General features: G+C 30.0%; 41 protein-coding genes and 1 pseudogene (1 of these 42 cut by a window edge). 11 read left to right on the forward strand and 31 right to left on the reverse strand.

Annotation, left to right across the window (positions count from 1 at the left end; genetic code table 11):
• The 8 genes from ACQ3F0_RS20845 to ACQ3F0_RS20880 all read right to left on the reverse strand — a co-directional run.
• On the reverse strand, window positions 1-139 hold the 5' end (the start) of the coding sequence (locus tag ACQ3F0_RS20845) for a YgeY family selenium metabolism-linked hydrolase (protein WP_428867653.1). It extends 1,061 nt beyond the left edge of the window; 139 of the gene's 1,200 nt are visible here — the first part of the coding sequence; its start codon is at window positions 137-139; its stop codon lies off the left edge, out of view.
• Between the two features lie 392 nt (window positions 140-531).
• The gene (locus ACQ3F0_RS20850) at window positions 532-1,740 is read right to left on the reverse strand and encodes a M24 family metallopeptidase (RefSeq protein ID WP_428867654.1); all 1,209 of its coding nucleotides are present in this window, start codon (window positions 1,738-1,740) and stop codon (window positions 532-534) included.
• A 143-nt stretch (window positions 1,741-1,883) separates the two neighbouring features.
• Window positions 1,884-3,398, reverse strand: coding sequence for a sodium-dependent transporter (locus ACQ3F0_RS20855; protein WP_428867655.1), 1,515 nt, complete (start codon window positions 3,396-3,398; stop codon window positions 1,884-1,886).
• A gap of 59 nt (window positions 3,399-3,457) precedes the next feature.
• The gene (locus tag ACQ3F0_RS20860) at window positions 3,458-3,838 is read right to left on the reverse strand and encodes a RidA family protein (protein ID WP_428867693.1); all 381 of its coding nucleotides are present in this window, start codon (window positions 3,836-3,838) and stop codon (window positions 3,458-3,460) included.
• A gap of 75 nt (window positions 3,839-3,913) precedes the next feature.
• The gene (locus ACQ3F0_RS20865) at window positions 3,914-5,089 is read right to left on the reverse strand and encodes a YgeY family selenium metabolism-linked hydrolase (RefSeq protein ID WP_428867656.1); all 1,176 of its coding nucleotides are present in this window, start codon (window positions 5,087-5,089) and stop codon (window positions 3,914-3,916) included.
• 27 nt (window positions 5,090-5,116) lie between these two features.
• Complete coding sequence (gene dpaL, locus ACQ3F0_RS20870; RefSeq protein WP_428867657.1) at window positions 5,117-6,340, reverse strand: diaminopropionate ammonia-lyase; 1,224 nt, start codon at window positions 6,338-6,340, stop codon at window positions 5,117-5,119.
• Between the two features lie 225 nt (window positions 6,341-6,565).
• A complete protein-coding gene (locus tag ACQ3F0_RS20875; RefSeq protein WP_428867658.1) occupies window positions 6,566-8,299 on the reverse strand; it encodes a sigma-54-dependent Fis family transcriptional regulator in 1,734 nt (577 codons plus the stop codon).
• Between the two features lie 98 nt (window positions 8,300-8,397).
• Window positions 8,398-10,428, reverse strand: coding sequence for a penicillin-binding transpeptidase domain-containing protein (locus ACQ3F0_RS20880; protein ID WP_428867659.1), 2,031 nt, complete (start codon window positions 10,426-10,428; stop codon window positions 8,398-8,400).
• A 102-nt stretch (window positions 10,429-10,530) separates the two neighbouring features.
• Between ACQ3F0_RS20880 and ACQ3F0_RS20885 the strand changes: the two genes are divergently transcribed.
• Both ACQ3F0_RS20885 and ACQ3F0_RS20890 read left to right on the forward strand, forming a co-directional pair.
• Window positions 10,531-12,321 (forward strand): SpoIID/LytB domain-containing protein, encoded by a 1,791-nt coding sequence (locus tag ACQ3F0_RS20885; protein ID WP_428867660.1) that lies wholly within the window; start codon window positions 10,531-10,533, stop codon window positions 12,319-12,321.
• A gap of 89 nt (window positions 12,322-12,410) precedes the next feature.
• Window positions 12,411-12,971, forward strand: a complete 561-nt coding sequence (locus ACQ3F0_RS20890) for a hypothetical protein (protein ID WP_428867661.1) — start codon at window positions 12,411-12,413, stop codon at window positions 12,969-12,971.
• A gap of 111 nt (window positions 12,972-13,082) precedes the next feature.
• Here ACQ3F0_RS20890 and ACQ3F0_RS20895 read toward each other — a convergent pair whose 3' ends face one another.
• The 3 genes from ACQ3F0_RS20895 to ACQ3F0_RS20905 all read right to left on the reverse strand — a co-directional run bounded on the left by ACQ3F0_RS20895 (window position 13,083) and on the right by ACQ3F0_RS20905 (window position 16,832).
• Window positions 13,083-15,128 carry a TRAP transporter permease gene (locus ACQ3F0_RS20895; protein WP_428867662.1) on the reverse strand — a complete coding sequence of 682 codons (2,046 nt, stop codon included), beginning with the start codon at window positions 15,126-15,128 and terminating at the stop codon, window positions 13,083-13,085.
• A 132-nt stretch (window positions 15,129-15,260) separates the two neighbouring features.
• Entirely contained in the window at window positions 15,261-15,779 is a 519-nt protein-coding gene (locus ACQ3F0_RS20900) for a DUF1850 domain-containing protein (RefSeq protein ID WP_428867663.1), read from the reverse strand.
• A 51-nt stretch (window positions 15,780-15,830) separates the two neighbouring features.
• A complete protein-coding gene (locus ACQ3F0_RS20905; protein ID WP_428867664.1) occupies window positions 15,831-16,832 on the reverse strand; it encodes a TAXI family TRAP transporter solute-binding subunit in 1,002 nt (333 codons plus the stop codon).
• A gap of 441 nt (window positions 16,833-17,273) precedes the next feature.
• Between ACQ3F0_RS20905 and ACQ3F0_RS20910 the strand changes: the two genes are divergently transcribed.
• Window positions 17,274-17,789, forward strand: coding sequence for an RNA polymerase sigma factor (locus tag ACQ3F0_RS20910; protein ID WP_428867665.1), 516 nt, complete (start codon window positions 17,274-17,276; stop codon window positions 17,787-17,789).
• Window positions 17,779-18,822 carry an anti sigma factor C-terminal domain-containing protein gene (locus ACQ3F0_RS20915; RefSeq protein ID WP_428867666.1) on the forward strand — a complete coding sequence of 348 codons (1,044 nt, stop codon included), beginning with the start codon at window positions 17,779-17,781 and terminating at the stop codon, window positions 18,820-18,822. The genes ACQ3F0_RS20910 and ACQ3F0_RS20915 overlap by 11 nt, the downstream gene beginning before the upstream one ends.
• A 428-nt stretch (window positions 18,823-19,250) precedes the next feature.
• On the opposite strand, the gene xylB is transcribed toward ACQ3F0_RS20915, so the two are convergent.
• From xylB to murI, 11 genes are all read right to left on the reverse strand, one after another.
• On the reverse strand, window positions 19,251-20,765 hold the full coding sequence (gene xylB / locus ACQ3F0_RS20920; RefSeq protein ID WP_428867667.1) for a xylulokinase: 1,515 nt from the start codon (window positions 20,763-20,765) through the stop codon (window positions 19,251-19,253).
• Window positions 20,766-20,809: 44 nt separating this feature from the next.
• The gene (locus tag ACQ3F0_RS20925; protein WP_428867668.1) at window positions 20,810-21,997 is read right to left on the reverse strand and encodes an ROK family transcriptional regulator; all 1,188 of its coding nucleotides are present in this window, start codon (window positions 21,995-21,997) and stop codon (window positions 20,810-20,812) included.
• A 188-nt stretch (window positions 21,998-22,185) separates the two neighbouring features.
• Window positions 22,186-23,505, reverse strand: coding sequence for a xylose isomerase (gene xylA, locus ACQ3F0_RS20930; RefSeq protein WP_428867669.1), 1,320 nt, complete (start codon window positions 23,503-23,505; stop codon window positions 22,186-22,188).
• 261 nt (window positions 23,506-23,766) lie between these two features.
• Window positions 23,767-25,122 carry a peptidoglycan-binding domain-containing protein gene (locus ACQ3F0_RS20935; protein WP_428867670.1) on the reverse strand — a complete coding sequence of 452 codons (1,356 nt, stop codon included), beginning with the start codon at window positions 25,120-25,122 and terminating at the stop codon, window positions 23,767-23,769.
• A gap of 143 nt (window positions 25,123-25,265) precedes the next feature.
• Window positions 25,266-28,697, reverse strand: a complete 3,432-nt coding sequence (locus ACQ3F0_RS20940; RefSeq protein ID WP_428867671.1) for a S8 family serine peptidase — start codon at window positions 28,695-28,697, stop codon at window positions 25,266-25,268.
• A gap of 242 nt (window positions 28,698-28,939) precedes the next feature.
• Window positions 28,940-29,605 carry a S24 family peptidase gene (locus ACQ3F0_RS20945; protein ID WP_428867672.1) on the reverse strand — a complete coding sequence of 222 codons (666 nt, stop codon included), beginning with the start codon at window positions 29,603-29,605 and terminating at the stop codon, window positions 28,940-28,942.
• Window positions 29,606-29,641: 36 nt separating this feature from the next.
• The gene (locus ACQ3F0_RS20950) at window positions 29,642-30,157 is read right to left on the reverse strand and encodes a peptidylprolyl isomerase (RefSeq protein WP_428867673.1); all 516 of its coding nucleotides are present in this window, start codon (window positions 30,155-30,157) and stop codon (window positions 29,642-29,644) included.
• Window positions 30,158-30,293: 136 nt separating this feature from the next.
• Window positions 30,294-30,542 (reverse strand): hypothetical protein, encoded by a 249-nt coding sequence (locus tag ACQ3F0_RS20955; protein ID WP_428867674.1) that lies wholly within the window; start codon window positions 30,540-30,542, stop codon window positions 30,294-30,296.
• A complete protein-coding gene (locus ACQ3F0_RS20960) occupies window positions 30,512-30,940 on the reverse strand; it encodes a hypothetical protein (RefSeq protein ID WP_428867675.1) in 429 nt (142 codons plus the stop codon). Before ACQ3F0_RS20960 ends, ACQ3F0_RS20955 begins: the two co-directional genes overlap by 31 nt.
• 139 nt (window positions 30,941-31,079) lie before the next feature.
• Window positions 31,080-31,361 carry a DUF503 domain-containing protein gene (locus tag ACQ3F0_RS20965; protein ID WP_428867676.1) on the reverse strand — a complete coding sequence of 94 codons (282 nt, stop codon included), beginning with the start codon at window positions 31,359-31,361 and terminating at the stop codon, window positions 31,080-31,082.
• A gap of 11 nt (window positions 31,362-31,372) precedes the next feature.
• Window positions 31,373-32,140 (reverse strand): glutamate racemase, encoded by a 768-nt coding sequence (gene murI / locus ACQ3F0_RS20970; protein WP_428867694.1) that lies wholly within the window; start codon window positions 32,138-32,140, stop codon window positions 31,373-31,375.
• A 761-nt stretch (window positions 32,141-32,901) separates the two neighbouring features.
• Between murI and ACQ3F0_RS20975 the strand changes: the two genes are divergently transcribed.
• From ACQ3F0_RS20975 to ACQ3F0_RS20985, 3 genes are all read left to right on the forward strand, one after another.
• On the forward strand, window positions 32,902-34,803 hold the full coding sequence (locus ACQ3F0_RS20975) for a type I glutamate--ammonia ligase (protein WP_428867677.1): 1,902 nt from the start codon (window positions 32,902-32,904) through the stop codon (window positions 34,801-34,803).
• Between the two features lie 258 nt (window positions 34,804-35,061).
• Window positions 35,062-35,394, forward strand: coding sequence for a zinc ribbon domain-containing protein (locus ACQ3F0_RS20980; protein ID WP_428867678.1), 333 nt, complete (start codon window positions 35,062-35,064; stop codon window positions 35,392-35,394).
• A 230-nt stretch (window positions 35,395-35,624) separates the two neighbouring features.
• A complete protein-coding gene (locus tag ACQ3F0_RS20985) occupies window positions 35,625-36,617 on the forward strand; it encodes a L,D-transpeptidase (RefSeq protein WP_428867679.1) in 993 nt (330 codons plus the stop codon).
• 215 nt (window positions 36,618-36,832) lie between these two features.
• Here the strand turns inward: ACQ3F0_RS20985 and ACQ3F0_RS20990 are convergent, their stop codons facing one another.
• Window positions 36,833-37,582, reverse strand: coding sequence for an ATP-binding protein (locus ACQ3F0_RS20990; RefSeq protein WP_428867680.1), 750 nt, complete (start codon window positions 37,580-37,582; stop codon window positions 36,833-36,835).
• 401 nt (window positions 37,583-37,983) lie between these two features.
• Between ACQ3F0_RS20990 and ACQ3F0_RS20995 the strand changes: the two genes are divergently transcribed.
• Complete coding sequence (locus tag ACQ3F0_RS20995) at window positions 37,984-38,664, forward strand: Crp/Fnr family transcriptional regulator (RefSeq protein WP_428867681.1); 681 nt, start codon at window positions 37,984-37,986, stop codon at window positions 38,662-38,664.
• 237 nt (window positions 38,665-38,901) lie between these two features.
• Here the strand turns inward: ACQ3F0_RS20995 and hcp are convergent, their stop codons facing one another.
• The 4 genes and pseudogenes from hcp to larC all read right to left on the reverse strand — a co-directional run bounded on the left by hcp (window position 38,902) and on the right by larC (window position 44,029).
• The gene (hcp, locus tag ACQ3F0_RS21000) at window positions 38,902-40,542 is read right to left on the reverse strand and encodes a hydroxylamine reductase (protein WP_428867682.1); all 1,641 of its coding nucleotides are present in this window, start codon (window positions 40,540-40,542) and stop codon (window positions 38,902-38,904) included.
• A 145-nt stretch (window positions 40,543-40,687) separates the two neighbouring features.
• Window positions 40,688-41,593 carry an AEC family transporter gene (locus ACQ3F0_RS21005; protein WP_428867683.1) on the reverse strand — a complete coding sequence of 302 codons (906 nt, stop codon included), beginning with the start codon at window positions 41,591-41,593 and terminating at the stop codon, window positions 40,688-40,690.
• Window positions 41,594-41,643: 50 nt separating this feature from the next.
• Window positions 41,644-42,639, reverse strand: a complete 996-nt coding sequence (locus ACQ3F0_RS21010; RefSeq protein WP_428867684.1) for a dienelactone hydrolase family protein — start codon at window positions 42,637-42,639, stop codon at window positions 41,644-41,646.
• 77 nt (window positions 42,640-42,716) lie between these two features.
• Window positions 42,717-44,029: pseudogene (gene larC, locus ACQ3F0_RS21015) on the reverse strand (nickel pincer cofactor biosynthesis protein LarC).
• Between the two features lie 600 nt (window positions 44,030-44,629).
• Here larC and ACQ3F0_RS21020 point away from each other — a divergent pair.
• The 3 genes from ACQ3F0_RS21020 (at window position 44,630) to ACQ3F0_RS21030 (ending at window position 47,164) form a co-directional block, all read left to right on the forward strand.
• Window positions 44,630-45,649, forward strand: a complete 1,020-nt coding sequence (locus tag ACQ3F0_RS21020) for a PTS sugar transporter subunit IIC (RefSeq protein ID WP_428867685.1) — start codon at window positions 44,630-44,632, stop codon at window positions 45,647-45,649.
• Between the two features lie 89 nt (window positions 45,650-45,738).
• Window positions 45,739-45,894, forward strand: a complete 156-nt coding sequence (locus ACQ3F0_RS21025; protein WP_428867686.1) for a DUF5670 family protein — start codon at window positions 45,739-45,741, stop codon at window positions 45,892-45,894.
• A 79-nt stretch (window positions 45,895-45,973) separates the two neighbouring features.
• Window positions 45,974-47,164 carry an NAD(P)/FAD-dependent oxidoreductase gene (locus ACQ3F0_RS21030; protein ID WP_428867687.1) on the forward strand — a complete coding sequence of 397 codons (1,191 nt, stop codon included), beginning with the start codon at window positions 45,974-45,976 and terminating at the stop codon, window positions 47,162-47,164.
• Between the two features lie 199 nt (window positions 47,165-47,363).
• On the opposite strand, the gene mnmM is transcribed toward ACQ3F0_RS21030, so the two are convergent.
• The 4 genes from mnmM to ACQ3F0_RS21050 all read right to left on the reverse strand — a co-directional run bounded on the left by mnmM (window position 47,364) and on the right by ACQ3F0_RS21050 (window position 51,406).
• Entirely contained in the window at window positions 47,364-47,927 is a 564-nt protein-coding gene (gene mnmM / locus ACQ3F0_RS21035) for a tRNA 5-(aminomethyl)-2-thiouridylate-methyltransferase MnmM (RefSeq protein WP_428867688.1), read from the reverse strand.
• Window positions 47,928-47,994: 67 nt separating this feature from the next.
• Entirely contained in the window at window positions 47,995-48,441 is a 447-nt protein-coding gene (locus tag ACQ3F0_RS21040) for a 2-thiouracil desulfurase family protein (protein WP_428867689.1), read from the reverse strand.
• A 205-nt stretch (window positions 48,442-48,646) separates the two neighbouring features.
• Window positions 48,647-50,236 carry a peptide chain release factor 3 gene (locus ACQ3F0_RS21045; RefSeq protein ID WP_428867690.1) on the reverse strand — a complete coding sequence of 530 codons (1,590 nt, stop codon included), beginning with the start codon at window positions 50,234-50,236 and terminating at the stop codon, window positions 48,647-48,649.
• 360 nt (window positions 50,237-50,596) lie between these two features.
• Window positions 50,597-51,406: a CPBP family intramembrane glutamic endopeptidase gene (locus tag ACQ3F0_RS21050; protein WP_428867691.1), complete on the reverse strand. Its 810-nt coding sequence runs from the start codon at window positions 51,404-51,406 to the stop codon at window positions 50,597-50,599.
• Window positions 51,407-51,699: the final 293 nt, after the last annotated feature.

Consider the following 51,699-nt stretch of genomic DNA (forward strand, 5'->3'; position numbering starts at 1 on the left):
ACTCCATCTCTTCATAGATTCTTCTAATTACGCCTTCTTCTTCTGTACTTTCACCAGGGATTGCAATTAAATCACGTAAAAATTTTGTCATTTGAGCTTCATAGCCCTCTGCTTTTAATTTTATACTATTAAATTCCATAATGTGTGCCTCCTATAATTTATTTAACAACTTAATAATTTCAAAAATAGAATTTTATCTCCATTCCTAGTAGTTGATTTTAAAGTTTTGTCTAAATTAAGATGAAATCCCTTTTGATAATCTTTTCGTTCACATAACATGTCATATGTTGAAAAAAATGTATTGCTTTCATGAATTTAGTATATCAATATTTATTCTTAAAATCAATATGATTTACAAAAATTTTTTAAATTTACAAAAATATTTTTGAAATCATTTAACTTGATTCTTAAAAAAGTGCCTTTATCCAAGATGAAGGCACTGTGTCTGAAAGTTTTATTCCTGATTATAATAAAAATTATTGAGCTACAGTTCAAAACTGTAGCTCAATAAAATATTATTCTAAATTTCTTTTATAACCATAATTTCCTTGTTGTAGTAAGAACTTCTGCTCCATTTTTAGTTACAATAAGATTTTGTTCATATGTAGCAGTTCCCATTCCTGGTTGATACAATCCTTTTTCAACAGCAAGATACATATTTTCTTCTAAAACAACATCTTCCTCATTAATAAACCAAGGACGTTCCCAAGTCATACCAATACTATGTCCCCAATGTGGAGGGAAAGCAGCATAAATTTGATTTTCATCATTTTGTTCTGCTGATAATGAAACCCCTCTACTTAATAAAAACTCATCTCCAGCTTTACATAGTTCCTTAACTGTAACTCCTGGTTTTATCAAGCTAATTACATATTCACAAGAATCTACAACAGCTTCAATAATTCTTCGTTGTTCTTTCGTAGGCTCCATACCAACAATTGTAGTTCTTCCAAAGTCACAAATATACCCTTCATAACAAATTATTAAATCTACTTTAAACATTTCTCCTTTTTGAATTATCCTATTTGAGTCGTAGCCAGGAAAATCTATGCTATGTACCGCATCACTATTAGGTCCAGAGCTAGTAACTACGAAATATAATACAGCCCCTTCAGAGTATATCTTATCCATAGCCGGTCCAAGTATTTGTGCTTCAGTTTTTCCCGGAGCAACATTTTTCATAATAATCTCTACTGCTTCGCTTCCAATTTCATTTGCCTTTCTTATAGCTTGAATCTCTCTTGGAGACTTAACAACTCTCATATCGGAAAGAATATCATCACATGGAACCATTTTTAATTCTGGCATTTGTTCTTTCATCTTTTTGCCAATTTTCCAAGTTAAAACATCCTCATACATTACCCCAACTTCACCTTGGCTCATTCCTAACTCTTTTGCTGTCTCAGATATCAATCCAAAGAAGTCTGTGCTATATCTTATATCTTCAACGGCTACTAAGTCTTTTCTAAATTCCATAGTAGTAACCAAAAGTACTGGTTCTCCTACTGCTGGAATCATCAATACACAATGAGAACGTCCACTCCAAAGAGGTTCTTGATCTGGCAAGTAACATCTTTGTTGATAATGATTAGCAAAGTAATCAACCCCTGCATATCTGTCCCAAGTACCTCCTCCTCTTGACCAAATCATAACACCTTTTAATCCACGATTTTTAACTTCTTCTTGACAATGCAAACGTCTTTTTTTGAACTCTTTAAATGGAACATTATTTGCAAACATTTATACTCATCCTTCCTTTAATGGTCTTTATTTTCAGATTTTTGTATTTTAGCAATACACCAAATGGCTGCTCCCCAATTAAGGACTATAGCTATAATCATACATGCAATTGAACTGATTGGCATAATATTATTCCTCCCTTATTAGTTTTGATGCTCTACTGGTATCTCAGGGTACCCTTCAGAAACTGAGTCAATATAGTTATTTTTAGCACTTTCAGAAATCTTTTTATTAAATATCAATAATACACCTATTAATATAAGTATTTGAACTATAAAAGTACCTGTACTATCTACTAAGAATGGATTCCACCAATTTTCATACCACCCTATAGATTGAATTGTCCACCAAACAAACATTACAATTATAAGTACTGGAGTTACAAATAAAACTGATACATTCCACCACTTACCAATATACACCTCATTCTCTGGAATATTAATATATTTAGTTCTGATTTTTTCAGCCCCAAATTTCCATATTGCAAAACAAGTAAATATTGTTCCAATTAATAAAGCCATTCCCCAAACCCAATCCTGATTACTTAAGAAATTAATATTATAGGCTGAAAAACTTCCTAATACTAATGTAATAATGAAAATAATACCTGTAGCTTTTTTTCTAGACATTTTAGCATCCATCAAAGGAACTACTCCTGTACTGAAAAATATAACATTTGCTGTTAGTGCTGCAAAGAACAGTGACAAGAAGAACAAGAAAGCTAGAATTGAACCACCAGGCATCTTTGCAAAAAGTTGAGTTAAAGCTATAAATGTTAAACCATAATTTCCAGATTCACAAATCGCAGTAGCTGCCTCCACTGAAGGAGATAGCGCAAATAATGCTGGCAATACAGCAAATCCTGCTAACAACGCTGCTGAATTATCTCCAAGTCCTTGCATAAATTCATTTAGAGCCACATCTGACTTTGCCTTAGTATAAACACCCATAGTAAGCACTAAACCAAAACCAGGACCAACTGACCAAGCAGATTGTGATAAAGCTGCCATCCAAGTATCAGCATTAAAAAAAGTTTCTGGTGATATTTGGAAATAACGTTTTACTCCTTCAATTGCACCTGGAAGGGTAAGAGCTCTACCTACTAAAAGAATAAGTACTATATATAAAAATGGCGTTAAAAACTTCCCAATAACTTCTATTCCTTTACTAATCTTTTGAGACACAATTATAGCTGTTAATATTGACACGCCTGCAAATACTGCAACATTTGTCAATCCATTGGAAATGTTTTCAAAGAGATTAGTTAACCCTTCTGCATCATATCCACCAAACCCTTTTAAAGCAACAACTGCATATTGTAAACACCAACCCATTACTACAGTGTAATAAGCAGCGATTGCAACTGTAGTCGCGGCCATAAAAGCACCCATCCAGGAATACTTCTTGCCAATGAAATCTTTAAATGCACCAGCTGCACCATGTCTAGTAGCTCTTCCCATAACCATTTCCGCGATAATAATTGGGATAGATATAGCAAACAATAAGATAGTCCAAGCCAAAACAAATGAGCCACCACCTTTTAATGCTACCATTCTAGGAAATCTCCATACATTTCCCGTTCCTACTGAAGCTCCAATCAACGTGAGAACCAAACCCCATCTACTAGCAAAACCTTTAACGTTTTCACTTTTAGCCATTTTATTAAAGCACCTCCAAAATAATGTTTGTTTTTATATTAATAATAAATTAAAATAAATTAATTAATAATTGCTACCACTTCAATTTCAACGAGGGCATCTTTAGGTAAACGTGCAACTTCTACAGCACTTCTAGCTGGGTAATTATCTGTAAAAAATTCTTTATAAACTTCATTCATTTCAACAAAATTGTTCATATCGCTTAGAAATACTGTTGTTTTTACAACTTTATCCATGCTTGAACCTGCGTCTTCAATAACTGCCTTTACATTTTCAAGAGACTGTCTTGTTTGTTCTTTTATAGTTTTTGGAAATTCGCCTGTACTTGTATGAATTGGTAATTGACCTGAAGTATATACCATATTATTTACTATTATTCCTTGGGAATATGGTCCAATTGCTGCTGGTGCTTTTTCTGTGCTAATAATTTTTTTCATAATAATCCCTCCACTAATTTTTTATTTTATTTATCTTTAGAAAACGTATTCATATATTTATAATGTGGTTAACCCACATTATAAATAATTTACTAAATTAGTATAGAACTCACAAGCTTTTATAATATCTGCTATTGGACAATTCTCATCTCTTGTGTGTGCAAGCTTAGGATCTGCTGGTCCAAAGCCAATTGTTGGTATGCCCATATTTCCTGCTGTTCCAACACCATTTGTACAAAAATCCCATTTAAACATTCTAGGTGTTTTACCGTTTAACTCTTCAAATGCATTAAGTGATGCCTTAACAAGCTTATTTTCTTTATCAATTTCCCAACATGGCAAGAAAGAATGTAATATCAAATCTTCTCCTGTCCAAGTTTTACCTGTTTTATTGAAAATATCCCACGTTGCATCTATTCCATCTAATAAAGTTTCCATTTCTTTGTCTATAAATGTTTTGTCTTCACCCTTAACCAGTCTTCTGTCAAGATATACACTGCATTTGTCTGGAATTGCATTAATCGATACTGCTTCACTTTCTATCTTTGTAAGAGCTAATGCACCCTTTTCGCCTTCCATGCCCATAAACTTTTTACCCAATTCTTCAACTCTATCAATAATTGTTTTCATTTTATATATTGCATTTACTCCCTTTTCAGGAGCACTTCCATGAGCAGCTACACCTTCTATATCAACTTTAAAAACTGCTCGTCCTTTGTGTCCTAATGCTAAATTCAAAGAACTCGGTTCACAAATAATCACATAATCTGGTCGAATATTATATTCCTCTACAAAATGCGTGATTGCTTTCCCTTCGTAATCTTCTTCCATTACAGATGTTGATATATAGACTGTTTTCCCTTTGTCTAACCCTAATTTCTTTATAGCATATCCAGCATAAACAGTGGCAGCAACACCTGACTTCATATCTGCTGCACCTCTACCGTATATTTTACCATCTATTATTTCTCCACCAAATGGATCTACTGACCATTCTTCTGCATCATTTACTTCAACAGTATCAATATGTGAATCGTAAAGTACTTTTGTTTCTCCATTACCTATTACACCTATTACATTACCTAGTTTGTCTACGATTACATCGTCATATCCAAGTTCTATCATCTTGCCTTTAACAAACATCGCCAATTCTTCCTCTTGCCCTGTGTAACTTTTTATTCTTACAATGTCTTGAGCAAATTTTATTAGTTCACTCTCTATATTTGACAAGAAATCTTGTATTTTAGCCTTCATTATTTCACCCCCTTCTAATGCCCTTTATTAAATAATTGATGGATTTTTTCCATAATGAACTATTTTCCTGTAATTTTCTGGATCTGTATCTCCTTCAGTGTTAAAGAAAAGTACAACTGAATTTTCATCTAGCCCTATAGCATTCTTAAATACTTCTAATTCAGGTTTTGACATCAATAAATCAATAAGTCCAACTCCAACTGACCCTGATTCACCTGATATTACTTTCTTATCCTCACCCATAGGACTTGCTAGTATTCTCACTCCATTTGCTGATACATAATCTGGACAAGACACATAAGCACTAGCAAAATCTCGTAATATTTCCCATGTAACAGTATTAGGCTCCCCACATGCTAATCCAGCCATAATAGTATTTAAATCTCCTGTAACATTATGTGCTTTTCCATCTCCAGCTAACGCAGATTTGTAAATACATGCTGCTTGTTCTGGTTCAATAATGACAGTAATTGGGTGATTCCCTTTAAATTTATTTACGTAGTATCCTAAAACTCCTCCGGCCATTGCACCTACACCAGCCTGCAAGAAAACATGTGTCGGTTTTACAATTCCATCTAGTTTTAATTGGTCTAATGCTTCATCTGCCATAGTTATATATCCTTGTGATATCCAATTTGGTATTTTTTCATACCCCTCAAATCCTGTATCTTGAACTAAATGCCATCCATTTTCCTTACCCTTTTGCGTTGCTAATCTTACAGCATCATCATAGTTTAAATCTGTAACATAAGCTTCTGCACCAGCTTCTCTAATAGCATCAACTCTTCTTTGTGCTGAGCCTTTTGGTAAATAAACAACTGATTTGCATCCCAATTGAGTTGCAGCCCATGCCACTCCTCTTCCATGATTACCATCTGTAGCGGTTACAAAAACCATATCTTTGATTTTTTCGCTAACCTCTTTTGATTTTAAATAATCAAAAGTAATTTCATCAATATTTTTCCTAAGTTTTTCACATAATACTTTAGCTATAGAAAAAGTTCCACCTAAACTTTTAAATGCATTCAATCCAAATCTATAAGATTCATCTTTAACATAAATATTAGATATCCCTAATTCTTTAGCAAGAGCATCCAATTTAACTAATGGTGTAGCTTTATAGCCTTTAATAGATGCATGAAACTTTCTTACACTCTCCACTACTTCTTCATTAAAAATTTCTGGAAACCCTTCAGATGCAACCTCACTAACAACAGCTTCTATTCCATATACCATCTCAAATTTTTTCATATATCCACCGCCTAAAATAATTGTCATTTATTATATTAGCAATATCCATGCCAACTGAAAATCACCTATTATCCATTAAATCTTTAAATAAAATTATCATATTGATAATTTTATTTTTGTTTTTTTTACATGAGATTTGTCGAACCCTTAAAAACTCTAAAAAAAAGAGGTGATTATCAAAATGATAACTTAATATCATTTTGATAATCACCCTTTTTAAATAATTTATAAATTATATTTTTTCATTTTTCTATACAACGTTGCAATACCAATTCCAAGTTTTTCAGCAACAATTTTTTTAGAGTCCCCGTCATCTCCATAAAGATCAAGAGCTTTCATTATAACCTTTTTCTCCATATTCTCAATGTTCAAATCTTCAATTTCTAGATTTATAGAATTATTTTTTATCTTTTTAGGTAATAAATCAGCTTTTATAACTCCATGATTCCCCAACATATTAATTACATATTCAATTACATTCTGAAGCTGCCTAACATTTCCTGGCCATTCATAATTCTCGATATAACTCCAAAATTCTTCTTCAATCTTAACGATTTTTTTATCAAATAGTTTAGAATACTTGCTTATAAAGCTATTGGCTAGTAGATGTATATCGCCATCTCTTTCCCTAAGAGAAGGAATATTCAAAGGAATAACATTCAATCTATAATAAAGATCTTCTCTAAAAGTTTTTTCTTCTATCATCTCTTCCAAGTTTTTATTAGTGGCAGCAACAACTCTTACATTTACTTTAATAGACTTATTTGACCCTATTCTTACTATTTCTCTCTGTTCCAATGCTCTTAATAGTTTAACCTGAATATATAAAGGCATATCCCCAATTTCATCCAAGAATAAAGTCCCATTCTGTGCTAATTCAAATTTACCAATTTTACCTTTTGGATCTGCTCCTGTAAATGCGCCTTTTTCATACCCAAACAATTCACTTTCTATTAGATTTTCAGGAATAGCTCCACAATTAATTGCAACAAATGCAGCATTTTTTCTATCACTTTCTTCATGTAATGCTCTGGCAAATAACTCTTTCCCAGTACCGCTTTCACCATTTATTAGTACTGTAGAACTTGCTGAAGCAATCATTTTAACTTTATTTTTTGAATTTTGTAATTGTGGGGATTGTCCCTGTATTCTATATAACCCAAGGTTTTCTTTCGAAGTTGTAAGAGCTACAGCATTTTCTTTTACCATATTTGCATCTTTAAATATAAAAAATTTATTGAAATCACCAATATTAATATCATAAACCTTACCTACCAAATAGTGTTTAATCCCATCTACTTCAAGTCTATATTCTGTTAAATCCAAAATCTGATTTCCTGTTAGTTCTAGATTAATAGTTTCTAATCCACTCTCATCTTTACCTAATTTTAGCATTTCTCTCGCTATATAATTAGTTTTTGATATTGTAAAATTTTTATCTAAAACTATTACTCCTTGTTCAATCTTATCAATAATTTTATTTAATAAATCTAGAATAGCTAACTTTTTATTATTCTCAATTACCTCAAAAGCCTTAGATGCTATTAAGTCTGATATTTGATTTAGAAACTGGACAAAAGTATCAAAATTTGCAAGTATATGTTCCTTTTGATTCTCAGTAAAACAAACAAACCCGATAACTCCAATCACTTTATTATCTATCTTTATTGGAGTACTCATTTCAAAAGCTTCTTCACAGATATCTATTTTAGGACAATCTTTACATATTTTTTGTTTTCTAGGTTTGCTTACTACTTGCATTTCTCCTGTTTGTAAAACTTTTTTATAAACATGTGCTTCATGAGACATATTCAAATTAACTTTTGCCTCTAGCATCCCAGTGGCAGATATTCTTTCTAATTTATCATCAACAATATCAACATCTACTCTTAATACTTTAGATAAAACAGCTGCATATTTGCTAACAATGTCTTGCATTTCTTTCAAAACTTTATTCATTATTATCTACAACTCCTTTGATGGGGTTCTTAAATTAGATATATAAATATGTTCTTCACTATTAATTATATCAAAAGAATGCGAATTTTCTTACACATTTAATAACTTTCTATAAAACACCTTACTTTTGGTACCACATAGTGGCTTCCACCTTTATTTTCTACATTTTCAATCATCATAGTAGTGATATATGGTGTTTTGCTATCCTTATCCACTGCTACAAACCATCCAAGTTCTTTCTTTTGGGAATTATCTGAGTTTACTCCAATTTCTGCTGTTCCTGTTTTACCACCAATGGTTTTACCAGAGATAAACGCCTGATGTCCTGTACCATTTTCATCTTCAATTACTTTAGTTATTAACCCAAATATTTTATTAGCTACTTCTTCTGAAATAATACTATTATCTATTTCTGCTTCCTTTCCATCAGCAATTAATTTTGGTTCTACCACTCTACCTGAATTTACAAAAGCAGAATATGCTTTAGGCATATTTAGTATATTAACTAAAACCTTACCTTGACCATAGCCTGTATCAGCAAGTAAAATTTCGTTATCTATTTTATCATTTACCCCTAATTGAGATTTATCAGTTCCATAACGAATTTTTAATTCCTGGCCTATTCCAAACTCTTTAGCTTTCTTTATAAATGTATCTCCACCAATTTCTAAAGCAACTCTACCAAAATAAATATTATCAGAGTAAACCATAGCTTTTTCTAGATCTACAGGTACTCCTGAATCCTTTACTCTTGTTATAAAATACTTGCCCCATGATGAATCCTTCTGCCATTTTAGCCCCTTTACATCAATAGTAAAGTTATCATCTATTTTATTTTCATTAAGAGCTATCGCAGCTGTTATTGGTTTTAAAACAGAACCTGGCGCATAAACTTTAGTAAATCTATTCATCAATGGTTTCGAGGTATCATTTAGAAGGTTATTATACTCATCACTACTTATACCAAGAATAAATTGATTTGGATCATACGAGGGAGAACTTACCAATGCAACAACCTCTCCAGTATTATAGTTCATACATGCCGCTACCCCTTGCTCATTTTTTAATTCATTATATAATTTTATTTGAGTCTCTATATCAATAGTTAATTTTACATCTTCTCCATCTACTACTTTTTTTTCAAAAATAACTTCTTTAGAATTTCCGCTTTTATCAATAATAGAAATCTTTTTACCTGGTACACCCCTTAATTGTTCATCAAATATTTTCTCTAATCCAGTTTTACCAATCTTATCATTTTTAGTAAATCCTAACGTTTTTAAATCATCTAGTTGTTTTTCATTAACATATCCGATATATCCTGTAAGGTGGGCAGTTACATCTTTATATGGATAAACTCTTCCATTCATTTCTTTATAAGTAGCCCCTTTATTTTTGAGATATAATTCTTCGATCAAATTTTGATTATCCTCTGATATTTTTAAAATATCTACAAAACTATCATCCTTTATCCAAGATGCGCTTAGCTTTTTATTAATACTTTCAACTGAAATATTAAATACTTTCGCCATATCATTAATTATTTCTTCTTTCATATCCCCAAGTCTTCCAGGGACAATTCCTACTCTAACTACTTTTCCATTTTGCGCTAACTTTGTTCCATTCCTATCAATAATTTCCCCTCTAATAGGACTATCATAAGAAATTTCAACTTTATCACTGTCTATCATACCCTTATAGATTAAATCATAACTCCAATCTACATTCCAAACATCTTCTCCATCTATATCCTCTTTGACCATTATCACATCAGTACTATATTCTTTTTCTCCGTTAACAGTTTGTAACTTTACCTCAATAGGTAAAGTTATCTTTTCTTCTTTTTTAATAATTTTTTCTAGCTTTTCTTCATCAGCAAGATTTTTTATACTTATAGATTCCAATCCAATATTTTTATAGAATTCTTCATAAACATTTTCAAAATTTTCTTCTGATATACTATTTTTAGCCGCTGTAGATAAGCAATCATACATACTTTTATAATTTCTACTTATCCATAATTGTGAGCATTCATCGAATTCCTCTAATGGACTTTTCGTTTTGGAACACCCTGTTAAAAATATTATTAAAATAGTACAAACTATAATTGTCAAATTTATTTTTTTCATTTTAACTCCCCCATAAAATTAAATTAGTAAAATATTGGAATAGTATTTTAGACTCTGTTCTATTATAATATTAATAGTAATTTTATGCAAAGGAGTTAATTTATGAAATATAGATTTCTATATGTTATACCGATTATCGTTTTACTAGTGCTCATTTATATTTTTTATCCAAGAACCATAGAAAACGGGGTTATTGTAAGTAAAAATTCTAATAGTTTTGAAATTTATACTAAAGGAGAATTAAAAACCATTCCAAACACCAATTCAAAAGTAGCTAAATTTCAAGTAGTAAACTGCAAATATAATAAACTACTCACTTACAAAGTTCATATTAAAGAACCTTATTCAAATAGAGTAATGCTAAAATCTTCAGATAAATATGAGTTAGAGCATATTGGAAATATAAATTTAAACAAAAAAACTTATTACTATAAGATAGACTCAAATAACGAAATACATTCTTGTACTTCAAAAGACCTTATTATAGGAAAAAATAATAATAAAAGTTATCCTGATAAAAATGGTTTTCTACATACTTTTTTGATCTATCCAATTGATTATTCAAAAATAAGAGTCGCAATATCTGATAGTTCTTTTACTTCTATTTATCATAAAAAGCTAACTATAAAACCATCTTCTCAAACGAAATTGATAAATTTTGAAAAACCTTACTCATGTAAAATAGAAAAAGATTCAGAAATAGTAATTGAATTTAATGATGGACATATTAACATTGATATAAATGAAGAAAAAATGAGTTTTGATAGTAGAATCTATTTAAAAGGAAATAGCTTTATTATTAATGAAATTACAAGAGGATGGCCAAGGTTCAATGCTGAATATAAAGATACTATTGAATTATTCCCAACTGATAAAGGAATCATTCTTATAAATGAATTACCTACAGAAGAATACTTAAATAGAGTAGTTCCTTCTGAAATGCCAACAACAGGAGGCCTCCAATCATTAAAATGTCAAGCTGTAGCTGCTCGTACATATGCTATATCTGATATGCTAAATAATAGATATGCCAAATTAGGTTTTCATGTAGATGATAGTACCAAAAGTCAAGTTTATAATAACACTCTACCAAAAGAACTAACATCTAAAGCAGTAAAAGAAACAGAAGGTGAAATCCTAATTTACAATAATAAACCAATAGATGCGAAATACTATTCTACTTCCTGTGGTTATGGTACAGATTTCAAAAATATTTGGTTCAGAAGTGATGGTTCAAGTTCAGATGTTCCATACCTTTCTATAAATGATTTTATGGAATCAAAAATCTTTAGACCAGAAACTGAAGTTGAATGGCTAGAATTTTTCAAAGATACCGAATTAGAATCTTACGATAAAATATCTCCATATTTTAGATGGAATGTTATATATCCAAAGGATTTATTAGAAATGAATTTAAAAATATCTTTATTAGATCGCTTTAATAAAAGCAGAGATTTTGTTAAAATTCTAGTTAAAGGGAAAGAAATTGAACGCTTTCCAAAAGAAATAGGTAATCTTCAAAACATACTAGTTACTAAAAGAAGCTCTGGTGGAAATATTATTGAAATTTCCTTTGTTTTTAGAAAAGCCACAATTAATATCAGAAAAGATAATAACGTTAGACGATGTTTTAACGATGCACATGATATAAGTGATACAAGGATAAACATTGAAAGAGGTGAAAATAACCCTCTTAAAATATGGGATACTTTACCATCATCATTCTTTTCCATCCAAAAAACTAATGATAGTTTTATAGTATATGGTGGTGGATTTGGTCACGGTGTAGGTATGAGCCAATATGGAACTATGTATCTTAGTAAAAATAATTATAAATATGATTATATTTTAAAATATTACTATAAAGGGACAAATATAGTTGAAGTTTATTAATATTATTTAAATAATTCTTCTATTATAACATTATTAATGAATATAAATATAATAGTTAGTGCACTGAAAAATTATTAGAGGTTGGTGTTATGAAAAAAATCCCCAAGTCACCTTTGATTTTACTAATTATATTTTTAAGTATTATTATTTATAGCAATGTTGATATTTCAAAAAAGCTTATTTTTGTATTTTCTAAAAAAGACGTAAATATTAATCATGTTCTTCAGCAACAACATTATAAATTATCAAATAATAACAAAGAAAAATATCTTTATGTAGGAATTTATAAGAATTATACAATTAAATTTGAAAAATACAAAGTGAAAAATCATGATGTTATCAACATAAACATTCCATATAAGAGCAAATTAATTCTAACATTAAATTCTGATAGGAATTTATCTTATGTTTGGAATATTAAAAATATGGATGAAGCATCAAAACTAATATTAGAAGAAAAAAGCGTTATAACTCCAATGTCATCTCTATTACATGATGAATGGAATAAGCTGAGTATTATACGAGATGTTTTTTATTTAGTTCCACAAGAATCAGGTTATGAAAATCTTTTATTAAGACTTAGTTCTTTTAATGATGATGATAATCCTAGCCTCTTTGATATTGATATACACGTTAACATAGCGAAATGAATTTTGCTATGTTAAGTTATAAGTTATAACTTATAACTAAAAAAGTGCCATAACAACAAAGTTACGGCATTTTTTATTCATTAATTAAGAATTATTAATTTTTAAATGTTCTTAAGCTGTTTCTTGAACACTATTTTCTAAATTTTTCACTCTAACTTTTTGAGTAAAGTATACAATAGCTGTTAAAACTACACCTAATAAATCACTTGAAATACCTGGCAATAATAATGCTATAGCTGCAACAAATAACATAATTCTTTCGAACCATAATACTTTTGTTTTCATAAATCCTTCAACAGCAACTGCTAATGCCCATATTCCGATTATTGATGTTGCAATAGCTAATCCACCTTCTACTATAGACACATCTTGCAATAATAATGTAGGTGAATAAACAAATATAAATGGTACTATAAATGCTGCTATTGCTAATTTAACCGCCGTAAATCCTGTCCAGAATGGATTCGAGTCAGCTATACCTGCCCCCGCATATGCAGCCAGTGCTACCGGAGGTGTTAAATCCGCAACTACACCAAAGTATAATACAAACATATGAGCAGCTAGTGGTGAAACCCCTAACTTAGTTAATGCTGGTGATGCAATCATTGCTAATATTATATATGTTGCTGTAGTAGGTATACCAGAACCTAATATTGTACATGCAATCATAGTAAATACTAATGTAAAGAACAATAGAACTCCTTGAGTAGCCATAAATGTTAACCCAACTGATGCGAAGAAATCAACAACACCTTGAGCTAAGTTTACTGTTAGTCCTGCAAAACTTAGTCCTAACCCAGTTAATGTACATGTTCCTACAATAAATCCAACTGCAGCACATGCTGCTGTTACACCAAGAGCAGATTTTGCACCTGCTTCTAATGCATATATCAAATCTTTAAAAGTAAAGTAACTTTCTTTCTTTATAAACTGTGCTATAAAACTAACTATAATAGCACTTACTGACCCATAAAACCCTGCACTTAATGGAGTATATCCACCCATCAATTGAAATATTATAACACCTAAAGGTAAAAGTAAATATCCTCTTTCTTTTAGGATTGTAAGTAAATGTGGTACTCTTTCCATACCTTTTAAATCATTCTTTGCTGCTTCATAATGTACCATTGTACCTACTGCAAGATAGTATAATAACGCAGGTATTACTGCTGCTGTAATTATTTTAACATATGGAATTCCTAAAAACTCTGACATAATAAATGCTGCTGCACCCATTACCGGAGGCATTATCTGTCCACCAGTAGATGCTGCTGCTTCAACTGCTCCTGCAAATTGTGCTTTATAGCCTGTTCTTTTCATTAGAGGAATAGTAAAAGCGCCTGTTGTAACTGTATTTGCTATAGAACTACCATTAATAGACCCCATTAATCCACTGGAAATTACCGAAACTTTTGCTGGTCCACCTGTACTTTTTCCAGCTATTGATAGAGCTATATCAATAAATAATTGTCCTAATCCAGTTTTATCAGCCAAAACACCAAATAAAACAAATAAGAATACATAAGTTGCTGCTACAGCCAAAGGTGTACTATATATTCCTTCTAAAGTTAAAAACATATAAGTAGATATTCTTTCAACCGAGTATCCTCTATGAGCAAATATACCTGGTAAGTAAGGTCCAAAGTATGCATATAACAAGAAGATACCACCTAATATAGGTAAATCAATGCCAATAACTCTTCTAGCAGCTTCTAAAACAACTAAAATTGCTAATATTGACATAATAACATCCAAAGTAGTTGGTAATCCAGCTCTTGCTGCAAGAGCTTCAAAATTCACTACAATATATAAATTAACTACCACTCCTAGCACTGCGAAAAATACATCAAAAATAGTAAATCTATTTTTCGGAGATTTTTTATTAGCTGGATACAATAAAAATATAAGTGATAATGCAAAGGCTAAATGAATTGTTCTTTGAAATCTAGCACCTAATAATCCAAAACCTGATGTATATAACTGGAATAATGACATTGCAACACCAATAATTGTAATAAGTAAAGCCGCTTTTCCTGTTAATTTTCTAAAGTTGGCTTCCTTGTCCATTTCTTTGATTTTATCTAACTTTTCATCTGTTAAAGAGTCTTGCTCACTCAACAAAGTTTCTTCTTTGTTATTTAATTCTTTTTTAGTCAAAATCTCACCTTCTCCTTATTAATTAAAGATAAATCATATTGAAACTTAATCTATACATGTACAAAATCTCAGGCTTCAATGAGTTATGGACTTGTATAGATTTATAGTTGAAGTGATTTATCTATATATTATTTATAATCCCTCAAATTTATAAATGAAAAACTCTAATATAGATAAGTCTCGAACTTTTATATCAGCTATACCGTTTCCGCTAATTATTTCATCTAATTTTAAAGTTTTATTTTCAAAAGTTAATTTGTCTCTATAATCTTTTTGTACAGTTATTGGAATATGATCAAAATATCTTTTAAAGTTCTTAATCACAAATTCATTTCCTTCTTTTTCGAATTTTTCATCATCCCAAGTAAATTCTGGCATACCTGCACCACCTTGGTCTATGTATCTTACTTCCTGCAATGAAATATTCTCACCATTTATATATAAGATTTCTTTAATAGGTGTTTTTGAAACAGAATGAATATAAGAAAATATTATCTTCTCGTTATCTTTTATTTTGTCCACATAAACTATTTTATCTTCTGATTTTTTAGTTATGATAAAGCTCTTAATTTTTATAGATGTTAAGCTTAGTATTAAAACAAAAACTATCGTAAATAAAGTGATTTTTAATTTTAAATATCTCATTACCATAATAAAGTCGAGTATTGAAGCAATACTCGACTGTCCTCCCTGCTAAGTTCTTTATTTTAAACCTTTTTCTTTATAGAACTTTTCCGCACCTGGATGTAGAGGTATTCCCATACCTTCTAAAGCAGTATCTAATGTTACAGCTTTTCCTTTTTCATGAGCATTCTCAACAACATCTACGTTTTCCCATAAAGCTTTAGTAATATTGTATACTAAATCTTCATCTACTTCTTCATCAACTACCCACATAGCCATTGTAGTTGCAGTAACTACATCTTCATCTACACCTTGGTAAGTTCCAGATGGAATTACAGCTTTAGCGTAATATGGATATTTTTCTATTAATTCACTAAGTTTATCTTCTTCAAATGGAACAATCACTACATCACGAGCTAATGCAACATCAATAACACTTGAAGTTGGGAAACCAGCTGTTAAGAAAGCTGCATCTATTTGCTTATCTTTTAATTTTTGTGATGCTTCTGAGAATGATAAATAATCAACATCAAAATCATCATAAGTTAAACCATATATCTCCAATACATTTCTTACATCAAAATCAACACCACTACCTTGTTCTCCAACACAAACTTTTTTACCTTTTAAATCTGCAATAGAAGTTATTCCTGAATCTTTAAGAGCAACTAATTGAATTGCTTCTGGATATAACGAAGCTATCCCTCTAAGATTTTCAACAGCTTTACCTTCAAAAGAACCTTTTCCGTTATATGCCCAATATGCAACGTTATTTTGAACTAAAGCTGACTCTGTTTCATGAGTACTTATTAAATTACAGTTGGCAACTGAAGCATTTCCTGCTTGAGCATCAACCTTTAAATTCTCAACATTTTCAGTTAAAGCTGTAGCAATAGCTCCTCCAATTGGATAATATGTACCGCCTGTACCACCTGTTGTTATGTTTAAAAATTGTTTTTTACCTGCTGTTTTCTTTTCTCCATCTGTTCCTTCACTTTTAGCACCGCAACCTGTAGCTAAAATCCCCATAGCTAATACAGATGCAAGAAAAAGTGCAAGTTTTCTCTTTCTTAATTTCATGTTTATATATCCCCCTTATTAAATTATTACACTTAGAATTAAATTAACACAAAAAATAAACTATTATTTATAATTATTTAATGTCATTTGTATCATTGCAAGTTATAATAATAATCTTTCATGTTTTGAGTATTCAATTTTTACGTTTGTTTTGTTTCCTATATATATTTTATACTACAATGTGTGTTTTTGCAAGTATCAAAATGCAATAATTCACTTCTATTTATTCACTTTTATAATTATTAGTAATGCCAGCTATTTTCTTGATATTTATTCACTAGTTTCATACAATTATGAAGAGAATTGAATAAAAATATTTTAGTAGATTGTGTATACATTTAGCATATAGAATTGTTATATAAATGAAAACCGAATTCAGTTGACGTCATATACTGTCAACTGTACACCGTCAACTGTCAACTAAAATAAGGGTGGTGAAACATGAAAGATGAATCTCTAGAAAATATATTAATTAACGAGACAAAAATTATCTTTAAATATTTAATCAAGCTAGGCGCGACTAAAGAGGATGCTGAAGATATTATTCAAGATACAGTGTGTAAAGCCATAATCTATATAGATTCTATAGATGGGGATAAAATTATTTCCTGGCTATTTAAAGTGGCAATAAACCAATATTATAGCCTATATAACAAAAATAAAAAGTATAAAAACTACGGTCTAGAATTAGATAACGAAACCTTGAATAAATTTGCAACAGAAACTTTAACCGTTGAACATTTACTTAACAAGGAACTAGGAAAATACATAGGTGATACATTAGATTTATTAAAACCATCTTACAAAAATTTATTATTATTAAAATATTATATGGATTTGTCTTATAAAGAAATATCAAAGCTTTTAGGTTTAAAAGAAAGCCAAATAAAAACTTATCTTTATAGAGCTAGAAATAAATTCAAAAAATTATGGGAGGAATCAAATTATGAAAGATAATAATGATAACACTTTTATAGAATCAGAAGAAGAGTTAGATAAAATTTTTGAGGATGCTAAAAATAATAAAATAAGAAAGGCTGTAAAAAAAGCAAAGAGATTGTCAACATTGAAAATGATACTTATAAGTTTATCTACATTAATTATTTTGGCAATTACTATCACTACAATCGGAAATGAAATTATTGGTACTAGACTACATGATTATATTTCTACAATAGATTATCAATATACTGTTCAGGCACCAAACAAATTTCCGGGAATGTTTTCCACTTTTAAAAATGCTTTTCGTGGAGAAACTCAACATCACACTTTCAAATATATAAATGGTAAGCGTGTATTTACTGGCGAATATGGCATTACATATAATTGGATTAATGAAAACTTTACTGAAGGTACAGGTTCATTCGTAAGGCATACAGAAATGACTAATGAAGAATTAAATTTCTTACCTCGTTACAATAATATAGGCCAAAAATTAATGATATTCTATTATCCATATGTAGATTATGGTTCTAAATATTCAAATGATTTATCTCTGCTAGAAGACGTAGGCAATGATAAATTCATGGAAATAGCTCTATCATTTGATAAATCCTATAGTATCAATGAAGTTGATACTATGATTCCGAAAGATATAAACTTAACTTGGTATTGGGTTGATTCTATAAATGACGATAACAAAGACCGTCAAAAACACTATTTTGATATTCAAGAGAATTCAAATGGAGAAAAAATCGAAGTAGAACAGTTTGTGAATTTTTGCTACGAAGATGATGCCTATGGAATAAAAGCACAAAATGAATATGGAGAAAAAATTAAAAATCCAGAAGAATATTTTATAGAAGCATTAAAAGAAGGCAAAATAACTCACATTTACGACATCATGAGCGGTGAGGATGGAGAATTAACTAAAGATGATATAAGGGTACAAGGAATAGTTGTTACTGGCGATGCTGAAAATCTCAAGTTCTTAAGAGAACTTCCTTTCATTAAAGCTTCCTCTTTAGGAGTAGTAACTGATAAATATTAAAGAACAAATGCATATATAGCTAGAAAGGCGCTCCACTTCACTAAGAAATTCTAATTCATTTTCTTAAATACGTACTAAAAACTCAAACTCGTTATCACTCAAACATGAGTTTTTTTAACGCACGTATTACGAAAATGAATAAGAATTTCTAAAGCTTGTTACGATGCCTTTTACGCTATATATGCTTCTTCTACTCACTAAAGGATGGAAAATATAAATTAGTGGTATTATTTTGCAAAACTGCAATGCATTGATATTGCTGCACTAAAACGTTGTTAAATCATCAAAAGAATTTATATTTTCCTATACAACCAAAACGGCCATAGATCAATGAATTTTCACTGCTACTATGGCTTTATTAGTTTTTTTATTAATCTCAAGCTTTTCTGAAAGAAAAGCTTTCAAAATCATGCACTATGAATTAAGAATTATTTTTGAAGTTTGGTAATCTTCTTGAAACTATCTTTCAAAATACCATACATATCTTTATATACATTATAGTATTCATTATACTTCTCAACATTTTCTTTAATAGGCTCAACTGTTTCCGTAACCTTTATTAAGGCTTCACAAGCTTCATCTACAGATTCATATAGCCCACATCCTACAGCAGCGAGTATTGCTCCTCCGTAAGCTGGCCCTTCTTTGGAGTTAATAGTTTGAACCTTAACATCGAATACATCTGCAAGAATTTGCTTCCAAAGCTTACTCTTAGCTCCACCACCACTAACTCTTACAGCTTCTATTGGAACGTTTAGATCTTCTAAAATTTCAAGAGAATCTCTTAATCCAAAACATACTCCTTCAAGTATAGCTCTAGTCATATCTCCTCTTTCATGAGTCATACCCATTCCTATAAAAGTTCCTCTAGCATCTGGGTCACTATGAGGAGTTCTTTCTCCCATCAAATATGGCAAGAATAATAGTCCTTTACCACCAACTTCTGATTTTTCAGCTTCATCTATTAGTTTTAAGAATAAATCATCATATCCTTCAAAATTAACATCTTTATTTACATTATCAACCCACCATTTTAAACTTGATGCTGCTGATAACATAACTCCCATTTGATGAAACTTACCATTAGCGTGACAAAAAGAATGTAATCTATTATTATCATCTACAGAATAATTATCACTACTTGCAAATACAACACCAGATGTGCCTAAAGCAACTGATACAATTCCAGGATTTACTGTTCCAGTACCTATAGCACCTGCTGCTTGGTCACCTGCTCCACCAACTACAACTGTATCTATAGATAGTCCAGTATACTCTGCTACTTCTTTAGTGATTTTCCCTGTAACTTCCCAAGATTCATAAATCTTCGGCAAGACTTTTTCATCAATACCAAGTATTTCTATCATTTCTTTTGACCAAGCTCTATTCTCAACATCAAACATCAAAGTACCTGAAGCATCTGAAACATCAGTAGAAAATTCACCAGTTAATTTATAGCTTATATAGTCTTTTGGTAATAACATATGAGCTGTCTTATCAAATATTTCTCTTTCGTGTTTTTTAACCCATAAAACTTTCGGAGCTGTAAATCCTGTTAATGCCATGTTACCTGTATATTTAGAAATTTTTTCTCTTCCAATTTCATTATTTAAGTAGTCACATTCTTCTCCTGTTCTTTGATCGCACCATAATAACGCCGTTCTCAATGAGTTTCCTTCCTCATCCAACATTACTAGTCCATGCATTTGACCACTAAACCCTATGCCTTTAATAGAATTTCCATCTACATCAGAATTTAAAACTAATTCTTTTATTCCATCTAAAGTTGCATTCCACCAGTCTGTTGGTTCTTGCTCAGCCCACCCACTTTTAGGGTAATAAACAGGATATTCTTTTGAAAGACTATCAATAATTTTCCCTTCTTTATTCATAATTATAATTTTAACTGAGGAAGTACCTAAATCTATACCTAAAAAATTCATATTATACACCCCACTTTTTAGTTGACAGTTGAAACATTCATTCGCTAAGATATTTTTCCAAATCCAAACCCTTCGTTAATTGGTAATATTGAAGCTCCAATAACATTAGAGTCACCTTTTAATTTAGAAAACTGAATTCTCACATCTTCTTCTGAATAGAACTCATTATTCTCATAAACCTTTTTTTTAATCTTTCTTAATAAACTCTCTTTATACTCACTTATATCTCCACCAATTACAATATTATCTGGATTGAATATATACATTAAATTTTGAATGCCTAATGCTAAATCTTCAATATATTCACCAATGATTTTTATTGCCATTTTATCTTCATCATTATATCTATCAACAATTTCTTCCATACTAATTTTATGTTCTGCTTGTTTACTATCGATAATTTCACATAAAGCATTATTGTAGGTGTTTAACAATGCTCTTGTAGAAGCATATGTTTCCCAACAACCCTTTTTGCCACAATTGCACTGTCTCCCATGTTTATTAATAGTCATATGTCCTATTTCTCCAGCACGATGATCTTTACCCTTATATATTTTACCATCAATTATAAGTCCTCCACCAACACCTTCTGTAATAGAAATATATATGAAGTTTTTCAAAGCTTTTGCAGTTCCCAAAACTAGTTCTCCCAGTGCTCCTGCATTCGCTTCATTTTCCAAATATACTGGAAGATTAAAGAACTCTTGTAACTCTATAAATCCAAGATTTTTCAAATGAAAATTAGCAGCAACCTCAAGCCTTAATTCCTTTTCATTTATTGTGCCTGGAAGGGATATTCCAATGCCTAAAACTTTTTTCTTATCAACTTTAGATTCACGAACTATTTTTTCAATATTTTCTCTAATATTATCTAATATAACGTCTCCATCAATTACCTTTAAATCACTCTTTATATAAGAGATTATCTTACTGTCCAAATTAGTAAGTATAACTTTTACATATTTCTTTCTAAGCTCGACTCCTATTGAATATCTTGAGTCTGGCAAAAATTCTATTATTACAGGTTTTCTTCCCCCTGTAGAAGTAGCTGTTCCTCCTTGTTTACATATTCCTTCTACGATTAATTCATTTACAATTGTAGTAACAGTTGGAATACTTATATCCAAGATTTTAGCGACTTTATTTTTAGTAAGACTTCTTTCTTGAGACAAAAGTTTTATTACTCTTTTTTTATTATTAATTTTAATTTTACTTTGATCTAAAATTACCACGTTATCACCACTATCTTATTTAATGCACAATTCACAGGGCACAATGCACAATTTAGCTTATAATTTAATTAAAAGCTTTCCATAAATCAAAAAGTATCATTAATTTAGCATTGTGCATTCATAATTGTAAATTGAATCTGCCCCTACATTATATTATAGTTTGCTTATCAATACCAATAAATTCTACGTTAGTCATTATAGACGTATTGATTTACTAAGCCTTCTAGCATTTCTTGTCTGCCAGATTTATTAACTATTTTAGTGTTTTGTAAAGCATATACTTCTAATTCTTTAAATCCAACGCTTCCTTCAACGATTTTTGCTCCAATGCCTTGAGTATAGCTTGAATATCTTTCTTTTACAAAGTTTTCTAACTCTGCACCTTCAAGAAGTTTTTGAGCAATCTTTAAACCTTTTGCAAAAGTATCCATTCCTGCAATGTAAGATAAGAATAAATCTTCAGGTTCAAAAGATGCTCTTCTAACTTTAGCATCAAAATTTAAACCACCTGGTTGAATGCCTCCATTCTTTAATACTTCATACATAACAAGAACTGCATCATAAATATTTGTAGGAAACTGGTCAGTATCCCAACCTAACATTGGATCTCCTTGGTTTACATCTAGACTACCTAATATACCATTAATTCTTGCTAAATGTACTTCATGTTGAAAAGTATGTTGCGCTAGAGTAGCATGGTTTGCTTCTATATTAATTTTAAAATGTTTATCTAAACCGTAATTTTTTAAGAATCCTATAACTGTAGCTACATCAAAGTCATATTGATGTTTTGTAGGTTCTTTTGGCTTTGGCTCAATTAAAAATTGTCCTTCAAATCCAATTTCTTTTGCATAATCTACTGACATTTGTAACAGTCTTGCTAAATTATCTTGTTCTAATTTCATATCTGTGTTTAATAGAGTTTCATATCCTTCTCTGCCACCCCAGAATACATAGTTTTTTCCGCCTAATCTTTTAGTTACTTCCATAGCTTTTTTAATTTGAGCTGCTGAAAAAGCAAATATATCCGCATTACATGATGTTGAAGCTCCATGTACAAATCTTGGATTAGAGAATAAATTAGCTGTTCCCCATAAAAGTTTTTTATTGTACTTTTTCATTAATTCTTCACAATAATCTACTATTTCATCAAGAATTTTATTTGATTCAGCTAGAGTTTTACCTTCTGGTGCTATATCTCTGTCGTGGAATGCAAAATATTCGATTCCTAGTTTATCCATTAATTCAAAAGCTGCTTCCATTCTTTGTTTTGCCATTTCCATTGAAGTCTGAGCATCATCCCAAGGTCTTAACATTGTTGCAACACCAAATGGATCAGCTCCACCACCTGTTAGCGTATGCCAATAAGACATTGTAAATCTTAAATGTTCTTTCATAGTTTTATCGCCAACAACTTCATCTGGATTGTAATACTTAAATGCATATAAATTTTTCGAATCTCTACCTTCAAATTTAATTTTAGGCACATTAGTAAAATATTCTCTCATTTTCAATACTCCTCATCTTTTTATTGACTTTATTTTATATTGTTATTGATTTTATAAAATTCAAAAACTTTCCTTTTGCATAGCAAAAGATCAGAAACTCTTCACTCTGAACTAATCTATTTAAGTCATCGTTATTCTATTCCATTAGATGTTCTATACACAAATATTAACACATTAACTTAACTTATTCAATAAGTTTTTAAAATTATTTTAAAAAGTACTTTAAAAATAAAACTTGCAATAAATTTTGCAAGTTTTTAACTAATTTTCAGGGTATAAAATTGTTGGCACATAGGTATTGGCATATGGTGGTGGTGGCATGAAAACACCTTGAATTATTTTGTTCCTATGGTGCACAATTTTCTTATTGCTTCTGCTTTGTAATTCTGCAATCTTAGTAACTGCTACATATATATCTGAAATTTTATACCAAGTAGGATAATTTACAACTCCCGTCTGTGGCAAATAGAATATACTTTGAAAAGTTTTAACTGCATCTTTGGTCTTTTGACCATAAACTCCATCTACTATTTGCTTAGGAATTGCTGGGTAGTCCACTGATATTCTGTTCAAATATTTTTGAATTGTTCTTACAGGTGGTCCGCTTGAACCTAATTTCAATATATATCCTGGATAAGACATCGGAATTCCTTTTACTACTTCAGCTCTTGTGAATTCTAAATTAGGACCATAAAAATACGTAAGTATTTCATAAGGAACTTTTCCATCATCACCTAAATACTTACTTCCCCATTGAGTAAGCCATCCAGGACATTTAACCTTTTGTCCATCGCAATATTGAGTTAATAGAGGTTGTTTTCTACCTGGTCTTTTTAAGTATGTCGAAAAGATATCATCTACTATTCTACTAATATTTGAATAAATATTCCTTCCATAAGAGAATGCATGATCAAAGGCTGTAGAACTAGTTATGTCGAAAGTCTTTCCTTTTCCTCTATACCACTCAGTATAAATTCTGTTTAATGTAAATGAAAGAATGCAATATATATTAGCTCTTATCGTGCTTTCTGGCCATGTAGCAAAAATCTCACAAGATGCCACATTTTTTATATAGTCTTTAAATGCTACTGTATAATTTGGCGCTGAAGGATCATTTGGACCACCTGCATGAACAACTATTAAACCTGGTACAACAGGTTTTGGTAATACTACTCCTCCTGTTGGTTCTGGTAATTTTTTATTTGGATCTTCTGGAATTTTAGGAGGATAATTGCCTACTAATTTATTTGGTTGAATATTTACTATTTCTGTCTCTTTTATTTCTCTAGCACCGCTAGATGGTACTAGTTTACACTCTTGAACTGCCAATACATTAGGATATATTTGACACCCTTTAACTATTAAAGGCACATAATCTTTTGCTTCAACTTTTATGTCGCATAAACTATAAGGTAACTTATCAGAAGGTTTCATTGAATTATCTATTGAAGGAGTAACTAGTTCAAATTCTTGTGTCGCACCTGAAGAATCTGTATTAGCAGTTTTCTCAACCTGCCTACTAGCTAATTTATCTTGAATAATAGTAATATTGGCTCCCTCAATTGGCACATAAGACTCGCCCTTAAGCGCTTTTATTTGAAGTCTTCCTTGTGGCATATTTTACTCCTTTATGTTATTAGTTTGAAATTGAATAAAAAAACATTTTTAATGATTCCTTACCATTTATACTATGAGAAATATTCGCATAATGCCACAAAAGTCTCCTAGTATATTCAATGAGATTTTTGACTGTTAATTTTTTATTTGATTAATTCAAAAACTCCTTTCATATCTAGTAACCCATAACCCCAAAATCTATTTGGATAAATATCACTCTTACGCTGAGCTGCTCCTCTAATTAGATAAGTTTTTATCTTGGTTGAATACATTGTAGGGTCATTATCATTTACAATTCCCCATTCTAATAGTAATGCGCATGCTCCAGCAGTAACTGCTGCTGCAACACTGCTACCTGTTATCAAAGTTATTCCTCCTGTATTAGATGTAGTTTTTGCATTAACTCCTCCTGCTGCTATTTCAGGCTTAACCAGCCCTTCTCTAGTAAATCCCCTTCCTGATACAGATACAACTGTCTCTGTATTTTGGTCATAGTAGGCCGCTGAAATCACCCTCTCACTAGTAGAAGGAATCGTAATTGTTATATTTTGAGAAGGATTTAAAAATCTCGTTTCATCTTTTAACAGATCTCTTTGAGGTATCCAAGCATCATATCTTCCATTAACAATGTAATCACCAAATAATTTAAATTTCCATATTCCTGCTCTTATATTATTTATTTTGATTGTTATTTTTTCATCTCCTGTTATTTCTTCTGGAAGAGAATAATCAACAGTTATAATACTGCCTTCATATACTAATTTAATTATTTCTTTTTCGTTTAATTTAGCAGGAATTTTATCAATCACTTCTCCTGATGGTGATATTATACCTATTGAAACTTTGTCTGGTTTCTTACACCATATTTGAAATTTTAAATCTCGCTGCATCGGGTCCACTTTCAGTTCTATAATCTGTTCCTCTCCAGTTCTCCCTATTCTCCCAGATGCATGTATATCGCCTTCTCCTTCATTTCCTCCACCTGTAACAACAGCCAAACCTCTTACTTTTGAGATTTCATCAATATATCTTTCAATTATTGAGTTACCATCATGAGATCCTTTGTTAGTTTCCATTGGAAGCAGGATAACGAGCGGCTTTCTAAGCTCTCTTGCTTTATTGTATAAATACTTTATACCTAAAACAATTTCTGAACTACAAAATGTTTCCACTTGAGAATTTGAAACAGCCTCACTCTCCAATATATTCTTTTTCGCACCTCTCATTTTTACAATTAAAAATTCGCTATCTGGAGCAGCTCCAATAATTTCCGGATTTTTTCCTCTTGCTCCAACAATCCCGGCCATTACAGTACCGTGTCCATTATTATCTTTTGTATCAACTATAGTATATGGATCTTCCCCATTTTTTTTTGCACTTATAGCTCTATTTATTTCATCTCTTGAATATTCTTTTCCTACACCAAATACTGTAGAAGATCCTTTTCCTTCAATACTTTGGTCCCAAATATTTATTATTCTTGTAGTATCATCTTCATAGATAAATTCCTCATTTAGATAATCAATTCCTGTATCTACAATACCCACAACTACCCCCTGTCCTCTTAATGGGAAAACAGGATTATCATGAAATTTTGTAATATTAGCAGCATCTACAGGACTTATTTGAGACAAAGTGAAAATAGATGGCTCTTCAATGTAAACTATTTCTTTAGTAGTTACAAAAAATTCAAAGGCTTTTGAATTTTCTACAAGTGCTACTGCATATCTTTCATCCAGTTTGAATACTGCTCCAAAATCTATATTTTCAAATACCTTATAAATATCTCCTTCATATTCAATTATATAATTGCCGTATTGTTCACCAAAAAAGTACTCATGAAAATCCTTATTAATTTGTCTCTTTTTTTTACTCTTAATCCTACTTTGATTAGCCAAGTCTAAACCTCCCTTTACGCATAACTTTCCATAGCCCCATAATGGTCCTGGATATTTTACATCTTTTCTATCCCTTATAGCTCCTTTTAACAAAAAATATTTTAATCTATCCCCATACATAAACGGGTCATTTTCTTTAACAATACCCCATTCCATTAAAAGAGCCGCTGCTCCTGCTCCATGAGGTGCCGCCATTGATGTACCTGAAAGTGAATCATAAAAACCATCTGGAATCGGAGCTTCAATATTTTCACCAGGAGCCATAACATCAGGTTTTTGATCAATAAGTTTTCCTCTTCCTGAAAAACTAGATAGTGAATTAGAATTGTAATTATAACTTCCTACTGAAATAACATTTCTTACCGTAGCAGGAATACCCAGTGTATTATATGGATCTGGCTTGAGAAACTTAGTCTGAGGATTCAATCCCTCTGAAATTGGCATCCATATATCAAATCCTCCAAATGTTTTGCCTTCGTTAAAAATTGTAATTTCCCATGTACCAGCAGTTAAGTAAGTATCCCTAGCAACAAAACTTATTAAAGTCTCTCCATTAATATCAAAAGGTTTAGGGCCGCTATTATATATAAAATACCCATCATCCCCTAAATTACCTTCAATATATGTTCTACTAATATTTATCTTTGATGTGATAATCCCCTTAGGATTTTTAATCTGTATACTTATATCGTCTAAAAAACTCTTATAAAATTGTAATAATAATGTTCTCTCATCACTAGCCATCACAAAAAATACTGTATTAGATTCTCTTAAAAATCCCCCTACATGATGCGCTCTATCGCCTTCATTACCAGCAGCTATAACAAAACTAAGTTTCTCTAGACTACAGACTGTTGAAATATACTTTTCAAGTAAACTACTTCCATTATGAGCACCATCATTTGTACTGAAACTTAGATTAATTACTAATGGTTGACTTAGAATTTTGCTTTTCTCAATAAGAAATTTAATTCCACGCATAAGTTGAGTACTTTTAGCAAAGCTAACTTTACCACTACCAGTCATTTTAACCATAGCAATGCTAGATTCATAAGCCGTTCCATAATTTACTTTATTTATCATACCACCTGCGCAAACTATCCCTGCTACATGAGTTCCATGACCATTAATATCTCTTTGAGATACTATTTCAAACGGGTTTGGTGATTTTATGGCGTTATTTATTTCAGTTTTATTCCAAACTTTACCCCCTTGTGAAAGATCATAGATATATTCGATTCTTGTTCCACCTTCATTATCCATAAAAGCCGGATGTGTATAGTCTATTCCAGAATCAATAAATCCCACCAAAACGTCCTTACCAGAAAGTTCATATAAATTCCACACTGAAACTGCACATATTTCTCGATTACTGGCAAAATTTGAAGTAAATAATGTTTTTGGTAATTCTAAATACTGAATCTCATTTATAGCTGTAATTTTATCTAAATCTTTAAAATCTATTGTAATAATGCCAAACCCAAAACCTAAGTCTTGATATATACCTCCTATATCTTTGATCTTTTTCATTACAATTCCAGTGTTTCCGCCTGTCAAAGAAACCAACTCAATTTTTCCCTTGATTATTTCATCATTATTTGAGTACTCAGCAATTTTATTTAAAACTGCTGGTGGTACGTTTTTTAACAAATTTAAAATACCATCAATTTTTTCCAAATATACACCTCTGAAACTTGTTATAGATAAACTTATGTAGCTGTTTATCTCCCATTACATAATATGATATATAGATTCTACCGTGAAATTTTATTTATACATGTACCAAAATCTCGGTTACTAACGAGTTATGGTACATGTATAAATAAACTATTGAACTGAAATATCTATAGAAAAATAAAAATACACAAAAAAATTAGCATAAGGCTTTTGCCCTACGCTAATTTTTTATTTGTGAAAGTTTATAAATTTATTTCTACTTTATGTAGTCTTACTAAAATCTTTATATCTTTTGCAATAACAGTTTCAGTATTTAGTCTACCTCCATTGCTAATTAAAAGAATCTTTTGACTGTCTAATTTTTTTATTTGTCTTATTACCCTTACATCATTTCTTTCAATAAGATATATTCCATTGTTAACTATTTCGCTTGTTATATTACAGAAAGCAATATCACCTTTTGCAATCCTAGAACCAATCAAATCATCATCATCAATCTTTAAAAACAACACCTTATCTTTCCCAAAACCTTCGATTTTATTAGATACAACTGGTAGCTGTCTTTTACCAATAGATTTATTCAAATCATAACCATAAACAGGAACAGTCTTTAATACGGAGCCAAATGCATCATCCCATACTTCATTAACCTTTTCTAACTGTTTCTTCTGAACTTTATTTTGTTTTTCCTCTTTTATAGCCTGTTCTTCAAAATTCATTGTAACATCATTCAAATCCGAACCTAGAACTTTTGAAATTCTATCCATTACTCTATCGTTTATAATCTTTCTTCCTGCTTCTACGTCTTTTATAAACTTCTCGTTCGCACCTATCTTTTTTCCTAATTGCTTTTCACTCATTTTTGCCTTGAGTCTAGCATTTCTTATTTTATCGCCTACTCTACTCACGTTACTACCCCCGAATAGCTCATTTTTCTATATGCTCTATATTATTTCTGGCTCTTCATATGTAACACCAAAAGTATCAACTGTAACTTTTTCCATTACTTGATCTTCGTAAGGTTTATCTCTAAAATCAGTTTTAGTACTTACAATCTTATCAGCTACATCCATTCCTTCAATTATTTTACCGAAAGATGCATATTGCCCATCTAAGTGTGGTGAATCTGCTACCATTACAAAGAATTGACTTCCAGCAGAATCTGGAATTCCAGTTCTCGCCATAGAAAGGACTCCTTTTGAATGTTTTAAATCGTTTTTGAAACCGTTAGATGTAAATTCACCTTTAATTGAGTATCCTGGACCACCCATGCCTGTTCCGTCTGGGTCTCCGCCTTGAATCATAAAACCTGGAATTACTCTATGAAAAATAACTCCATCATACCCTCCCTTTTCTATAATGCTAATAAAATTTTTAACTGTATTAGGAGCAACTTCTGGATATAATTCAGCTTTCATAACTCCGCCATCTTGCATTTTAAAAGTAACTACTGGATTCATAAAAATACCTCCGCTTATTTTTAGTTGATAGTTGACAGTGGACAGTTGTCAGTAAATATAAATTTTACTATGTAAAAATAAATACTAATACACCCATTCACTGTGAACTAATTAAAGGCAATTGCACTAATTGCAATTACCCCTTTATATTATACATTTTTATGCCATTATATGCAAAGAATCCAAACTGAAACTTGATTAATGGATTAATAATCGCTTTATAGTAATCCATGTAATATTTTCCATCACAGAAAACTACATTTTGATAAGTATCATGTTCATTTATAACTTTCTCTATATAATCATCTTTCCTGAACTTTTCTTCATCGTTTACATAACCGTAAATAATATTAATCATCTTCGCATCAAGCTTTCTTTCAACCATTTTATGGAAATAAACATTTCTCCAACGAGCTCCTTTGTTTGGATAATTATTTCCCCTCCTGGCAATAAAATTAATTGTTCATTTTTTAGTACATGCAACTCTTTATTTCCTACTTCTAGATTTCTAATATTTAAAGCATCTACTTTGTCCATATACATGTATTTTTTAATAATTATATCATCTTGATAATGATTTTCTTTAGTTTCATCTAGATAAATATTTACTTCTGTATTATTAGTAGTTTTAAAAACAAATTCATCAAAAATCAATATATTATCACTCATATTTGGGTTTATTAATTTAATAGTATTTATATTCCTATAAAGTTTTTTAGTAAAAATCACATTTTCTTGTTGTTCTTTCAATGTTTCCTCTTTTTCAAACAAAAAACCTTTCACTTTTACCACCTTATTTCAGAAGTTTTGTGATTTTTAAAGTTTCTATGATGATATAAAAAATTACATCATAAACTTCTAATCAGTTTAATCACCTACTACTAATTTATTCTTATAAAGTGATATGAGTGAAAGATTTATGTTATAAAATCTCTACATTTATATTTTCTAAATTTGCTTCAGTATTGTTTTCAATAAAGTCAACTACATTTTGTATTTCACTATTTGCATGTCTGGTAGAATTGGAAACACAAGCAATTCCTAATACTATTGTTTGATGAAAATCCTGTGCTTCTACTTCCGCAATAGATATATTAAATTTATGTTTTATCTTATTAATTAAACTCTTTACAACCATTCTTTTTTCTTTTAGCGAATGACACCATGGTGTTGATAATTTTATAATTGCTGTACCTATAATCATATTTTTCTCTCCTAAAGTGTTAAAAGTTTTTTACTTATTTTTATCAAATTATTATCTTCAGAAGAGTTATAAATTTTTACATTTCCTTTTTCTTTACTATCATTTAATAGATTTTTTTCATGCAATTGTCTTTTTAATTGTTTAACAGTACCTTCACTTCCATCAATAATAGCTATTTTTTCTCCAACTATTTTTCTTAGCTCTTCTTTAATAAATGGATAATGTGTACACCCAAGTACAATAGATGATATCTTTATATTTTTATAAACCTCTAACCTTCTTCTAAGATAACCATTTAACTCTTCTCCACTTATTATTCCTCTTTCTATAAATTCTACTAATCCAGAACATGGAAGAGGATTAATACTAGCTATATCTTCATGTTTTTTAACTAATCTATTAAATTTTGCCTCTGCTAGAGTCATTGGTGTTGCCATAATAACAATATTGCCACCTTCTTTAAGCTCAACAGCAGGTTTTAAAGCTGGTTCTATCCCTATTATTGGAATAGTGCTATATTTTACTCTTAGTTCTTCTATAGCCGCACTCGTCGCCGTATTACAAGCAATTACTATTGCTTTTGCGTTCTTTTCCATCAAGAACTCTACTGCTCTAAAAGACAACTCTTTGACTTCATCTTTTATTTTTGTACCATATGGTGCATTTTTAGAATCACCAAAATATATATACTCTTCATTAGGAAGTAATTTTACCGCTTCTTTTAAAACACTAATACCCCCTACTCCTGAATCAAAAAATCCTATAGGTCTACGCTTCATTATTAACCACTTTGAATTTTTCAAAGTGATTTTCACCTCCCTGTAAAAAGAAATATTCAATATTTATAAATTGCGAAGAAAAGTGCTTCGCAATTTATAGTTAAAAGTTAAGAGTTAAAAGTTAAGAGTTCATGACACCTTTCGCAAGCGAAAGCTTTTAATTTTACAAAAGATAAAATAACTTCCTTTTGCATAGCAAAAGATCAGATTTCCCGTTAGCATAGCTAACAAAGGCTTAGTTAAAGATTTTCTGCAAGAAAATCACCCTTAACTATGCACTCTTAACTTTTAACTCTTAACTAATTTAGTTCACATTGTATTTCTAATGCGAATTAAGTCAGTTATCATTATTTCACTAACTTATAATGATTAATCTATATTAAATTATACTTTAACAAATTAATCATTACCACTAGATTTATTAATTTTATACTATTGATAAATCTTTATTAACAATTTCATTAAAAACATTGTTTTAAGATATAATATACTTTATAATCTAGTATATTGTTGATATACAAATCTTTAATTAATCAACCTAAATATTGATAATATGATAATTTTGTTCAAGTTAATTAAATATACAACGCATTAAACCTTTACATTTGTTTTATTAATAAAATTCATAGTTTTTTATTGACAATTCATCAATATTATTATAGACTTTTTATATAATTATTAATTTATAGTTATTTTAAATGTTAATTACGTAAATAATAAATCTTAATATAAACTTAAAATTTCAAGTGAGGAGGAGCATTATGTTTAAAAATTTAGTATTTACAATTACAAAAGACCAACACTCAGTTGAGGCTATCAGAGAAATACTTACTGCACATCCGGAAATAAAATTTGTATCAATAATAGGTATTGACTTAGCTGGTAACGATACTGACGAAAAAATTCCTGTAAAAGTACTTTTAGACGATATTGAAACTTTCTTAAAAGGTGCAGTGCAAACTGACGGTTCTTCAGTTGTGCTTCCAGGAATAGCATCTCTTAATAATGCTAAAGTTGACATGATATGTGATTTAGATGTTAACTGGTTTGTAGATTACGACTATGATGTTATTGACGAAGAAACAGATAAGCCTATTGGTACATTAAGAATACCATGTTTCTTAATTCATGATGGTGTAGCTGTCGATTCTAGAGCAACTCTTAAAAAATCTATTGATTTTGTTGAAAAGAATTTGATGGAAATGTTCACAGCAAAGCCTGAATTATTAGAACCATACGGAATAATTATTGATGATATCGAAAAAGTAGCTGCCACTGCTGCTACAGAGCTAGAATTTTGGGTAAAAACACCTCAAGAAAAAGCTCATGTTGAACAACTTTCTACTTCTCAAGTTCTTCAAGAACAATATTGGACTAGAACTAAAGGAAATGTAAGATCTGCATTAGAAGAAACATTACTACTTATGGATAAATATGGTTTAGAATCAGAGATGGGTCATAAAGAAGTTGGGGGTGTAAAAGCCAAATTAACTGAAGGTGGAGATTTATCTCATATAATGGAACAATTGGAGATAGATTGGAAATATGCAGATGCAGTTCAAGCTGCAGATAATGAATTGTGGGTTAGAATCATTACAAGACAAACTTTTAGAAGACATGGATTAGATGTTTCCTTCCTAGCTAAACCAATAACTGGTGTTGCTGGTAACGGTGAACACACTCATTTAAGCTTTGCTTTAGTATTGAAAAACGGGAAAAGAATCAACATATTCACTTCAACTGATGAAAACCAATTTTTAAGTCTTTATGGGTACGCATCAGTAATGGGAATTTTAAACAATTATGAAGTTATTAATCCATTTGTATCAGCTACAAATGATTCTATGAGAAGATTAAAGCCTGGATTTGAAGCTCCTGTCTGTATAGTTACATCACTTGGAAACTCAGTAGATATTCCTTCAAGAAACAGGACTATTTTAATAGGTGTAATAAGAGATTTGAATAACCCTTATGCTACAAGATTTGAATTAAGAGCACCAAATCCTCATACAAACACTTGGCTTACATTAGCTGTATTATTTATGGCTTGTAACGATGGTATAACTTATGCAGTATCAAATAATAAATCAGAAGCTGATTTATTAGCAGAGCTTTCAAAGGAAGATGGAAAAGAAGTTGGAACTTATCTTTCAAAAGATAGAGCTTATAGAAGTGAAGAAGACGTATTCGAAGATTATACAGAAGAAGAAAGAAACAGATTATTTGGAAAAGCTCCATCTACAGTTTACGAAAACTTACTTGGTTTTGAAAAACATCCTGAAAAATCTGCAATGTTAAAAGCTGGAGATGTATTTACAGATAAACTAATCAACTCTTTCAAAGAAGGTGTTGAAACTAGATGGATAGTTGAACTTACTGGAAGAATTATTCCTTCATATGCAAAACAAATAAGAAAATTCAAGAAAATTGAATGCTTAGATAATTGTGAAGTAGATGAAGCTAACTGGCAAAAAGTAAATTCATTAAGAATGGAATTAATGAAAGATACTTTATCCCAAAAATCTTTATTCACTAAAATAGTAACAGCTACTGAATCTGGTGATTACTCTACTGTATCAGATTTACAAATCGAAATGGATTCGAAAATGGAAGAATTAAGAGCATCTTATGCTGACTATAAAAAGAATCTTTTAGATTATTAATACTTTAGTATCAAAGAGTGCACGAAATATTCATATATTTTGTGCACTCTTTTTTATTTGACACGCAAAAGATTCTTTTTATATTTTCTTTAAATTAAAAGCTTTCGTTTACGAAAGGTATCCATCACTTGTAACTTGTCACTATAAATTTCGAACTTGTTTCGCAATTTATAAATATCTCTCATTTTCTAATAAAAATCCATATATAATATATAGATATGCTATAATCAAAATATAAAATAGAATTGGAGGAAAACCATGGATTTTAAAAACACTTTCAATAAACTAAAAAAATCTGCTTCTGAAACAGCTTCTGTAGTGGCAAAATCAGCAAAGGAAAATTCTAAAAAAGTAGCAGATAAATCTGGAGAATTATTAGAATCATCAAAGCTCTCTTTAAAAATTTCATCAGAGGAAAGCAAAATTTCTACACTTTATAAAGAAATCGGTAAAATAACTTATGAAAATTATAAATATGGTTCAGCCATAGATAACTCAGTGGCAGATTTATGTGTAAACATAGATGAAATAAATGAATCCATTCAAACCCTAAAAGACCAAATAACTGCATTAAAAAACACATCTCAATAAAATCATTTGAATTTCAAATGATTTTTTTATTTTTTGTTTTCTCACTCTTTAAATTACATTATATTTCAATAAATTAATTTTTGTATGTTTTTGTATATTTTTTTACATTTATCCCTATAATTGTGGGTATGCTATAAAAAGTAAGTTAAAGCGAAATTAGATATATATTTTTTTATAAATTAATTTTGTATCATGATTTGATTATGTAGTTAATTTAAAGGAGTGACTGGATGATTTTTAATAATACTAAAGAATCTAAAAATAAGAAAATAAAATTATTTTTGCTTGTATTAATATCATTCACTATAGGATTTTCAACCTATATCATTAATACTAAAATAAAGATGAATTTTCTATTAATAAAAGCTGATAAAGCAATGGTTAGCGGAAATTACGAAAAAGCTATTGATATCTATACGCTTTATTTATCCTACGATAGCTCAAAACCTATAGATGATAAATTAGAAGAGGCTATCAGACTAGAAAAATCAAAAAAGGTATATACAACAGCAATAGAATTAATGAAGGACAAAAAATATTTAAAAGCACTAGATACTTTTAAAAAAACAAATTATGATGAAAAATCAATATCAACATTTGTTCAGAAGTGTGAGATTAGTTATATAAATAAAGAATTAAATAAAGCTAAAAATTATACTTCTGAAGAAAATTATAAAGAAGCCATATTAACTTTGAATAATATTTTACTATTAGATAAAGATTCTCTTGAGATAAAAAATCTAATACAAGACTATAGAGAAAAATATGATATAGAAAAAAAAGTTTTAACACTAAAGAAAAAAGTTATTAGCGAAAGATATGATTTTTTAAATAATAAATCTTCTAATTCTTATAAAATTGAGGTTTGTATTCCCTATCAACAAGTTTATATCTATAAAAATAATGAATTAATTAGAACCATGACCTGTTCAACAGGGATTAATTCAAAACCTACACCTCTTGGTTACTTTTATACAAATGGAAAGGGTTATTATTTCTTCAGTAAAAAATATTCTCAAGGAGGTTTTTATTGGATAAATTTCTTGAATAATTTATATCTTTTCCACAGTGTCCCAGTAGATGAAAACAAAAAAATTATATCAAGTGAAGCTTCCAAATTAGGAAAGAAAGCGAGCCATGGATGCATTAGATTATCTTTAGATGATTCAAAGTGGCTTTACAATATTGTACCTCCATATAATACTCTTGTATATATTCATTAAAAATAGAATCCTTCCCTACAAATAAATAGATAAATATTCTGAATGTTAATAGAACCTTTACACTTTTAACATATTTATTTCATTTTTTTTAGTTATCATTAAAGAGTGTTAGCAGTAGTTAATTAATCAATCTCTCCTAAAAAAACCTTGTGATATTCACAAGGTTTTTTATTTATTTTGTTATGCAAAAAATTTTTTTTAATTAAAATAATGTGTTATTTAATAGTTCCGTCTGAATTTATAGTAACTTCTTTATAATTAACAATCTTTCCTGATCTAAGCATTGCATTCTTAACAGATGATACAATACCCGAACAGCATGGAACTGACATTCTGACTACAGTTATGCTATTTATATCATTAAGTTGGAGTAATTCCATTAATTTATCTTCATAATGCTTATTATCGTCAAGCTTTGGACACCCTATTACTGTAACATGATTTTTGATAAAATCTTTATGAAAATCACCATAAGCGTAGGCTGTACAGTCCGCAGCAATTAATAAATCTGCATTTTCAAAGTATGGAGCTCTTGTATTTACTAAATTTAATTGAACTGGCCACTGTCTCAATTCAGAATTTGAACCTGTTCCTTTTTTCTTTTCTGCAACTGCGATATTGGGTTTTACTTCTTTTACATCTCTATTAAATACTTGCAGTGTCTCTCCTGGACATCCACATCCACAGTCTTCAGAATTATCATCTTCTTTTTGTTTAATATTTTTCATTTCTTCCATTCTTATTTTTACAGCTTCTTCATCAAAAGCAGCAGCTTCTCTTTCAATAATTTTAATAGCATCTGTAGGACATGATGGTAAACAATCTCCTAAACCATCACAATAATCATCTTTGACTAATTTAGCTTTTCCATTAATCATTTCAATTGCACCTTCATGACATGCTTTTGCGCACAATCCACATCCATTACATTTACTCTCATCTATACTTATAATCTTTCTTTTCATTTAATTTTCCTCCTAATTTCAATTTAATTTATATTTAACTTTTGTCATTATCTTATTTGTTGAACTAACCTTATGATTTTATTATAATAAAATCAAAGAAAATAATACGTAACATATGATACAATAGAAATAAAATGCGAAAAAATACTCGCATTTTATTTCAGTACACAATCCTCAGTTCACAGTGCACAGTTATGGATACCTTTCGTTGGCACGAAAGCTTTACATTAAAATAAAAAACTCTTTAACGAAACATAATTAATCACTCCTTATCATGGAAGATGATAAGTTCGTTAAGTCTTTTATCTTTTGTTAATTCAAATATTTTCGTAGAAAATCATTCATTACCGTACACTGTGCACTATAAATTATGTATTGAAAGCGAAGGGAGTTAAGGGTTTATGAAAAACTTTATTGAAGCATTAACTAAATGCTCTTTATTCGAAGAATTTCAAAATGAAGAACTAGAGGGTATAATTTCTGGCCTTAATTATAAAATTGAACAATATAATAAGAATCAATATATTGCAATGGAGGGAGATCCTATCGGTGGTATAGGTATAGTAATCAACGGTTCTGTAGAGGTTCAAAAATGTTTTCCTTCTGGGAAAACGGTAGCTATTAATAGATTGCATGAGGGGGGAGTTTTTGGTGAAGTAATTATATTCTCAAGTAAACATGTTTATCCTTCAGCAGTAGTATCTACCACTGATTCAAAAGTTTTATTTATCTCTAAAACTGATATTATTAAACTATGCAAAGAACATGATGAGTTTTTAAGTGAATTTATGTCAACATTATCCAATAAAATTCTTATACTTAGTAATAAACTTAAAAATCTATCTTATGAGACTATTCGTGGAAAAATAGTAAGCTTTCTTTTAGAAGAATATGAAGTGCATCAAAATCCTGTAATAGAATTAAGAATATCTAAGAAAGAGCTAGCCGAACACTTTGGAATTACAAGACCTTCACTTTCTAGAGAACTTATTAAGATGAGAGAGGAAGGTTATATAGCCTTTGATAAAAACACTATCACAATTAATTCAATTGACGATTTAGAAGACCTGTTAATAAATTAGGAAAGAGATCGTTGAAGAATAACTTCTACTAATTCTTAAGCCGACTCTTAGCATGATTCTCTTTCAGAAAATCTTTAATTAAGCCTCAGTTAGCTTTTTTAACAGGAATAAGGTCCTTTTGCTTAACAAAAGTAAATAAATAAAGAACTAAGTTTCGAGAACTTAGTTCTTTTATCTTTTATATAATTTTTAGCTTTCGCTTACGAAAGGTTTCCTTAATTGTGAATTAATTTAATATTATCCTAAGAACATTTTCATATCATCTTCAACATTTGAAATTCCACCGATTCCAAAGTTTTCTACTAATACATTAACTACATTTGGTGATAAGAATGCAGGTAATGTTGGTCCTAAGTGAATATTCTTAACTCCAAGGTGTAACAACGCTAATAATACGATAACAGCTTTTTGCTCATACCACGCAATATTGTAAGATATTGGCAACTCATTGATGTCATCTAAACCAAATACTTCTTGTAATTTCATAGCAATAACTGCTAATGAGTAAGAGTCGTTACATTGTCCCGCATCAAGAACTCTTGGGATTCCACCGATATCACCTAAATCTAATTTGTTGTACTTATATTTTGCACAACCTGCAGTTAAGATTACAGTATCTTTTGGAAGTGCTTTTGCAAAATCTGTATAGTAATTTCTACTCTTAGCTCTTCCATCACACCCAGCCATTACGAAGAATTGTTTGATAGCTCCCGCTTTAACTGCTTCAACAACTTTATCAGCTAATGCTAATACTTGATTATGGGCGAATCCACCAACAATTTCACCCTTTTCTATTTCAACAGGTGCTTTACAAGTTTTAGCTAGTTCAATGATTTCCGAAAAATCTTTTGTTCCACCTTCAACTCTATTTTCAATATGTTTAACACCTTCAAATCCTACAACACCAGTTGTAAAAATTCTATCTTTATAACTATCTTTTGGTTTAACGATACAGTTTGTAGTCATTAATATTGGTCCATTAAAGCTTTCAAACTCTTCCTTTTGCTTCCACCATGCATTTCCATAGTTACCTACAAAATTATCATATTTCTTGAATGCTGGATAATAGTGAGCTGGTAACATTTCTGAGTGAGTGTAAACATCTACTCCAGTACCTTGAGTTTGCTCTAATAGCTCTTCTAAATCTTTTAAATCATGTCCACTAATTAATATACCAGGGTTAGTTCCAACACCTATATTTACTTTAGTTATTTCTGGATTTCCATATGCTCCTGTATTAGCTGCATCTAGTAATGCCATTCCATCAACACCATATTTTCCACATTCTAAAACTAATCCAACCATTTCATCCACAGCTAATTCTTTAGTTGTGGATACTAAAGCTTTTTCAGTGAATGCAAAAATACCTTCATCTTTGTTTCCTAATACATAAGCGTGCTTAGCATACGCTGCTAATCCTTTTAATCCATATGTTAATAATTCTCTCAATGATCTCACATCTTCATTTTCAGTAGCTAAAACACCAACTGTTGCAGCTTTAGCATCAAATTCTGAATCATCTCCACTCCATAAAGCTGAATCATGTGTGATTCCATCTACTGTAACTCCTGCAACTACTAATTTAGCTTTAATATTTTCTCTTAATTTTAAAGCTTCTTCTATTCTAGGAACAAAATCATTTCTATCAAAATTAGCATTAGTTATTGTTGCAAATAAACTTTCTGTTATAAATCTGTTAGTGTATTCTTCATTTAAATCTACTTTTCTAGCTTCTTGGTTATATATTGCAATGCCTTTTAATGTATAGATTAATAAATCTTGAAGATTAGCTACATCACCTGATTTACCACAAACCCCTACTTTTGTACAACCTGTGCACCCTGCTGCTTCTTGACATTGATAACAAAACATACTCATTTATATTCCCTCCATTTAATAATAGCTTGAAAGGCTATTTATTTTCTTATTTAATTTTGTTTACAATGTAATTATATTAGATACTGGTAAGATAAGCCGTAACATTTGTTACAAATAAAAAAATTGCAAATCTTTTTGCAATTTTTTATATAATACTTAACCACAATGGTATCGTAATGATTGAGAATAATGTTGTTACAAATACTACTTTTGATGCATACTTTGGTGCTCTTCCAGTACTTTCCGCGAAAATTGCACCTAATGCTGCTGCTGGCATTGCTGCAATAATTATCATTACTTTTATTATAATTGGATCTATAGGTAATCTTTTCATAATTAACAATATTATTAAAGGTACAACTATTAATCTTATTAATGAACCATAATAAAGAGTCCAATCACTAATAATTTCCTTTAACTTTACGTCAGCAAACATAACTCCAATAATCATCATAGATATAGGTGTTGTCATATTCCCCACAATTTCTAGAGTTCCTTGTATAGCTGATGGAAATTGCACTGATAATAATACCCTTAAAATACCAATACCAACTGATACTATTCCAGGGTTAAGTATTACTTTTTTTATATTCTTAAAATCTTTTTTTTCAGTATACAACATAAGCCCATAAGTCCAAATAAACAAGTTAAAATTTATATTAAATATTGACCCATAAAGTACTGCAATTTTACCATATAAACTTAATAAAATTGGAAAACCCATAAATCCTGAATTAGAAAAAACCGTTATAAATTTCAAAACAGCTTTTTTATCTTTTTCAACTTTTGGAAATAGCACCTTTGCTAGAACAATCAGCATCAAGTGCATTATCAAAGAAACAAAAAAAACGATTATTATATTTCCTATCAACTCATCTGAATATGTAAAGTTAAAAGATGAAATGATAAGTAGTGGTAATGTTATTCTTAATAATATCTGAGATAATCCTTTATTTATTTCTTCATTAATTATATTTCTTTTTTTCCCGTAGTATCCAACAAGCATTATAAAAAAAAGTACTAAAACCTGATTAATAATATCTACGTTCATCGTAAAAATCCCCCTAGCTCCGATTCACTCTATAACATTCATAATTCTTTTTAAAATCTAAACTTTTGCTTTTTAATAACTAACTTATTAGCTTTTTTATCATTAATATTAACCTTGAAAAGAATGTATTGTGCTAAAAATCTTTCAAAAGGGAGCCAACTCACATGTGTTGCAGGTATAATATACCTCTTTGCACCTTTCATCTCACTATAAAGAGAAATTCTTGATGTTAAAGGAATAGTTTCATCTAGTAATGCATCTATGACAGTAACTTTATCCTTTTGAAGTAAGTGTGCATAAGCTAAAGGATCTATTTTGAACAATGGATGTATGAATTGACTTTTAGTTATTTGCATAAAGGACATTTGCCTAACTATGCTAATTTGTTTTGAATATATATCATATAGCCTTTTTTTATCTTCCAAATAGTACTTAGACTTATATCCATTTTTAAATAGTTCTCTAATGAATTTTGTTGAACTAGATTTATGGATTATCTTCGGCATATGCCCTCCAGTGGTCATAAATATAGCTTGATTTACACGTTTATCTAGAGCTGCTACTATTGATGTTATCATACCACCTAAACAGTATCCTACAATACAATTATTTTTTTTCCAAGTGCCTCGTTGTTCTAAATAATCTATTGTTGAACATACATCTACCACAGCATTTTCCCAGAATTGAAACATTATTTCCATATCAGGCCATAGAAAACTTTTTCCACTTACTGAATTATGTTCAACTCTAGTATAATTACCTGGTAATATTATAACTGTAGAATTAACGCCTACTGAAGCTAAATGAGTACCCATCCATAATAAAAATTTTATATTCCTGCTTCCCAGACCAGGAATAATAATAACACTTGCTCTAGTTTCTTCTTTAGGTCTAAAATCATATAATTGAACATTTTCACAACCTAATGCAGGATTACCATAAGCAGTGGGAAATCTAGTATATCCACATCTATAAAATTTACCTTTAAAAATATAACCATCAATATAGTTTATTCTTTTTTTATTGTAATCAAAATTAATCTTCATAAAATTAGTTATTTTACCTCTCTCTATATTGTCATTATTTATTTTATGAGAGGCACATATCTTAGGTGTATTATTTTTTACTTTTCCATATGTTGCATAACAATTTTATAAACACTACTTATTGGCATATCTTTTTCAATAGCAATTTTTTTACAATCTTCATACTCTGCTTTATACTTTATCTCTTTTCCTTCATAAAATGCTACTTTTACATTTATTTCTCCAAGATTAGTCTTTACCTTCCTGAATTCACGATATAACTTACTTCTTTCAACTACTTGCTTTCTAATCCCCAGTGTAGTTGTCTCTGTAAATAATATTCTTTCAATGTTTTTTTCATCCTCTTTTTTATACAGCACAGAAAGCAAAACAGCCGGTCTTTCTTTTTTCATTATAATAGGTACTTTAAACACATCTAAAGCACCACTGTCAAATAACTTTTGTGATACAAAACTATAAAACTCTGGATTCATGTCATCTATATTACATTCTGCCATATAAAGACAATCATTTTGTTCAATACTGCTAATTATATTTAAACTAGTTTTTTTTTAGCTAAAAATACTCTCAAAATATTAGGAATTTCTTTATCTATTGTTCCAACTCCATAACCAGTTTTTTCAATAGTAAAGTCTTTTGAATCAGTAAACTCTTTAACTGTAGTGGCTAAAATAGCTGCACCAGTAGGAGTAGTTGCCTCATACTTTATAATTCCTGAAGTTATTGGAATTCCTTTTAAAATCTCTGCAGTTGCTGGAGCTGGTACAGGCATTAGTCCGTGAGCACATTTAACAAATCCCCCTCCTACTTGAACTGTTGATGCCATTACTTCATCTACTTTCAAATAATCTAAACAAATAGCTGCTCCTATAATGTCAACAATTGAGTCTGTAGCACCTACTTCATGAAAATGCACTTCATATAAGTCTTTACCATGAACTTTAGCTTCTGCTTCAGCTACTTTTAAGAACATCTTTTTACTTAATTCTTTTACATTATTATTTAAAGAACTTTCATTTATTATTTTTTCTATGTGGATTAAATTTCTATGTTCATGACTATGTGAATGACTGTGTGAATGTCCATGCTCTTCATTAATATGTACATGCTTATGTTCATTACAACATTGATGATCACCGTGGTGTCCACAACAATGATTCTCTTCGTTGTGGTGATGATGTTCATGCTGATTTAATAAAACCACATCTACTTTTGTTCCACTTATACCTTTTCTACTATCTCTTTTTACCTCTATTTGAAACTCTCCATCTAAATTTAATTTAGCAAGTTCTTCTTTTAAATATTCTTCTTTAACTCCAAGATCAATCATTGCTCCTAAATTCATATCTCCACTTATTCCTGCAAAACAATCATAATATAATATTTTCATTTATTAATCCCCCTTTTGTATTTTCTGAATAAAATTTGTACTTGTTCCATTATTGTTGTTATATTCACCTATAATAATACCAAAAACAATAATACTTAGTATAAAAAATATTATTAGTTTCATTCTCAAACTTAATTTTTGAAACAACTTAATCCCTCTCTTCTAGGATTTCATTAGTACATTTAAATTTATACATTACCCACTTAATCGCTCAATCATAACTATTATAATACAACAATTAAATTTATTCTAATTTTATTTTGATGAACACAATAGAAATGAAATGCGAACTAAAAAAGTGACAAGTTAAGGTTGATTTTCTTGCAGTAAATCTTTAATTAAGCCTTTGTTAGCTTCGCTAACTGAAATAATGTTCTTTTGCTTATGCAAAAGGAATTTTTTTATCTTTTATTTAGTTAAAAGCTTTCGCTTGCGAAAGATATCCACAACTTGTCACTTGTAACTTGTCACTATAAATTTCGAACTTGCTTCGCAATTTATAGTTATTATTGAACAATTCTATAAACCATGATATAATTCTTTTGATGTATATACACCTGTCTTTACTTGTGTGTATAATAAAAAATTGAGGGTGATAAAATGAAAAATATTAAAGAATTTTTTAGAAAAGCTTTTAAAAGATATTTGTTAGATGCTTTGAGCGCTATGGCACTAGGGTTATTTGCATCACTTATAATTGGACTTATATTATCTCAAATTTCTAAAATACCTGGATTTTTATTTATTAAAGAGTTTGCAAACATAGTTTCTGCTAAATCTCCTGTTGTTGGTTCTGCAATTGGTGTAGCGATAGCTTATGGGTTAAAATGTTCACCTCTTACTATGTTTTCGTCTGCAGCTACTGGTGCATTTGGTTACTCATTAGGTGGACCTGTAGGTGCATATATTGCAGCAGTGTTTGGTGCTGAAATAGGAGAACTTATATCTGGTAAGACAAAAATGGACATTATCCTTGTACCTTCAATAACCATAATAGCTGGTGGTCTTGCAGGTAAATTTGTTGGTCCTGGTATCTCAACATTTATGACTGATTTAGGTCAATTAATTAATGTAGCAACTACTTTAAGACCTATTCCAATGGGTATTGCTGTAGCCACTTTGATGGGTATTGCACTAACTGCACCAATCAGTTCAGCTGCAATAGCAATCTCTCTTAATCTTAGCGGTTTAGCTGCAGGAGCAGCAACAATGGGTTGTTGTGCACAAATGGTGGGCTTTGCAGTAGCTAGTTATAGAGAAAATAAAGCCTCTGGATTATTTTCTCAAGGTATAGGTACATCAATGCTTCAAGTGGCAAATATTTTTAGAAACCCAAGAATTCTTATTCCTCCAACATTAGCAGGTGCAATTTTAGGACCAATTGCAACTACTCTATTTAAACTAGAAAATATTGCAATTGGAGCTGGAATGGGTACAAGTGGTCTTGTAGGACCAATAGGTACATTTACTGCTATGCAAGGTAAAATTCCTTCAACTATTTTAATTGCTGAAATTATAATTTTAGAATTTGTTGCTCCAGCAATACTTACAATTCTCATTTCTGAATTGATGAGAAAGAAAGGCTGGATAAAACTTGGTGATATGGCTTTAGAACTATAAAAAAGAAAATTGAATTCTTGTTTCCTTTCTCCTTATATTTTATCGAATTATGCTAATACTAATAAGAGAAAATAAATGGAGGAATAAATATGACAATTTTAAGATGGATTGGTGGATTTGTTGTTATTTCATGGCTAATAGGTTTAATTTTTAGTATAGGCGGTGCTCTTATAAATGTCTTGCTTATCGTAGCTGCTGTCATCTTTATACTTGATGCTTTATTTGGAAAAAGAAAATCTATGTAATCTACTCATGAACTTTTGTTTCATGAGTTTATCTTCTTTTATTAGAGAGGAGTGAACACTGCGATAAAGCAGTAATACTATGGTTATAACAAGTGGAAACACCTATTGGAATAATATAAATAAAAATTTCAAAAGATATCCTTCTCTAAATCAAAATATTAACTGTGATGTTGTGATAGTTGGCGGAGGAATTACTGGTTGTTTAACACTATATTATCTTTCTCAATTTAATATAAATGCTGTATTAATTGAAAAAAATATAATTGGTAATGGAAGTACTTCAGCTAGTACTGGTCTTTTACGATATGAAACAGACATGGATCTTCATAGTTTAATAAACAAAATAGGAGAAAAAAAAGCTGTACGAGTGTATAAATTATGTCAAAAAGCTATAGATGATATAGAAAATATTATTTATAATGTTAAACAGTTGTGTGATTTTGAAAGAAAAGATAGCTTATATTTATGTTCCTCACAAGGAAATGTATCTAAAATGAGAAAAGAGTATAGGACTAGAAAGGAACAGGGCTTCAAAGTTAGTTTTTTAGAGAAATCAGATATTGAAAGTCTATTCTCTTTCACTTCACCCTGTGGAATATATTCATATGATTGTGGACAATTTGATCCCTTATTATTTTCACATTCACTACTAAAAAATTCACAAAGGGACAATTCAAAGATATACGAAAATACTTCAGTATATTCCTTTGACTATTTCAAAAATTCTGTTAGAGTAAACTTAGATAATGGTTCATATATAAATTGCAAAAAAATAGTCATGGCAGCAGGCTACTCGTCAGTTAAATACTTGGATATGGAGAACAAGGTTAATTTAAGTAGATCCCACTCCATTGTAACTAATAGATTAAAGAGTTTTAATGGTTGGTCAAAGAAATGCTCTATTAGAAAAGGTTGTAGTCCTTATACATATATTAGATCTACTATAGATAATAGAGTTTTGATAGATGGACTTAATGAACCCTTTGGAGAAGACTTTATAATTGATGCTAAATCTAATATTTTATTAGATAAATTGAACTCTATGTTTCCTCAACTTCCAAATCCTAAAATTGAATATTCATGGTCTGAGATATTTACAGATATCAAAAATGGCTTTGGTTTTATTGGCAAACATCCAAAATATCCAAACACTTATATGAATTTTGGTTTTGGTAGCAATGGAACAACTTTTAGTGTTATTGGAGCTCAAATCATTAAAGACTTAATTTTATATGATAATAATCCAGATGCTGATATTTTTCAGATGTAAAAATAATTTAGTTATAAGTTGCTGATAGATTGAGAACAAGTTCGAAATTTATGGTAATAAGTGATAAGTTACAAGTGATAACTTATCACTTGTAACTGTTCTGCTTCGCTTTTATTTCAATTACATACTATCGTTTACTATTATCATCATTTTAAAACACATTATTTATATAAAATGTGATAAATTCACTACTAATTAATTATCTTTTTTCAATGACAAGTAGTTCCGGTGGTTGGTTAATCTGATTCATAAATTTTAGCTTAGCTACATTAAATTCTTTTTGAGATATTGTTTTTGAAAATTCGTCCAAGCTATTCTTTTCATTCTTTCCTTCATCATGTCCGTGATAAATTACAATTAAAATCAAACCTTCTTTTTTTAACAATTCCATAGAATTCTTTACTGCTTCTAATGTGGAATTTGCTTTTGTAGTTATGTTATGGTCACCTTTAGGGAGATATCCAAGATTAAAAAGCACTAAACTAACAGGTTCATTTATATATTTTTTTATATTTTCATGTCCATCATTTATAAGAATAACTCTGTCTATTAACTTTTTTTCTTCTAGTTTAGCTCTTGTGTTTTCAACAGCTTCTTTTTGTATATCAAAAGCATATACTTTTCCATTTTCTCCAACCAATGATGAAAGAAATTCAGTATCATTACCATTTCCCATTGTAGCATCTACAACAATATCACCTTTATTTATTGTTTTTCTGCAAATATCCTTTGATATATTTACAGAGTTCTTAAATAAGTTCATGTTATATCCTTCTCTCTTATATCATAAAATTCATATACTAGAATTCAACCTATATTACTATTAGAATCTATTCTAAATCTAACTTATCCAAATCATTTTCAGTATATACTTTTATGCCATTTTCAGCTAATAATTTAGCTGTTAACCCATTTCCTTCTTTTAAGTCACCTGAAAAATTCCCATCATAAATCAATCCATATCCACAAGATGGGCTTCTTAATTGTAATATTGCTTTTTCTATACCAATTGTTTTTGCTATCTTTAATGTTTTTTCCGCAGCCTCTCTAAATTGTTCCGTGAAATCCCTTCCATCTTGAGTAAGTATTCTTTCATTACCATCATTATCTACAATAAGCTCACAACAAGCTCTTGGAATTGGTAATCCTGCTAAAAGTTCTGGACATATAGAGATGGCCTTTCCTTTTTTAACTAGCTCACTAACCCTTTTATCTTCACTATTTTCCCCATTATATCTACAATTTACACCAGCTAAACAAGCACTTACTAAATACATATATTACGTTCCCCTCTCTATTTTGATATACTATTGATTTATACTATTAATTCCGAGCTCACTAGACACTTTTTATAGTTATAAGTTTTCAGATGTAAGTCGGCTTATGAATTAGTAGAAATTATTCTTACATAATATCTTTCGTTATTAGCTTAACACTTACAACTAATAAATAAGGCTTTCGCCATAGCGAAAGCTTTATTTATTAATTATTTGCAATTGATGATAATACAAGTCCTTCATTATGATCTAAAGCCCAGCTAATTCCCCAATCATTAGTGAATAGAAGTAGATCTCTATCTTTTGTATCTTTTACAATTCTTGTGTCTGAAGTTATGCTTAGCTTCTCTATACCTTTTTCCCAGCTTTCAATCCATCTGACATTTTTAAATGCCTGTCTTTCCATTTTTATATCAACATTATATTCATTTTTTAATCTATACTCTAAAACCTCAAATTGAAGCACACCTACAACTCCAACAATTATTTCTTCAATACCTATATTGATCTGTTTAAATACTTGTATAGCCCCTTCTTGAGCAATTTGATTGATGCCTTTCATAAATTGTTTTCTTTTCATTGTATCTACTGTTCGAACTTTTGCAAAATGTTCTGGTGCAAAAGTTGGTATTCCTTCAAACATAAACTTATTGTTGCTAGGGCATAAGGTGTCTCCTATACTGAATATCCCTGGATCAAATACTCCTAGAATATCTCCTGCATAAGCTTCTGCCACTATTTCTCTATCTTGTGCCATAAATTGTTGTGGTTGAGTTAGTTTAACTTTTTTATTTTGTTGAACATGATATACATCCATTCCTTTTTCAAACTTTCCTGAACATATTCTCATAAATGCTATTCTATCTCTGTGTGCTTTATTCATATTAGCTTGAATTTTAAATACAAAAGCAGAAAATCCTTCATCAAAAGCTTTGATTTCACCTTTATCTGAATTTCTTGATAATGGCGGTGGAGTAAGTTCTAAAAATTCTCTTAAGAACGGCTCAACTCCAAAGTTTGTTAAGGCAGAACCAAAAAATACTGGTGTTAATTCTCCCGCTCTAACTTTATCTAAATCAAACTCTTCTCCAGCCTCATCTAATAATTCTATTTCCATCATTAATTGATCATGAAGATCTTCTCCAATTAGTTCTCTAATGCTCTCATCTTCTAAATTACCTTCAACTACTTTAACCTCACTTTTACCATGATCCCCGCCATTGAAAAGTATAATAGATTTTCTTATCCTATCATAAACTCCTTTGAAATGCTGACCACATCCTATTGGCCAATTCATTGGATAAGATTTTATACCTAATTCTTCTTCTATATCTCCCATTAATTCAAAAGGATCTCTAGTTTCTCTATCCATTTTATTAATAAAAGTAAATATAGGAATTTCTCTCAACGAGCATACATGGAATAATTTTCTAGTTTGTGCTTCTACACCTTTTGCTCCGTCAATTACCATAACAGCACTATCTGCAGCCATTAATGTTCTATAAGTATCCTCACTGAAATCTTGGTGCCCAGGAGTATCAAGAATATTAATACAGTGTCCATCATAGTTAAATTGAAGTACAGAAGACGTAACAGAAATTCCTCTTTGCTTTTCTATTTCCATCCAGTCAGATACTGCATGCTTTGATGCTCTTCTTGCTTTAACGGAACCTGCTTCTCTAATTGCTCCTCCATATAACAATAACTTTTCTGTCAGTGTCGTTTTACCAGCGTCAGGGTGTGATATAATCGCAAATGTTCTTCTTTTTGAAATTTCATTTATAAAATCTGCCACTCTATTCTCTCCTCATTCTCTAAGAGTCTCTTTCGTTAAATCAGAAACTCTTTATAATTTTTATGTTAAACAATCTAATTGTCAATTTACATACTTTAACTCCTACTTTCATAATCATAACTGTAAACTAATTATTATATATTATAAGGCAATTTTTTATTTATTAATCGCATTATTCTCAATATTTATTATTTCTAAGATTTCTTTGCATTTTTCCTTTGTATCTCCTCCTAAGTGTGTTAAACCGTGCTTTTATCAAACATTTCTATTATATCAATAGGCAGAAATTATTACAAGGACTGCTTCCTTTTTAGAAAGCAGTCCTTGTTTTTTTTTTGAATTATACCAAAATTAATCTCTTCATTCTTTTCCAATAACTCTAAATATAACCTTTAGTAATATAATTCCTACTATGAACAAAAAAACTCCCATTAAATTAAACCATAAAGGTTGAAATTCTACTACATCTAAACCAGTTGAATAACCAGAAATTTTTAATTTTAATACATCTTTCACAATAAAACCTAACGAATTAAATAACATGTGTACTAATATACAAAATGTTATTGACTTAGTTTTTATAAAACACCATCCCATAAACAAACCTAAAGTAAATACGATTAAAAACTGCCATGGATTCATATACATTATAGCCACTAAGAGCGATGAAAGTACAATAGCTTTTGTAACTGAATAATGTTTTAAAAATCCTCTTAATATAAGACCTCTAAAAAGTATTTCTTCAACTATTGGCGCTAAGATTGCAGTTGATATTATAGAACTCCAAAAACTGTTTTCAGTATTTTGCATAGCTTCAATTATTTCTAACCAAAAATCAGACATCGGTACTATAGCTCTTGTTATATTATCTAGTTCAGATAAAATTATATTTAATCCTAGTATTGAAAATAAAAATGGGATAACTGCTATAATCGGAACTAGTTTAAATGAAAACAAATTTTCAAAACTTAACTTATTTCTGAATTTAATCCATAACACTATAATACATAAAGCCATTAATTGGGATAATTGACCCAATAAAAAAGTTATGCTAGAAATAAATGGACCTGTATTAAAAATACTACTAAATAAAATTGTTAACATATTGAAAATTACTAAAAGAAATATTGCTCCAAATATATTGGGATAGTATTCTTTTTTTTCTTCCATATTATCTCCCCTTTTCTCCTTTATTTATCTATGGATGATTATATCATATTTTTTGAATAAAAATTATCTGTTTCGTCTTTTATTTTAATTCCGAATTACTTATTTACTATAAACACTATTTTAAAACATAGCCTAAAATAAAAAGCATTAAGGGGTATACTCAATTTTAAAATGGTACCTATAGAATGGACACTAAGAAAAGGTGTTTATTCTATAGGTATTTTTTTGTATACTTTATTTAGAAGAAAGAGAGGTTGAATTTAAATGAGTAAAATCACTTTCACTGAAGAAGA

The sequence above is a fragment of the Clostridium sediminicola genome (genome assembly GCF_050402865.1).
In the GTDB taxonomy this organism is placed as follows: Bacteria; Bacillota; Clostridia; order Clostridiales; family Clostridiaceae; genus Clostridium_AF; species Clostridium_AF sediminicola.

Coding starts and splice junctions, on each gene's coding strand:
- ACQ3F0_RS20850 (WP_428867654.1), bottom strand. CDS start 1,740: ATGTTTGCAAATAATGTTCCATTTAAAGAGTTCAAAAAAAGACGTTTG.
- ACQ3F0_RS20855 (WP_428867655.1), bottom strand. CDS start 3,398: ATGGCTAAAAGTGAAAACGTTAAAGGTTTTGCTAGTAGATGGGGTTTG.
- ACQ3F0_RS20865 (WP_428867656.1), bottom strand. CDS start 5,089: ATGAAGGCTAAAATACAAGATTTCTTGTCAAATATAGAGAGTGAACTA.
- dpaL (WP_428867657.1), bottom strand. CDS start 6,340: ATGAAAAAATTTGAGATGGTATATGGAATAGAAGCTGTTGTTAGTGAG.
- ACQ3F0_RS20875 (WP_428867658.1), bottom strand. CDS start 8,299: ATGAATAAAGTTTTGAAAGAAATGCAAGACATTGTTAGCAAATATGCA.
- ACQ3F0_RS20880 (WP_428867659.1), bottom strand. CDS start 10,428: ATGAAAAAAATAAATTTGACAATTATAGTTTGTACTATTTTAATAATA.
- ACQ3F0_RS20885 (WP_428867660.1), top strand. CDS start 10,531: ATGAAATATAGATTTCTATATGTTATACCGATTATCGTTTTACTAGTG.
- ACQ3F0_RS20890 (WP_428867661.1), top strand. CDS start 12,411: ATGAAAAAAATCCCCAAGTCACCTTTGATTTTACTAATTATATTTTTA.
- ACQ3F0_RS20900 (WP_428867663.1), bottom strand. CDS start 15,779: ATGGTAATGAGATATTTAAAATTAAAAATCACTTTATTTACGATAGTT.
- ACQ3F0_RS20905 (WP_428867664.1), bottom strand. CDS start 16,832: ATGAAATTAAGAAAGAGAAAACTTGCACTTTTTCTTGCATCTGTATTA.
- ACQ3F0_RS20910 (WP_428867665.1), top strand. CDS start 17,274: ATGAAAGATGAATCTCTAGAAAATATATTAATTAACGAGACAAAAATT.
- ACQ3F0_RS20915 (WP_428867666.1), top strand. CDS start 17,779: ATGAAAGATAATAATGATAACACTTTTATAGAATCAGAAGAAGAGTTA.
- xylB (WP_428867667.1), bottom strand. CDS start 20,765: ATGAATTTTTTAGGTATAGATTTAGGTACTTCCTCAGTTAAAATTATA.
- xylA (WP_428867669.1), bottom strand. CDS start 23,505: ATGAGAGAATATTTTACTAATGTGCCTAAAATTAAATTTGAAGGTAGA.
- ACQ3F0_RS20935 (WP_428867670.1), bottom strand. CDS start 25,122: ATGCCACAAGGAAGACTTCAAATAAAAGCGCTTAAGGGCGAGTCTTAT.
- ACQ3F0_RS20950 (WP_428867673.1), bottom strand. CDS start 30,157: ATGAATCCAGTAGTTACTTTTAAAATGCAAGATGGCGGAGTTATGAAA.
- ACQ3F0_RS20955 (WP_428867674.1), bottom strand. CDS start 30,542: ATGGTTGAAAGAAAGCTTGATGCGAAGATGATTAATATTATTTACGGT.
- ACQ3F0_RS20965 (WP_428867676.1), bottom strand. CDS start 31,361: ATGATTATAGGTACAGCAATTATAAAATTATCAACACCATGGTGTCAT.
- murI (WP_428867694.1), bottom strand. CDS start 32,140: ATGAAGCGTAGACCTATAGGATTTTTTGATTCAGGAGTAGGGGGTATT.
- ACQ3F0_RS20975 (WP_428867677.1), top strand. CDS start 32,902: ATGTTTAAAAATTTAGTATTTACAATTACAAAAGACCAACACTCAGTT.
- ACQ3F0_RS20980 (WP_428867678.1), top strand. CDS start 35,062: ATGGATTTTAAAAACACTTTCAATAAACTAAAAAAATCTGCTTCTGAA.
- ACQ3F0_RS20985 (WP_428867679.1), top strand. CDS start 35,625: ATGATTTTTAATAATACTAAAGAATCTAAAAATAAGAAAATAAAATTA.
- ACQ3F0_RS20990 (WP_428867680.1), bottom strand. CDS start 37,582: ATGAAAAGAAAGATTATAAGTATAGATGAGAGTAAATGTAATGGATGT.
- ACQ3F0_RS20995 (WP_428867681.1), top strand. CDS start 37,984: ATGAAAAACTTTATTGAAGCATTAACTAAATGCTCTTTATTCGAAGAA.
- hcp (WP_428867682.1), bottom strand. CDS start 40,542: ATGAGTATGTTTTGTTATCAATGTCAAGAAGCAGCAGGGTGCACAGGT.
- ACQ3F0_RS21005 (WP_428867683.1), bottom strand. CDS start 41,593: ATGAACGTAGATATTATTAATCAGGTTTTAGTACTTTTTTTTATAATG.
- ACQ3F0_RS21010 (WP_428867684.1), bottom strand. CDS start 42,639: ATGAAGATTAATTTTGATTACAATAAAAAAAGAATAAACTATATTGAT.
- ACQ3F0_RS21020 (WP_428867685.1), top strand. CDS start 44,630: ATGAAAAATATTAAAGAATTTTTTAGAAAAGCTTTTAAAAGATATTTG.
- ACQ3F0_RS21025 (WP_428867686.1), top strand. CDS start 45,739: ATGACAATTTTAAGATGGATTGGTGGATTTGTTGTTATTTCATGGCTA.
- ACQ3F0_RS21030 (WP_428867687.1), top strand. CDS start 45,974: ATGGTTATAACAAGTGGAAACACCTATTGGAATAATATAAATAAAAAT.
- mnmM (WP_428867688.1), bottom strand. CDS start 47,927: ATGAACTTATTTAAGAACTCTGTAAATATATCAAAGGATATTTGCAGA.
- ACQ3F0_RS21040 (WP_428867689.1), bottom strand. CDS start 48,441: ATGTATTTAGTAAGTGCTTGTTTAGCTGGTGTAAATTGTAGATATAAT.
- ACQ3F0_RS21050 (WP_428867691.1), bottom strand. CDS start 51,406: ATGGAAGAAAAAAAAGAATACTATCCCAATATATTTGGAGCAATATTT.